A 46,486-nucleotide genomic window follows, 5' to 3' on the forward strand; every position below is an offset into this window, starting at 1 on the left:
AAACCCCCTCCCCCTATCCCCCTCCCGCAAGGGGAGGGGGGACAAGAAAGGAAAGCGGCTTCGCTCCTTGCCGATTGCTCCGCTTTTCCCGACCGGTCCCCGCCCATGATCGCCGAGCCGCGGCTGATCCGCCTCCTGATGCATCTCCGCCGGTCGGGGATCACCGATCATCGCGTCCTCGGCGCGATCGAGCGGGTGCCGCGCGAGGCCTTCGTGCCCGACGCCTTCCTCGACCAGGCCTATGAGGACATCGCGCTGCCGATCGGCCATGGCCAGACCATCAGCCAGCCCATGGTGGTCGGGCTGATGACCCAGGCGCTGGAGGTCGGCGACCGCCACAAGGTGCTGGAGATCGGCACCGGCTCCGGCTACCAGGCGGCGGTGCTGGCGAAGATCTGCCGCCGGCTCTACACGGTCGAGCGGCACAAGCCGCTGCTCGACCTGGCGCTGGAGCGGATCGCGGGCTTGCGCATCAGCAACATCACCGCGCGCTGGGGCGACGGCATGAAGGGCTGGCCGGAGCAGGCGCCGTTCGAGCGCATCATCGTCACCGCCGCCCATCGCGGCGACCTGCCGCCCCTCGCGCTGACGGACCAGCTCGCGATCGGTGGTATAATCGTGATTCCCATGGGGGACGAGAAGCGGAACCAGCGTGTGGTCCGCTTCACGCGCACCGAGACCGGATTGGAGCGGGAGGATCTGTGGCCAGTTCGCTTCGTGCCGTTGCTGCCGGATCTTCCCGACGGGGAGGATGGCGGCTCCGGCCCTTCCTACTGACGACCCTCGCCGCCGCGGGCCTCGCGGCCTGCAACGTCCCGCCGGGGGCCGACGAGATGGCGCAGCGGCCGGCGACCGTCCAGGTCCAGCCGGGCGACGACGTGCTCGCCGTCGTCCGCCGCTACGACGTGTCGATGCCGGCGCTGATCGCGCTGAACGGGCTGCAGCCGCCCTATGCGCTGCAGCCCGGCCAGACCCTGCGCCTGCCGGGCGCGCCGGGGTCGGGGCCGGGACCGGCGCCGACCATCACGCTGCCGGGGGCCGTGGCGACGGCGCCGGGCGCGACGGTCCCGGGCGCGGCCGTGCCGATGGGCGGCACGCCGCTCAACACCGTGCCGACGACCGGCAACGGCCTCTCGGTCCAGCGCCTGCCTCCGCCCGGTGGCGCCGCCGCGCCCGTGGCGCCCGGCACCATGCCCCCGGCCGTGCCGGGCACGGTCCCGCCCGCGGGCGCCGTGACCGGCCCGGTGTCGCCGACGACCGGCGCCCCGACCTCGATCGTGCCGAAGCCTGCGGCTCCGGCCGCCACGGTGCCGCCGGTCGCCAGCGCCACGGTGCCGCCGCCCGCCGCGGCGCCCCAGGCCGCGGCCCGCGGCTCCGGCCGCTTCGCCTGGCCGGTGACCGGCTCGGTGATCGCCGGCTTCAACGCGCCGCTCGCCGGCAAGCCGAACCAGGGCATCAACATCTCCGCCCCGGCCGGCACGCCGATCAAGGCGGCCGGCCCCGGCACCGTCGCCTATGCCGGCAACGAGCTGCGCGGCTACGGCAACCTGGTGCTGATCCAGCACGGCGACGGGTTGGTCACCGCCTATGCCCATGCCGCGTCGCTGTCGGTGAAGAAGGGCGACCAGGTCACCGCCGGCCAGACCATCGGCACGGTCGGCCAGACCGGTGCCGTCGACGCGCCGCAGCTGCATTTCGAGGTGCGCAAGAACAGCGCGCCGGTGGATCCGAAGCAGTATCTGCAGTGAGCTAAGGCCGCTCCACCGGCGCCAGCTCGGCCAGCAGCGCGTCGCGGAAGGCCCGCACCGCGGCCGGCAGGGTGCGGCCGGCCATGGTCAGGATGTGCAGCGTGCTGTCGGTCATGCTCTCGTCGGCGACCGGCACGGCGACGAACTCGCCCAGCTCCACCCGTCCGGGATCTCGGATGGCGCTGGTGAAGTGGATGCAGCCCTCGATGTCGCTGAAGCGGCGCAGCGCGGCCATCGAGTTGGTCGACAGCACCGGCTCCAGCGCCAGCCCCTGCAGGTTGCAGCAGGCGTCGATCAGCTGCCGCTGGGTCCGGTCCGGGTCCGGCAGGGCGACCGGATGGGGCAGGGTCTCGGCCATGGCGATGCTCTCCCGCCCGGCCAGCTTGTGGCGGCGCGGCATCAGCGCGTGCATCGGCCGGCGGATCATCCGCTCCACCGCCACGCCGCGCGGCGGCGCCAGGTTGAAGCTGATGCCGATATCGGTCTTGCCGTCCTGCACCCGGCGGGCGATCTCGATGGAGGTGCCGACCCAGAGGTGGAAGGTCACGCCCGGATGGTCGCGGCGGAAGGCGGCCACGGCCTCGGGCAGGACGTCGAGCCCGAAGCCCTCGAAGCTGGCCAGCCGGACATGGCCGCGATGCGGACCCTGCAGCTCGCGGATCTCCGCGGCTGCGCGTTCGCCGTCCAGCATCGACCGGCGGGCATGGGCGGCCAGGATCTCGCCGGCGGCGCTCGGCACCATGCCGCGCGGCCGGCGCTCGAACAGTTCCGCCCCCAGCTCGCGCTCCAGCTTGGCGATCTGCCGGCTGATGGCGGAGGCGGCGACGTTCAGCCGCTTCGACGCATCCGCGATCGAACCGGACCGGGCGACTTCCAGGAAGTAGCGAAGCGCGGTGCTCTGCATGAAGGGTCTCTCGTCCGTTGCCGCATCGGCAACGCGTCGTGCGAATTATAGCGCTTGTGGCATGCGGGGCGCCTTCCTACCAGGGGCGACGAACGAAACCTGGACAGGGATGGCAGTGGACAGCTTCTCGCCCGAGGCGATCGCGGAGGCCGTGGAGACCCGCCGGCATCTGCACGCGAACCCCGAGCTGAAATACGAGGAGAGCGGCACCGCCGACCTGGTGGCGTCGCGGCTGCGCGGCCTCGGCTATGCGGTCGAGACCGGGCTGGCCGAGACCGGCGTGGTCGGGCTGCTCGACACCGGCCGGCCCGGGCCGACCATCGCCTTCCGCGCCGACATGGACGCGCTGCCGATCCTCGAGGATACGGGCTTGCCCTATGCCTCGAAGATCCCGGGCAAGATGCACGCCTGCGGCCATGACGGGCACACCGCCTCGCTGCTGCTGGCCGCAAGCGGCCTCGCCGGCATGGCCGACCGCCTGTCCGGCCGGATCAAGCTCCTGTTCCAGCCGGCGGAGGAGGGCGGGCTCGGCGCCGCCCGGATGATCGAAGCCGGGGCGCTGGACGGCGTCGCCGCGGTCTATGGCTACCACAACCGCCCGGCCTATCCGCTCGGCCGCGTCTTCGCCAAGGCCGGCCCGACCATGGGCGGCAGCTCGCTCTACGAGGTCACCATCTCCGGCAAGGGCGGCCACGCCTCGCGGCCGGACCTGGCGGTCGACCCGATCTTCGTCGGCACCGCCGTGGTGCAGGGGCTGCAGAGCGTGGTGTCGCGCCGCCTGTCGCCGCTGGAATCCGGCGTCGTCACGGTCACCCAGTTCCACGGCGGCAACAGCCACAACATCATCCCGATGGCGGCGACGCTGTCGATCAACACCCGCGACGGGTCGCCGGCCGCCTATGAGCGGATCGACCAGGAGCTGCGCTGGGTGATCGCCCAGATCTGCGAGGCGCACGGCGCCACCGCGGCGATCGAGCAGACCATGCGCATCCCCTCGGTGGTGAACGACGCCGCCGAGACCGACTTCGTGCTGGCGACCGCGCTCGACACGGTCGGCCCCGATCGCTCCGGCCGGATGGATTCGCTGCCGACCATGGGGGCCGAGGACTTCGCCTTCTACCTGGAGCAGGTGCCGGGCTGCTTCTTCTTCGTCGGCAACGGCGAGGACAGCGCCTATCTGCACCATCCCCGCTACGACTATCGCGACGAGATCCTGCCGGTCGCCGCCGGGATGTTCCTCGCCATCGCCGAACGTCGCCTGGGGGTGGGCTGACCATGACCGCCTCGACCGCCGAAGGCCGCTCCTGGATGCAGCGCTTCCTGGCCCTGATCGAGCGGGCCGGCAACCGCCTGCCGCACCCGTTCCTGCTGTTCCTCATCCTCTGCGGCGTCGTCGCGGTGCTGTCCTGGCTGATGGCGATGGGCGGCGCCTCCGGCATCAACCCGAAGACCGGCAAGGAGATCGCGGTCCAGAGCCTGATTTCCGGCGACGGCCTGGTCTTCGCCCTGACCTCGATCGCCAAGAACTACGTCAACTTCCCGCCGCTCGGCGTCATCCTGGTGATCATGCTGGCGATCGGCGTGGCCGATAAGGTCGGGATGATCGCCAGCCTGATGCAGGTCAGCGTGATCAAGGCGCCGCGGCACCTGACCACCTTCGTCATCTTCCTGGTCGGGATGTGCAGCCACCTGGCCTCCGACGCCGCCTACATCGTGCTGATCCCGCTCTCGGCCATGATCTTCCAGGCGGTCGGGCGCAACCCGCTGGTCGGCGCCGTCACCGGCTACGTCGCGGTCGGCGCCGGCTACGACGCCAGCCTGTTCATCACCCCGGTCGACATCATCCTGTCCGGCATCACCACCGGCGCGGCGCATGCGATCGACCCGAACGCCTATGTCTCGCCGCTCGACAACTACTACTTCATCGCCTGCTCGGCGGTGCTGCTGTCGCTGGTCGGCACGCTGGTGATCGAACGGATCGTCGAGCCGCTGGCCGGCACCTACACCGGCGACGTGGTGCTGACGCTGGAGCCGATCGGCGATGTCGAGGGCCGGGCGCTGAAGCGCGTCGGCTGGGTGGCGCTGGCCTTCCTCGCGGTGGTCCTGGCCGCGGTGCTGCCGGCCGGGTCGCCGCTGCGCAACGAGCAGGGCGGGCTGGTGCCGTCGCCCTTCCTCGAAGGCATCGTCGCCATCCTGGCGGTGTTCTTCCTGCTGCTCGGCTGGGTCTACGGCGCCGCGGTCGGCAAGGTGAAGAGCGCCCGCGACGTCGCCGGCTTCATGGCCGAGGCGGTGAAGGAGCTGGCGCCGACCCTGGTGCTGTTCTTCGCCATCTCGCAGTTCCTGGCCTGGTTCCGCTGGACCAATCTCGGCGAATGGATCGCGATCCACGGCTCGCATCTGCTCGACACCGGCGGGCTGGGCGGCACGCCGCTGGTGCTGGCCTTCATCCTGCTGGCCATGGTGATGAGCGTCTTCATCACCTCCGGCTCGGCGCAATGGTCGCTGATGGCGCCGGTCTTCGTGCCGATGATGATGCTGGTGGGGCTGGAGCCGGCGCTGGTCCAGGCCGCCTTCCGCATCTCGGACTCGGTCACCAACGTGATCTCGCCGATGAGCCCGTATTTCGCGGTCTGCCTCGCCTTCCTGCAGCGCTACCAGAAGGATGCCGGCATCGGCACGCTGGCGGCGATGACGCTGCCGATCTCGATCGGCTTCCTGGTCGCCTGGACCGCCTTCCTGGTGCTGTGGATCGAGATCGGCCTGCCGCTGGCCCCCGGCGTCGGGCTGTTCCTGAACTGACGGGGAGGGGCGGCGCAGGCCGCCCCTCTACTTCGCCGCCTCCAGCCGTTTGCCCAGGCGGCCGGCCAGGTCCTGGATGTACTGCCAGGCGACGCGGCCGGAGCGCGAGCCGCGGGTGATGGTCCATTCCAGCGCCTCGGCGCGCAGCGTTGCGGGATCGATCTCCAGGCCGAAGGCCTTGGCGTAGCCCTCCACCATCTCCAGATAGGTGTCCTGGTTGCAGCCGTGGAAGCCGAGCCACAGGCCGAAGCGGTCGGACAGCGACACCTTCTCCTCCACCGCCTCGCCGGCGATGATCGCGGTCGACCGCTCGTTCTCGATCATCTCGCGCGCCAGGATGTGGCGGCGGTTCGAGGTGGCGTAGAACACGACATTCTCCGGCCGGCCCTCGATGCCGCCCTCCAGGATCGCCTTCAGCGACTTGTAGCTGGCGTCCTGGCCGTCGAAGGACAGGTCGTCGCAGAACAGGATGAAGCGGCGCGGCGAGGCGCGCAGCAGGTGCAGCAGCCGGGGCAGGGAGGAGATGTCCTCGCGATGGATCTCGACCAGCGCCAGGATGCCGCCGGCCTCGCCGTTCACCGCCGCATGCACCGACTTGACCAGCGAGCTCTTGCCCATGCCGCGGGATCCCCACAGCAGCGCGTTGTTGGCCGGCAACCCTCTGGCGAAGCGGCGGGTGTTCTCCAGCAGCAGGTCGCGCTGCAGCTCGATGCCCTGCAGCAGGGCCAGATCGACCTTGCTGACCGCCGGGACCGGCAGCAGCCGCCCGTGCTCGGCGTCCCAGGTGAAGGCGTCGGCGCTGGCCAGGTCGGTCGGCGCCGGCGGCGGGGGGGCCAGCCGCTCCAGCGCATCGGCGATGCGGGTCAGCAGTTGCAATCGTGTCGGGTCCAGGTCGGCCACCGGACAGTCTCCTTCGCTTTCGGGCCCGCCGACGCTAATGATCGTGCCGCGGGCCTGTCGAGATCAACCGCCGCAGGGCTCCTCTGCCGCGGCCGCAGGCAGACCGGATTCCATTGCAACCGCAGCGCTGGCCGCTATAGTCGCGCGCGACTGCAAAGGTGGAGCGAAAGATGCTGATTTCCGAGGCTTATGCCCAGACGGCCGATGCCGGCGCGGCCGGCGGTGCCGGCATGCTGATGCAGTTCGCGCCGCTGATCCTGATCTTCGTGGTGTTCTACTTCCTGCTCATCCGGCCGCAGCAGAAGCGGGCGAAGGAGCATCGCGACATGCTGGGCGCGCTGCGCCGCGGCGACCGCGTCGTCACCGGCGGCGGCATCGTCGGCACCGTGCAGAAGGTGGCCGATGACGAGCTGACGATCGAGATCGCCGAGAATGTCCGGGTCAAGGTGATCCGCAGCACCGTGACCACCGTCCTGGCGCGCACCGAGCCGGCCAAGGGTGGCGGATCGGGCAACGGCGACAAGGACGAGGACGCCGTGCCGCCGGCCGCGGCCAACGCGCCGGCCGAGGCGGAGAAGCCGAAGGGGCTGGGCCGCTTCCTGTCGCGGAAGTGAGCTGAGCGGGGCGGCAGCGGTCATGGAGATCTCCTCCGTCATCCCGCCCGGGCGGCGGATGATCGACGGCTATCCGCCGGGCGGCTTCCGTGTCGCCGGCACGCTGTACCAGGGGCCGATGCTGATCTGGCCGGAGGGCGAGGCGCCCTGGTCGCTGGATCGGATCGAGGACCTCGACGTGGCCGCTCTCGACCCGGTGCGGCGGATCGATCCGCCGGTCGAGGTGCTGCTGATCGGCTGCGGCCCGCGCATGACGCTGCTGCCCTCCGTGCTGCGGCGGCAGATCCGCGAGGCCGGCATCGGCATGGACGCGATGGACACCGGCGCCGCCTGCCGCACCTACAACGTGCTGATCTCGGAAGGCCGGCGCGCCGCCGCGGCGCTGATCCCGGTCTGATATCGCTTTAACCCGGTCGCTTGTCTAAACTTGAAGCGAGCAGCAGGGGAGGCGCGATATGAAGCCGATGACGGCGGGCATCACCGGGGCCGCGGAGGGGATCGACAACATCACCTGGTCGATCCTGGGCCAGACCTATGTGCCGAAGCAGATCTCGGCGGACAGCTTCGCCTGGCATGCCACCTTCGGCATCGGCACCTTCGTGCCGCCGCACATCCACCCGCTGCAGGACGAGTTCCTCTACATCCTCGAGGGCAAGCTCGACTTCGTGCTGGACGGCAAGAACGCGTCGGCCACGGTCGGCGACCTGGTGCGCCTGCCCAAGGGCATCCCGCACGGCATCTTCAACAACAGCGGCGCGATCGCGAAGTCGCTGTTCTGGGTGGCACCGACCGGCCGGCTGGTCGAGCTGTTCCAGGCCATCCACGACCTGCCGCAGCAGACGCCGGAGGCGGTGGTGGCGCTGGCGGCGAAGCACGACGTCGAATTCCTGCCACCGCCCGCTTAGCGGCGCAGCTGGGCGGGCGTGAAGCCGGCCACCGTCGCATAGCCGCGGACGATCGCCTGCCTTTCCGCATGCGGCAGGACGGCCTCGATGTCCTCGAAGCCGTCCGGCGCCAGCTGCTCGATCACGTCGATCACGCCCTCCGGACCGCCGCTGCGGTTCAGCCGGACGATCTCCGCCGTCTTCGGCCGCCGGTCGGCCTCGTAGCGCTCCAGCGCGGCCACGGCATCCGGAGCGTCCGCCAGGGCGTCGGCCAGGGACCGGGCGTCGAGGATCGCCTGCGACGCGCCGTTCGACCCGACCGGGTACATCGGATGTGCCGCGTCGCCCAGCAGCGTCACCCGGCCATGGCGCCAGCGCGGCAGCGGGTCGCGGTCGCACATCGGGTACTCCCAGAACTCCGGCGTCGCCTGGACGATCTCGCCGATGTCGGCCTCCGGCAGCGCGAAGCGGCGGGCATGCGGCAGCACCTCGTCCCGCCGGCCGGGCCGCGACCAGTCCTCGCGCCGGGGCGGGGGCGTGCTGCCGTCGCCGATCCGGGCGCAGACCGCCCAGTTGGTCAGCCGCCGGTCCGGCGCGGTGCCGGGCGCGATCGGGTACAGCACCACCTTCGCCTGCATGCCGCCGGCGACGATCATCGTCCGGCCGTCCATGTATGCCGGCCAGTCGATCGCGCCGCGCCAGATCATGACGCCGTTCCAGGACGGCGGCCCCTGGTTCGGATGCAGCGTGTCCCGCACGATCGAATGGATGCCGTCGGCCGCGACAAGAACGTCGCCGCGCGCGGTGCCGGCCGGCGCGCCGTGGCGGTCGACGAAATGCGCGATCACCTCGGTTCCGCTCTGCTCGAAGCCGGCCAGGCGGCGGCCGTGGTGGATCTCGCCGCCCAGCCGCTCCCTTGCCGCCTTGTGCAGCACGCCATGCAGCCGGCCGCGGTGGATCGAGAACTGCGGCACCGGGAAGCCGGCATCCAAGCCGCGCGGCTCGCGCCACACGACCTGGCCGAAGCGGTTGGTGTACAGCAGCTCGCGGGTGCGGATGGCGACGGCGTCGAGCCGGTCGAGCAGGCCGAGCCCGGCCAGCTCCTGGATCGCATGCGGCAGGGTGTTGATGCCGACGCCGACCTCCCGCGGCTCGGTCGCCTGCTCGAACACGGCGCAGCCGATCCCGCGCGCCTGCAGCATCAGCGCCGCAGTCAGCCCGCCGATGCCGCCACCGACGATGATCGCCTTCATCGGTCGCCTCCCCTGATGTTTTCGAGCCCAAGTCTTCAGCCTGAAGCCGGCGCTGGCAAGCTCCGGTGGCGATCGGTGCCGCGAGCGGGCATATAGGGGCCGCCATGTCGACCACCGATCCCCTGGGCCAGAACGGCGAGCAGGTTCGCCGCCTCGACCACGACCGTTACCTGACCTGCCTGTTCGCCCCGCCGCCGCGCCGGCCGGCGCTGTTCGCGGTCTACGCCTTCAATGTCGAGGTGGCGAAGACGCGCGAGGTGGTCAGCCAGCCGCTGCTCGGCCAGATCCGGCTGCAATGGTGGCGCGACGCCGTCGGCGAGATCTATGACGGCCGGCCGCGGCGGCACGAGGTGCTGGACGCGCTGGCCCCGGCGGTCTGGGCCCATGACCTCAGCCGGACTCATTTCGACACCGTCATCGATGCGCGTGAGCGCGACCTGGAGGACGAGCCGCCGGCGACCCTCGCCGATCTGGAGCGCTACGCCGCCGACACCGCCGGACCGCTGCTGCGCCTGCATCTCGAGGTGCTGGGCGTGCGCGAGGATGCGGCGCATCGGGCGGCGACGGCGGTCGGCACCGCCTGGGCCCTGGTCGGGCTGATGCGCGCCGTGCCGTTCCACGCCCGGCAGAAGCGCCTGTACCTGCCGCAGGAGATCGTCTCCGCCGAGGGCGTCGACCGAGGCCTGCTGTTCGAGATGAAGCCGCATGACGGGCTGCGCCGGGCGGTGGCGCGCGTGGCCGAGGCGGCCGGGAGCCATCTGGCCGAAGCGCGGGCTTTGCGCCGCGAGGTGTCGCGGACGGCGGTATCGGCGCTGCTGTCTGCTCGCCTGGCCGACGGCTATCTGCGCCGGCTGAGCCGGGCGGGGCATGACGTCTTCTCTGCCCTGGTCCAGGAGCCGCCACCGCTGCGTCAGGCGGACCTGGTGCTCGGGGCCATGCTGGGGCGGTTCTGATCGGCCGTAGCGGCATCGGAGCCTGATGGTCCGGCGGTGAACACGATGTTCATTGCGGTCCCTCCTGATTTTGTTCATCATATGTTCTGGCTGAGAGCCATGCTTCGCGCCAGAATGATCTGCCGAGAAAACATGCTTCTGGAGATCTCGCCCCGCAGGGCACGGTATTCACACATCGATCGTCGACACCGACGGTAGGCGTGCGAACAGGTTGCCTCTCCCGCAAGCGGGAGAGGCAACCAACAGGGCCCAATGCGTGTGCGGACGAGATGTGTGAATCCGATAGCCCGGCAGGGCGAGGGTTGCCGAGCTCTTGCGGCTGTTGCTAGAGTTGCAATAGTTAGAAATCAAGTTCCATAAAATGGAACTCTGGATGGCTTCATGACTACGCTCGAAAGCGCCGCCGCTGTCCTGCGCTGCTTCTCCACCAGCCGCACCGAGCTCACGGTGACCGAGGCGTCGGCGCTGCTGTCGCTGCCGAAGAGCAACATCTCCCGCCTGCTGCGGGCGATGCGCGACGCCGGGCTGCTGGAGACGATCGGCGACACCAAGCGCTATCGGCCCGGCGCGCTGATCCTCGGCGTCGCGCATCTGTTCAGCACCACCTCGTCGCTGGTCGGCCGGGCGGATGCGGTGGTGGCCCGGATCGTCGCCGCGGTCGGCCACACCGGCTATGTCTCGATCCGCGACGGCGGCGAGGTGACCGGCCTGACCTATCATCCGGGCACCAACGTGCTGCGCGTCGCCACGCCTGTCGGCCGGCCGCTGGCGGCCCATTCCAGCGCCACCGGCCGGTCGCTGCTGGCGCGGTTGCCGGACGACCAGGTGCGGGCGCTGTTCCGGGAGCCCTGGCCGCCGGTCTCGCCAACCGCGCCGCAGAATCTCGCGGAGCTGCTGCAGCGACTGGACAAGGTCCGCCGCCTGGGCTTCGCGGAATCCCATGACGAGGCCAATCGCGGCGTCGGCGCCCTGGCCGCCGCGGTCGGATCGCCCGAAACCGGCGAGGCGGTCAGCCTCTGCATCGCCTATCCGCTCTCCACCGTCACGGCGGAGGAGCGGGAGGACATCATCGCCCGGCTGCTGGCCGGGGCACGGGAGGTCGCGGCCCTGGCCGGCGACCCGAACTGGCAGGCCGGGATCTCGGCCTCCGCAGCGTAACCAAGGAACGGATCGATCATGCGCTGGCGCATCGGCTTCGACATCGGCGGCACCTTCACCGACTTCATCCTCTATGACGGCGAGGGGCGCACGGTGAAGCTGCACAAGCGGCTGACCACGCCGCACGACCCGTCCGAGGCGGCGCTGATCGGCATCGAGGAGCTGGTGGCGATGGCCGGCATCCGGCTGGCGGATGTCGGCGAGATGGTGCACGGCACCACCCTGGTCACCAACGCGGTGATCGAGCGCAAGGGCGCCAGGCTGGGGCTGATCACCACCCGCGGCTTCCGCGACGTGCTGGAGATGGGTACCGAGCAGCGCTACGACATCTACGACCTGTTCCTGCAGTTCCCGGAGCCGCTGGTGGCCCGCCGGCTGCGTCTGGAGGTGCCGGAGCGGATGGACCGCGACGGCACGGTGGTCGAGACGCTGGACCGCGAGGCCGTCCGCGCCGCCCTGCGGCGGCTGGCGGCGGACGGCGTCGAGGCCGTCGCCGTCTGCTTCCTGCACGCCTATCGCAACCCGGAGCATGAGCGGATCGTCGGCGAGATCGCCCGCGCCGAGTTCCCGCAGCTGGCCGTGTCGCTGTCTTCCGAGGTCGTGGCCGAGCTGTGGGAGTACCAGCGCTGCGTCACCACCTGCGCCAACGCCTATGTCCAGCCGCTGATGGACCGGTACCTGCAGCGGCTTGAGCGGGAGCTGGCGGCGCGCGGCTTCACCGGCACGCTGCGGCTGATGCATTCGGCCGGCGGGCTGGTGGCGCCGGAGACGGCGCGCGCCTTCCCGATCCGGCTGCTCGAATCCGGCCCGGCCGGCGGCGGCCTGGCGACGGCGCTGTTCGGCGCCCTGGCCGGCAAGGCCGACGTCATCTCCTTCGACATGGGCGGCACCACCGCCAAGGCCTGCCTGATCGAGGACGGCCGTGCCGAGATCGCGCCGATGATGGAGGCGGGGCGGGTGCATCGCTTCAAGAAGGGCTCGGGCCTGCCGGTCAAGGCGCCGGTGATCGACATGATCGAGATCGGCGCCGGCGGCGGGTCGATCGCCTCGATCGACGAGGTCGGCCTGCTGCGCGTCGGGCCGCATTCCGCCGGGTCCGACCCCGGCCCGGCCTGCTACGGCAAGGGCGGCGTCGAGCCGACGGTGACCGACGCCAACCTGGTGCTGGGCTATTACGACCCCGGCTTCTTCCTGGGCGGCCGCATGGCGCTGGACAAGGCCGCGGCCGAGGCCGCAGTCGCGCGTGTCGCGGAGCCGCTCAGCCTGTCGGTCGAGGAGGCGGCCTGGGGCATCCACAAGGTGGTGACGGAAAGCATGGCCGCCGCCGCCCGGGTACACCTGGTGGAGAAGGGCAAGGACCCGCGCCGCTACGCCATGGTCGGCTTCGGCGGCGCCGGCCCGGCCCATGCCGCCGGCGTGGCGCGCGTGCTGGGCGTGGCCGAGGTGATCATCCCGCCGGCCTCCGGCGCGGCCTCGGCGCTGGGCTTCCTGGCGGCGCCGCTGTCCTTCGAGCTGGTGCGGTCGCACCCGGTGCGCTTCTCCGGCGAATTCGACGCCGATGCCGTCAACGGCGTGCTGGCGGAGCTGGAGGCGGAGGGCCGGCGGCGGCTGGCAGAGGCGGGTGTCGACGCGGCGGCCGTCACGGTCGAGCGCAGCGCGGACATGCGGCTGACCGGCCAGATGCACGAGATCGCCGTGCCGCTGCCGTCCGGCCCGATCGACGCCGGCAGCCTGGGGGCGATCCGCACTGCCTTCGCCGAGGTCTACACCGCCCGCTACACCTCGCTGTATGGCGGGGCCGAGATCGAGGCGATCAACTTCCGCGTCCGCTGCCTGGGTCCGACGCCGACGCTGTCGCTGACCGGCGCGGCCGGGGGTGGCGACGCCGCGGCGAAGCGCAAGGGCACGCGGCAGGCCCGCTTCGCCGACGGCACGGTCGAGGCCGTCGTCTACGACCGCTACGCCCTGGTGCCGGGCGACCGGATCGAGGGACCGGCGATCATCGAGGAGCGGGAATCCACCACCATCGTGCCGCCGGGCGATGTCGTGCGGGTGGACGAGAGCCTGAACCTGCGCGTCGCCATCGGCGTCGCCGCGCCGGTCCAGGCGCTGGTCACGGCCGAGATGCCGCTGCCCGAGGCGATGGCGCGGATCGAGGCCGACCCGATCGCGCTGGAGATCATGTGGAGCCGCCTCGTCACCGTGGTCGAGGAGATGTGGCTGACGGTCTGCCGCACCGCCTTCTCGCTGGTGATCTCCGAGGCCCAGGACTTCGCCTGCGAACTCCTGGACCCCGAGGGCGAGACGCTGGCCCATTCGCCGCGGGCGATGCCGGTGTTCAACCTGACCCTGCCGCGGGCGGTGAAGGCGCTCCTGGCCGAGTATCCGGCGGAGACGCTGCGGCCCGGCGACGTGCTGGTCACCAACGACCCCTGGCTCTGCGCCGGGCACCTGTTCGACATCGCCGTGGTCACGCCGGTGTTCCATGACGGCCGGCTGGTCGGGCTGATGGGCACGGTCGGCCACGTCTCCGACATCGGCGGCACCAAGGACAGCCTGCGCGCCCGCGAGATCTACGAGGAGGGGTTCCAGATCCCGCCGATGAAGCTGGTGGAGGAGGGGCGGCCGAATGCGACGCTGTTCCGCCTGCTGGCCGAGAATGTCCGCAACCCGGGCCAGGTGACGGGCGACATCCACTCCTTCGTCGCCGCCAACGCGATCGGCGCCGACCGCCTCGTCGCCTTCATGCGCGAATACGGCATGCAGGACCTGCGGGCCCTGGCCGCGGTGGTGCAGGGCCGGTCCGAGAAGGCGATGCGCGAGGCGATCGCGGCGCTGCCGGACGGCGTCTACCGGTCGGAGATCGAGAACAACCCGCTGGGCGAACGGCTGCGCTATCCGCTGGCGCTGACCATCGACGGCGACCGCATCACCCTCGATTTCGCGGGCGCGCCGGCGCAGCTGCCGCAGGGCGGGCTGAACTGCACCATGAACTACACCGCGGCGCATGCGACCTATCCGCTGAAATGCATGCTGACGCCGAATGTGCGTGGCAATGCCGGCTGCTACCGGCCGTTCGAGGTGAAGGCCCCGGAAGGGTCGATCCTGAACGCCACCAGGCCGATGGCGGTGAACCTGCGCACCCGCACCGGCTGGTACATCGCGCCGAACATCTTCCGCGCCCTGGCCGAGGCGGCGCCGGACAAGGTGCAGGCCTTCACCGGCCTGCCGGTGGCCGCCACCATCTACGGCCGCGACGGGGCGGGGGCGACCTATTCCGACATGCTGTTCATGGGCGGCGGGCAGGGCGCCTCGTCGCATGGCGACGGCAAGTCCGGCCTGCTGTGGCCGACCTCGGCCGCCAACACCTCGGTCGAGCTGTTCGAGACCCGCGTCCCGGTGCTGGTGCTGGAGAAGACCTATGTCCAGGACTCCGGCGGGCCGGGGCGCCATCGCGGCGGGCTGGGCCAGCGCGTCTCGCTGCGCAAGCTGGCCGATGACGGGCTGGCCACCTTCGTCGCCGTCTATCCGGAGGGGGTGAAGTCGAGCAACCCAGGCCTGTTCGGCGGCGCGCCGGGCGGTGCCGCGCGCGGTGTGGTCCGTGATGCGCAAGGCCAGGTCCTGCGCGACTGCGGCACCGGCGAACTGGTCCAGCTGAGCAAGCCGGGCGAGATCGTCGAGATCGTCCTGGCCGGCGGCGCCGGCTACGGCGACCCGGCGGAACGGCCGCGCGCGGTGCTGGACCGCGATGTCGGCGATGGCCGGGTCTCGGCACCGGCCGACGCTGACGCCAAGGCCGCATGAGCTTCTGGGCCGCGCATCTCAAGGTGCGCGGCCCTTCTCGAACAGGGTACGCCCAAGAGCCCGCATCGCGAGATCAAGGCCGCAGCCAAGCGGTCCCACCAGGAGGTTTCATGCAGCACGACCTGACCGCGGACCCCACCGCGGCACCCCCGGCCGGTGACGCCACCGGCCGCCGGCACCCCAGCGTGTTCGAGCCGGCGACGCTGGCCCTGATCATCCTGCTCTGCGTCTTCGGCGCCATCATCGGCATGCAGATCCTGGTCAGCCTCGGCGTCTCGGCGAACACCTCGCTGATCGGCGCCCTCGCCGCCATGGTGCTGGCGCGCATCCCGCTGGGCCTGTTCGCCCGCTACCGCTCGATCCATGTCCAGAACCTGGCGCAGAGCGCCATCTCCGGCGCCACCTTCGGCGCCGCCAACAGCCTGCTGCTGCCGATCGGCATCCCCTATGCGCTGGGCCGGCCGGACCTGGTGCTGCCGATGTTCGCCGGCGTCGCCCTGGCGATGCTGCTCGATGCCTATCTGCTGTACCGGATGTTCGACACCAAGGTGTTCCCGGCGACCGGCGCCTGGCCGCCCGGCGTGGCGGCGGCGGAGGCGATCAAGGCCGGCGACGAGGGCGGCCGCAAGGCGGTGCTGCTGGGCGTCGGCGTGGCCATCGGCGCCGTCGGTTCCTTCTTCAGGATCCCGATGTCGGCCTTCGGCATCGCCTTCATCGGCAACATCTGGGCGCTGGCCATGTTCGGCGTCGGCCTGCTGCTGCGCGGCTATTCCCCGCAGCTGTTCGGCGGCGACGCGTTCGCCGGCATCATCCCGGGCGGTGACCTGGCCAAGGCCTATATCCCGCACGGTGTGATGATCGGCGCCGGCCTGGTGGCGCTGCTGCAGGTCGGCGCGACCATTCTGCGCCGCGACGCCGACGGCGGCACCCGCACCCAGTCGGATGCGGCGCTGCGGCGGGCACTCGGGCTCGGCACCGCCGGCTACATCGCGCTGGCCATGCTGATCGCCGCGGCCGGCGGGCTGTGGGCCGAGCTGTCCTGGGGCATGCTGGTCGCCTTCGTGGTCTACGCCGCCTTCGCCGCCTTCGTGCACGAGCTGATCGTCGGCCTGGCGGCGATGCACTCCGGCTGGTTCCCGGCCTTCGCCGTGGCGCTGATCACCCTGGTGATCGGCATGTTGATCGGCTTCCCGCCGACGGCGCTGGCGGCGCTGGTCGCCTTCTCCGCCGCCACCGGTCCCGCTTTTGCCGATATGGGTTATGACCTCAAGGCCGGGTACATCCTCCGCGGCCACGGTGCCGACCCGGAGTTCGAGCGCGACGGCCGCCGGCAGCAGCTGCTGGCCGCCATGGTCGCCTTCCTGGTGGCCATCGTCGTCGTCTTCCTGTCCTGGGAAGCCTATTTCGCGCAGGATCTGCTGCCGCCGGTCGACCGGGTCTACGCCGCCACGATCGGGGCTGGGGTGGCGCCGGATGTGGCGCGGTCGCTCGCCCTCTGGGCGGTGCCCGGGGCTCTGGTCCAATGGCTCGGCGGGTCGAAGCGGCAGATGGGCATCCTGTTCGCCACCGGCCTGCTGCTCAACGCCCCGCTGGCCGGCTGGGCGGTGCTGGCCGGCATCGTCATCCGCTTCCTGTGGGCCCGCTGGCGCGGCGAGGAGGGGCGGAGCGAGATGGAGGTGGTCGCGGCCGGGGTGATCGCCGGCGACGCCCTGTTCAGCTTCTTCGACTCCGTCGCCAAGCCGTTCACCGGCCGTCGTTAGACGCACCCTGCCGCCGCTGCACGAAATCGAGGAAGGCGCGCAGCGGCGGCGGCATCTGACGGCGGCTGGGATAGTAGAGGTAGAAGCCGGGGAAGGGCGGCGTCCAATCCGCCAGCATCCGAACCATCCGGCCGGCCTCGACCAGCGGCCGGATCTGCAGGTCGAACAGGTAGCCGATGCCGACGCCGTCCAGCACGGCCCGGATCGCGACCTCGGGCTCGGTGACGGTGAGCGGGCCTTCCACCGCCACCTCCAGCTTCTCCGGGCCGCGCTCGAACTCCCAGCGGTAGAGGCTGCCGTCGGTCGGCCAGCGGAAATTGATGCAATGGTGATGCCGCAGGTCGCGCGGCGTCTCGGGCGCGCCGAAGCGCTCGAGATAGGAGGGGGCGGCCACCACCATCAGCTCGAGCTCGCCGCCCAGCTTCACGGCGACCATGTCGCGCTCGACCATCTCGCCGAGCCGCAGGCCGGCGTCGAAGCGGCCGGCGACGATGTCGACCAGCCGGTCCTCGACCACGATGTCGAGGGCGATGTCCGGATAGGCCTCGCGGAAGGGACCGATCAGCGGCGCCAGGCGATGGATGGCGGCGATGCGCGAGGCGTTGAGCCGCAGCACACCTGCGGGCGTGTCGCGCAGGGCCTGGACCTGGGCGACCGCGGCATCGAGATCAGCCAGGGCCGGCAGCAGGCCGGCCAGCAGCCGCGCCCCGGCCTCGCTCGGCGCCACGCTGCGGGTGGTGCGGTTCAGCAGCCGCAGGCCCAGCCGTTCCTCCAGCCCGCGGATGGTCTGGCTCAGCGCCGAGCGCGACAGGCCCAGCTGCGCCGCGGCGCGGGCGAAGCTGCCATGCTCGGCGATCGCGGCGAAGGCCCGCAGCTCGGCGTAGTCGCTGCCGCGCATTGTGCATCATTCCATTAACGGCCCATGCGGATAATGCCGCCTTCATGGACGAATGTCAGCGCGCCATCTTCCGGCCAGCACTGCAGGAGACGACCATGAGCGACACGCTGTACCATTATCGGCTGCTCGGCCGGTCCGGCCTCAGGGTCTCGCCGCTGGCGCTCGGCGCCATGACCTTCGGCACCGACTGGGGCTGGGGCGCCGACGAGCCGGAGGCGCGCCGGATCTTCGACACCTATGTCGACCGCGGCGGCAACTTCATCGACACCGCCAACCAGTACACCGACGGCAGCTCCGAGCGCCTGGTGGGCCGGTTCGCGGCTGATCGCCGCGACCGGCTGGTGATCGCCACCAAATACACGCTGCCGCTGCGGGCCGGCGATCCGAACTCCGGCGGCAACCACCGCAAGAGCCTGGTCCGGTCGGTCGAGAGCAGCCTGCAGCGGATGCAGACCGACTATATCGACCTGCTCTACCTCCACGCCTGGGACTTCACGACTCCGGTCGAGGAGATCCTGCGCGCCATGGACGACGTCGTCCGGGCCGGCAAGGTGCTGTATGTCGCGATCTCCGACGCCCCGGCCTGGCAGGTGGCGCGGATGCAGACCATCGCCGATCTGCGCGGCTGGTCGCCGCTGATCGCGCTGCAGATCGAGTACAGCCTGATCGAGCGGACGGTGGAGCGTGACCTGATCCCGATGGCGCGCGAGCTCGGCCTCGGTGTCATCCCCTGGTCGCCGCTGGCCAGCGGCGTGCTGACCGGCAAGTACGGCCGGGCCGATCTCGATATCGGCGGCGGCACGGCGGAGGCCGCGGGCACACGCAAGAACGTCGCCGCCGGCAACGGCGCCCTGAGCGAGCGGGGCCTCGCCATCGCCGAGGAGGTCAAGGCGGTGGCGGCCGAGATCGGCCGGACCCCGGCGCAGGTCGCCCTGGCCTGGACCCTGCTGAACCCGGCCGTGACCGCGCCGATCATCGGCGCGCGGACGGCGGCGCAGCTCGAGGACAATCTCGGCGCGCTCGACGTCGTGCTTTCGGACGACCAGCGGGCACGGCTGGACGCGGCGAGCGCCGTCGACCTCGGCTTCCCGCACGAGTTCCTGGCCCGGCCGATGACCCGCAACGTCATGTTCGGCGATGTCAGGATCGCGCCGCGGCGCTAGGCCGGAGCTTGCGTCATGGCGTCTTGTCCTCGGTCACGGAAGCCGCGAGCCGCAATGGCGGCTCGCGGTGCGGCGGGATCGGCCGCGCCGCGTCCCGGGCGGCGCGGCACAGGGCCCAGAGATACGGTGCGGCGCAGAGCAGGATGCCGCCGAGCCAGAGCATGGCAAGGATCATGATCTGGTCCTCCAGGGCTTCGATCAGGCCGAGCACGAACACGATCGCCGCCGCGGCCGGCCTCAGAACCGATACCCGATGGCCAAGCCGACCGAGGGTTGCACCTGGCTTTCGGTGATCGGGCTGTCCGCCGCGTCACCGAGGAGGACGCCCACGCCGGCATTCGCCATGGCGAACCAGTTCTCGGAGAACGCCCATCTCAGCCCGATCTGGAAGTCGACGCTCTTGAACCCGGACCCGGCGTCGAAGCGCTCCAGCCCGGATTTCCGCGACTGGGCCGGCGAGACGCCGAAGAAGGTCTGCATGGTGTCGTCGTCAGCCCAGGTGGCGGAGATGCCGGACGTCAGGGTCCAGCTTTCGGACAGCGGCACCTTCACCGACACGTCGGGCCGGACCTGCAGGCCTTCGCTGCCGCCGAAATCCTTGGCGATGTCGAGGCCGATCTGCACCATGCCGAAGGAATAGGATCCGAAGATATGGCCGCGCGCGGCGGCGTCGATGTCGCCCAAACCCCTCAGATGGTCCTCGTCATCCTCGTCGCGCCCCGGTGCGAAGCCCACCGACACGCCCAGCCTCAGTGCCTCGGTGCGCACGACGTTCACCCCGACCCCGCGTTCCATGTCGAGGAAGATCCGATCCCGCCAGTTGATCGAGACGAAGGGCCCCGGCGACACCGAGAACTTGTCCGATCCCTCGTAGCTCGGAGCGACCAGGGCGCCGGCGCCGAGCACGAAAGTCCAGTCGTCGGAACCGGCGGCCTCCGGAGCGGGAGCGTCCTCCGGCGGGACGATGATCGCGTCCTGGGCCTCCGCACGCATGCTCGCCCCCGGAAGGACCAGGCACGTGCCCGCGATGGCCAGGGGTGCATAAGTCCTGATTCGGAAGATATTTCGTCGCAACGAAGAGACGGCAGTCGATAACGACGCTGGCATGCGATTCATCCTGTGACTCGATTGAGCCAGGAGAATAAAAGCCGGCCGAACTGCCAGGTTTTAAGTTATATTAAGAGATATTTCCGAAGTGTCCGGCTATGGCGGGGTCCCGGGGTAGCGACATCCGGACGAGGAGGCCGCGCGGCGCGTGGTCGAGCAGATCGATGCTGCCGCCATGGCCACGGACGACATCGCGGGCGATTGAAAGGCCCAGCCCGAAGCCCCTGCCCGAAGCCACGGAGCGCGTGTCGTCGCCCTTGAAGAACGGATCGAAGACCTTCTCGCGCAGCGGCGCGGGAATGCCCGGCCCGTCATCCGTCACGTCGATCTCCGCCATACCGCCCTCGCCGAGCCGCAGGCCGACTCGCACCGCCGACCCATGCTGAACGGCGTTGTTCACGACGTTGCTGACGGCACGGGTCAGCGCGTTGGGCCGGCAGATCCAGGCCAGGCGCGGCGGCCCGGCATAGGCGACGCCGTGGCCGACATCGCCGAATTCGGTGCAGACGGTCTGCAGCAGGCTCGACAGGTCGACCCGAGACATGCGCTCTTCGCGGATGCCGGGCCGCAGATACTCCAGCGTCTCGTCGAGCATATCGCTGATCCGCACGACCTCGTGCAGGATACCCTCCCGCAGCTCCGGGTCGCCGATCCGTTCGGCGCGCAGCCGCAGGCGGGTCAGCGGCGTGCGCAGGTCGTGGCTGATGGCGGCCAGCATGCGGGTGCGGTCGTCGATCAGGGCGCGGATGCGGGTGCGCATGTCGTTCAGGGCACCGGCGACCTGGCCGATCTCGCGCGGCCCGCGGCGGTGGACCAGGCGGTCGTCGTCGGGCGAGCGCCCGAAGGATTCGGCGGCCGCGCCCAGCGCCGACAGCGGCGCGATGATCCAGCGCACCGCATAGATCGACAGGAACAGCACGAACACGATCATGGTGACGATGATCAGGACCGTGGGCTTGAGGATGAACGGCCACAGGCCGGCCCAGTTCGGCGTCGGAAAGAGCAGGATGGTGTGATCGTCGACCCGCACGACGAGGCCGTCGCCGGCATCGGACGGAAGGATGGCGGCGCGGGCGTCGATGCCCCAGAGGGTCTTCAACTGATAGGCGATCAGGCCGGACAGAATCGACGTCGGCTCGCCGTCGGGCTGGACCGCGAACCCTGCCGGCGCTCGAATGACACCGGCGCCGGCACGCCGGGCAATGTCGAGGATCCTGTCGCCCTCCTCCGGGGTGCCGGCACTCTGGAAGATCTGGGTGATCTTGGCGATTCCAGCCGCCGAAAGGACGACCCCATCCCGCGCGTCGGGTTCCCTGAAGAACAGGAACAGGACGGAGCCGATCAACCCGATGCCGAGCAGCATCGAGACGGCGACGATCCCGGTGATCTGGCTGACGATGCTGCGCGGGATCAGGCGAGAGAGGAAGCGCATCAGGCCGGCTCGACCCGTTCGGTGAACATGTAGCCGCCGAGACGCACCGTCTTGATGAAGCGCGGGTTGTCTGGATCCGGCTCGATCTTCTGGCGGATGCGGCTGACATGGACGTCGATGCTGCGCTGGACCGGGCTGGCCAGGCCGCTGTGCGTCAGCTCGATCAGCTGGTCGCGCGACAACACCTGGCCGGGATGCCGGCACAGCGCCGCCAGCAGGTCGAACTCGACGCTGGTCATGGCGACCTTGACCCCCTCGGGGTCGTGCAGTTGCCGCGACGCCGGGTCGATCCGCCAGCCGGCGAAGCGCAGCGGGCGCATGCGGCCGCCGTTCCCGCCCTGGGCGCGCCGCAGCAGCGCCCGGATGCGCGCCACCAGCTCGCGGGAATCGAACGGCTTGGGCAGGTAGTCGTCGGCCCCGATCTCCAGCCCGACGATCCGGTCGACCGCGTCGCCTCGGGCCGTCACCATGATGATCGGGATCGCCGACACGGCCCGCAGCCGGCGGCAGATGCTGAGCCCGTCCTCGCCCGGCAGCATGATGTCGAGCACCACGAGGTCGATCCCGGTCTGGCCCAGCGCCAGGTCCATCTCGGCCGCGGCGGTGGCGGTGGAGACGGCAAAGCCGCTGTCCGAGAGAACGCCCTGCAGCATCCGGGAGATATCGAGATCGTCCTCGACGAGCAGCACATGCGGCTGTGCCTCCGGACGTGCCGCTGCGGAGGTCGACATGGTCTTTCTGGATCCTGCCATGGCCCCATTGTCTCAGCGGGCCGTCGAGCGATCATCCGTCCAAATGTTATTTTTTGTAAACGCCGGCCGTTCGTCGCCTGCGGCCCGACCGGGTCGGCGCTTCGCAAATCGATCACCGTCCGGCTTCTGCGCCGGGCCATTTCGCCTCCGGGCTGGTCAATTTGCCCCACAAATTGTATATCTGAGAGTGAAAATATTACCGGCGCCAGGACTGGGCAGCCGGAAACATAATAGGGGAGGAGTATAACGATGCGGACGCTTCTGGCGGGCGTGAGCATGCTCGCGCTGTTCGGTGCCTTCGGCGGGACTGCGGCGGCCCAGACCGGCATGCTGGACAAGGCGGTCGGCGGCTACACCTTCGACCAGGCGGCGAAGGAGAGCCCGGACACCAAGAACTTCAACAACAAGGATGGCAAGCTGACCTTTGCCATCGTCACCCACACCGCCGGCAACGGCTTCTTCGACCCGACCTATGTCGGCGCCAAGGTCGCGGCCGACATGATCGGGGCCAACCTGCTGATGCTCGGCTCCGAGGCGCCGGTCGACGACATCCCGCGCGAGCTCGAGATCCTCAACCAGATCGTGCAGGACCCGACCATCGACGGCGTCATCATGACGACGCCGCAGGCCGGCGCCTATGACGACCTGGTGAAGAGGCTCGAATCCAAGGGCATCCCGGTCGCCACCACCAACAGCTTCGACGCCACGATCTACAACCGCAGCTCGATCAGCCACACCGGCCAGGCTTCGTCGGCGGCCGGCATCGGTGGCGAGGCGATGGCGAAATGCGTCCTCGACTCCGGCGCCAAGAGCGGCAGCATCCTGTTCCCGAGCACGACCACGCTCGGCAATGTCGAGGTCAACAACCGCGTCACCGCCGCCTTCGAGGCGACGGTGAAGACGCTGGAGGCCGCCGGGCGCCTGAAGGACTTCCAGGTCGATGCCGGCCCGACCAACATCGGCATCGACGTCGACCAGAACAACGCCACCGGTTCGGTGGTCAGCCTGATCGAAAGCCGCGGCGACGTCGTCGGCATCATGGGCAACAACGCCTTCGTCACCCCGGCGATCGGCGACGCCGTGGCCCAGCTCAAGATCGGCGACAAGATCTGCAGCTACGGCTTCGACCTGGGGCCGAAGCAGCTGGAGCAGATCAAGAACGGCAATCTCGACGGCGCGCTCGGCCAGCAGCCTTTCCTCCAGGGCTTCTGGCCGGTGATGCAGCTGTATCTCCAGATCGACCGGGGCGTCTCCGCCGCCGATCTCGACACCAAGGCGCAGCTGGTGACCAGCGGCAACGTCGACAAGGTCGGCAAGCGCTTCGAGAACTGAGGCCCGATCGGTCGCACGGCCCTCGCCTCGGCGGTGGAGGCGAGGGCCGCCCCCGGACAGCAGCCGACGAGGGATCATGGCAACCACGACCGCGCCCGAGCCGGCACGGCCGACACGCTTCGGTGGCTTTGCCTATGGCTGGGAGGTCGGGCTGCTCCTGGTCATGGCGGCGCTCTATTTCGCCGGCACCCAGGTCAATCCGCGCTTCTTCGGCGACCTGACGGCGCTGCACAGCGTGCTCCGCGACGCCTCCCGCTTCGGCGTGATGGCGGTCGGCATGACCTTCGTCATCGTCAACAAGGACCTCGATCTCTCCGTCGGCTCGACCACGGCGATCGTCGCCGTGCTGTTCTCGATCCTGTTCGCGCCGACCCATTACGATCTCGGCATCGGAATCGCCATCGCCGCCAGCGCCGCCCTCGGGCTGCTGATCGGGCTCCTGAACGGCGCCCTGGTCACGGTGCTCCGGGTGCCCGCCTTCATCGCCACGCTGACCATGCTGTTCATCGGCCGCGGCTTCGTGCTCGGGCTGACCGGCGGTAAGAACATCGCCTATGAGGTGAAGTCGCGCGATTTCGGGATCTTCTCCCTGGGCGAGACCAACGCATTCGGCTTCAACAACCAGATCCTGATCTTCCTGGTCGTGGCCGTGCTCGGCGGCGCCCTGCTGGCCTTCACCCGCTGGGGCTACGAGACCTATGCCGTCGGCGGCAACGCGATGGCCGCCGACTATGCCGGCATCAGCAGCCGGCGGGTTCGGATCCGCGGCTTCGTGCTGTCCAGCCTGTGCGCGACGCTGGCCGGGCTGATGACCGTGTTCCAGGACAAGGGCGTCAACAGCGGCTACGGCGTCGGTCACGAGCTGATCGTGATCTCGGCCGTGGTCGTCGGCGGCGCCAGCATCATCGGCGGCCGCGGCCGGATCCTCGGCTCCTGCATGGGCGCGCTGCTGATCGTGCTGATCGACAAGGTGCTGCGCGAGGGCATTCCGATCGAGCGCGTGGTCAAGGTCGGCAAGAGCGAGATGGTGGTCCAGGCCATGGCCGCGCTGCCGCCGGGAGCGGTGCCGGTCTTCCTCGGCCTGATCCTCCTCGCCGCCGTGCTGATCGAGCCGTGGATCTTCCGCCGCAAGGTGATTCCGCGGCTGTGGGCGCGGCTGCGTCGGCGGCCCCTGCCGGTGCCGGAGGTGGAGACGGTCGCGATCGAGACCGTGCAGACGCATGGCTCGGCCATGGCGGCGCAGGAGATCCACGCCCGCGGGCTGATGTGGTTCCTGACCCAGCGCGAGGCGGCGGCGGTGATCTTCATGGTCCTGCTCTGGGCGCTCGGCATGTATCTGCGGCCGGACTTCTGGGGCAGCCTCGACAACAGCTTCAACCTGCTGCTGGCTTTCACCGAGATCGGGATCATGGCGGTCGGCATGACCTATGTCATCGCCAATGGCGACATCGACCTGTCGGTCGGCGCGGTGTTGGCGCTGTCGGGTGCGACCGCGGCCTTCCTGATGAAGTTCCTGGGGGTGGACCCGGCGCTGGCGGCCCTGACCGCCTTCTGCGCCGGGACCCTCGCCGGCGTGATCAACGGCCTCTTGACCACCAAGGCGCGGCTGCCGGCCTTCGTCGCCACGCTCGGCATGTTCTACATCGCCCGCGGCCTGGCCGCCTGGTTCGTCGCCGGCCGCCAGCTCAGCCAGTTCCCGGAGAGCTACAACCTGATCGGCCGCAAGCTGATCGAGGTGCTGCGCTATTTCGGCCTCGAGCCGGCGCCGGGCACTCTCTGGTCGGCCGTGGCCAGCGCCGTCAGCACCCAGTCGATCGTCCTGATCATCCTCGCCATCATCGCCGGCATCGTGCTGTCGAAGACCGTGATCGGCTACAAGGTGCTGGCCACCGGCGGCAACCGCCGCGCCGCCGACTATGCCGGCATCGACACCGACCGGGTGCGCTTCGGCAGCCTGGTGTTCAGCGCCATGTGCGCGTCGCTGGCCGGCATCGTCTACATCGCCTATTACCGCAGCTTCAACCCGTCGGCCGGGCAGCTGCGCGAGCTCGACGTCATCGCCGCCGTGATCATCGGCGGCGGCAGCATCTTCGGCGGCTTCGGCACCATCCTGGGCGCGCTGGCGGGGGCCGCCGTCATCACTCTGATCCGGGCGCTCCTGTCCCTGCAGATCTTCCTGCCCGGCGGAGAGTCGATGGTGATGCCGCAGCACTGGATCAACGTCTTCATCGGGCTGATCCTGATCGTGGCCGTGCTCGGCGACATCTGGCTGCGCCAGGAAGGCCTGGTGCAGCGATTGTTCAGGCGGCTGCGTCCGCAAAGGGAGCGAAGCGCATGACCGAGCCAGGCACCCCGATCGTCGAGATGATGCGGATCGGCAAGAGCTTCGGCGCCATCCGCGCGCTGACGGATGTCCGTCTGCGTCTGATGCCCGGGGAGATCCTGGGCCTGGTCGGCGACAACTCGGCCGGCAAGTCGACGCTGATGAAGATCCTCACCGGCGCCTATCAGCGCGATTCCGGCGACATCCTGGTCGCCGGCGAGGAGGTGCATTTCCGCAGCCCGCACGACTCGCGCGACCGCGGCATTGAGATGATCTACCAGGACTTCGCGCTGTGCGGGAACATGGACGTCGCCGCCAACGTCTTCCTCGGCCGCTGGCCGACCAAGGGCTGGTTCGTCGACCGCCGGCGGATGGAGGCCGAGGCCGACGACGTGATGCGCCGCCTGAAGGTCGACATCAACCATGTCCGCCAGCGGGTCGAGAGCCTGTCCGGCGGCCGCCAGCAATCGGTCGCGATCGCCCGCGCGATCAGCTTCGATCCGAAGGTGCTGATCCTCGACGAGCCGACCGCGAACCTCTCGGTTCCCGCCACCGAGCGCCTGCTCGAGACCATGGACGAGCTGCGGCGGCACGGCGTCGCGCAGATCATCATCAGCCATCGCCTGACCGACATCTTCGAGATCGGCGACCGGATCATGGTGCTGAAGCGCGGCCGCAACGTCGGCGAGCGGCTGATCCGGTCGACCAGCGAGAAGGAGGTGCTGGAGCTGATCGTCCAGGGCGAGCCGGAGACAATCCAAACCTGAGGGTGACTCAGGCGGCCGCGCGACGGCCGAGCCAGAGGTCGAGATCGGCCAGGGCCCGCTCGCTGTACAAGCTCTTGCGGTCGCGACCCTTGACCTTCTTCTGGCCGGGCTGCCGCTCAGGGATCTCCGGCGGCGGGAACAGGCCGAAATTGACGTTCATCGGCTGGAAGGTCTCGGCCTCGCCGCCGCCGGTGATGTGGCTCAGCAGCGCGCCCAGCGCCGTGGTCACGGGCGGGGCCACGATGGCACGGCCCAGCCGCTCCGCGGCCGCCATCCGGCCAGCGAGCAGGCCGATCGCCGCGCTCTCGACATAGCCCTCGACGCCGGTGACCTGGCCGGCGAAGCGCAGCCGCGGCATCGCCTTCAGCCGCAGCACCGGATCCAGCACCCGCGGGCTGTTGATGAAGGTGTTGCGGTGCAGCCCACCCAGCCGCGCGAACTCGGCGTCCTGCAGACCGGGGATCATACGGAACACCCGCACCTGCTCGGCATATTTCATCTTGGTCTGGAAGCCGACCATGTTGAACAGCGTGCCCAGCGCGTTGTCCTGGCGCAGCTGGACCACGGCCCAGGGCCGGCGGTCGCTGTGCGGGTTGGTCAGGCCGACCGGCTTCATCGGGCCCCAGCGCAGCGTGTCCGGGCCGCGCTCGGCCATCACCTCGATCGGCAGGCAGCCGTCGAAATAGGGCGTGTCCTTCTCCCAGTCCTTGAACTCGGTCTTCGGCGCGGCCAGCAGCTCGCGGATGAAGGCCTCGTACTCCTCCTTCGACATCGGGCAGTTGATGTAGTCCTTGCCGGTGCCGCCCGGGCCGGGCTTGTCGTAGCGCGACTGGAACCAGGCGGTGCCGAAGTCGATGCTGTCGCGGTGGACGATCGGCGCGATGGCGTCGAAGAAGGCCAGCTCGGCCTCGCCGGTCAGGCCGCGCACGGCCTCGGCCAGGGCCGGGGAGGTGAGGGGGCCGGTGGCGACGATCACGCTGTCCCAGGCCTCGGGTGGCAGGCCGGCGACCTCGCCGCGCTCCACCGTCACCAGCGAGTGGTTCGCGAGCTCGGCGGTGACGCCGGCGGAGAAGCCGTCGCGGTCGACCGCCAGCGCGCCGCCGGCCGGCACCTTGTGGGCGTCGGCGTGGCGCAGGATCAGCGACCCGCAGCGCCGCATCTCCTCATGCAGCAGGCCGACGGCGTTGTGCATGGCGTCGTCGGAGCGGAAGGAGTTGGAGCAGACCAGCTCGGCGAAGCCGTCGGTGTGGTGCGCCTCGGTGCCGCGCACCGGCCGCATCTCATGCAGCACCACCGGCACCCCGGCCGAGACCAACTGCCAGGCCGCTTCGCTGCCGGCGAGGCCGGCGCCGATGACGTGGACGGGTGTGCTCATCGAACCAATCTCCTGCGAAGGGCGTGACTGATACGCCGATCGTTCCGTCCAGGCAACGGGGCAGGCCCGGGTGCCTTTGTCATGCCATGCTCCTGCATGTATCTAGAAGCCGTGCGCATGGGCGGGGAGGGGACATCGCATGGCGTCGAGATGGGCCTGGGTGCTGGCGGCAACGGCGCTGGCGTTTCCGTTCCCGGCTGCGGCGCAGGACGCGCCCGCGGGCGGCACCAACAATTCCTGCATCTTCGCCCATGACGGCGAATGCGACGAGGCCAACGGCACCTGTGCCGCCGGCACCGACAGCGCCGACTGCCGGCCGGGCGCCGCGGCCGACCCTGCGAATTCCTGCCGCTTTGCCTTCGACCGGCGCTGCGACGAGCCCGGCAAGGGCACCGGCCTCTGCGCCGCCGGCAGCGACACGGCCGATTGCGCCGCGGTGGCGCCGCCGCAATCCCCGGGCGTGCCGGCCCAGTCCGTGCCGCCGCAGGGCCCCGGCGACGACAGCTGCCCCTTCGCGCGGGACAATGAATGCGACGAGCCGGGGATCGGCTCGGGCGCCTGTGCCATCGGCACCGACACCAGCGACTGCAAGGCCAGGGGCGGCGGCTCGTCGGCCCCGGCTGCGCCTGTGACACCCGCGGCGCCGACCGGGCCGGACAGCTGCCCCTTCGCCCGCGACGGCGAATGCGACGAGCCGGGCGTCGGCTCCGGTGCCTGCGCCGCCGGGACGGACACCACTGACTGCAAGGCCGGGCAGGGCGCCGTCCCCGCGGCACCGGCCGCGCCGCCGTCCGGGGGCGACGACAGCTGCCAGTTCGCCAAGGACGGCGAATGCGACGATCCGGGCCGGGGCACCGGCCTCTGCACCGTCGGAACCGACGTCACCGACTGCTCGGCCGCGGGCGAAGGCTCCCCCAGCACCGCAGCCCCGGCGGCCTGCCCCTTCACCGGGGACGGCGAGTGCGACGAGCCGGACAACGGCTCCGGCCTATGTGCTGCCGGCACCGATGCGGAGGATTGCCGGAGGAAATGACCGGTCCGGCTAGACCGGCTTCCAGTCGATCTTGAGCTCCTCGCGGAAGGCGAAGCGGACGAGGTGCGAGGCGATGACGCCCTCCAGCCGGGTCAGCCCCGCGGCGTCCGGCGCCTCGTTGCGCAGCACCAGCAGGCCCGGCTCGGCCGTCAGGGCGGTGGCGCCCATCTCGAAGATCAGATGGCCTTTCGCGGCATCGAAGGTCGCCGGGATCTTGTGGCCGAAATGCTTGCACAGCTGCTGCAGGTACTTGCTGGCGTGCTCGGTGGGAACACGGGCTTCGGAGCTCGGCATGATGTCCTCTCGGATCGGGTGATCCTCACATAGGCTCGTTGCGAGCGGTTCGCAATGGCGGCTGGATCGCCGTCGCGGCACAGTGCCGGCGCCAACCCTGGCCCCGAAACGAGACGCATTCATGCCCAAGCTCATCGACATCTCGATCCCGCTCGAGAACGACGTTCCGGCCGACCCGCCGTTCCAGAAGGTCTCGATCAGCTACCGTGCCCATGAGGAGACGGCGCGCGAGCTCGCCTTCGTGTTCCCTGGCCTCAAGCCGGAGCAACTGCCCGACAGCATGGGCTGGGCGGTCGAGACGGTGGCCATCTCCACCCACAACGGCACCCATCTCGACGCGCCCTGGCACTACCACCCGACGATGGATGGCGGGAAGCGCGCCATCACCATCGACGAGGTGCCGCTGGAATGGTGCTTCCAGCCGGGGGTGAAGCTGGACTTCCGGCACCTGGCCGACGGCCACATCGTCACCCCGGCCGAGATCGATGCGGAGCTGGAGCGGATCGGTCACAGGCTGAAGCCGCTGGAGATCGTGCTGGTCAACACCAGCGCCGGCGCCCGCTACGGCCAGGCCGACTATGTCGACAGCGGCTGCGGCATGGGCCGCGACGCGACGCTGCACCTGCTGCGGCAGGGCGTGCGCGTGACCGGCACCGACGGCTGGAGCTGGGACGCACCGTTCAGCCACACGGCGCGGCGCTTCAAGGAGACCGGCGACGCCTCGCTGATCTGGGAGGGCCACAAGGCCGGCCGCGACATCGGCTACTGCCATCTGGAAAAGCTGCACAACCTGGAGGCGCTACCCGCCACCGGCTTCACCGTCAGCTGCTTCCCGGTGAAGATCCGCGCCGCCTCCGCCGGCTGGACCCGGGCGGTGGCGATCCTGCCGGACTGAGTCAGCCCGCCAGCAGGCTGCGCATCGCCGCGGCGGTCGCGATCGCCGCGGCGACGTCCTCGTCGTCGTCCTCGTCCTCGACATGCCAGAGGGCGGAGAGGACGGCCTGGGCGAAAGCCCAGCGCAGGATGCGCTCTTCGGACAGGTCCAAGCCTTCGGCGAAGAGCCGCACACGGTGCGCGATGTGCCGAGGGTCTCGATAGAGATGCTCGGCGCCACCCGGGTTCCGCAGGCTGGCGCCGGTCTCGTAGGCCAGCTCGCCGATGACGCCCTTGGGGTCGATCACCAGCCAGCCGCGATCGCCGCCGTCCAGCACGTTTTCGTGGTGCAGGTCGCCATGCAGCAGGAAGCGCCGGCCCTGGGTGGAGCAGAGCTCCATGTACTCGGCCTCGGAGCGGTCGAGCAACGCAGGCGGGATCTCGGCATGCGGCGTGCCGGCGCGGTAGCGGGCGAAAGCGCGGCCCCAATCCTCGACCGTCGGCCAGGGGCCGGGCGGTGGATCGTCCTGGTGCAGATCCGCCATCACACCGCACAGGATGCGGACGGCCTCGTCGTCCCGGCCGGCCAGCACGGCCTCGGTCAGCTCCGTTCCCGGCAGCGCCCGTTCCAGCAGCACAGCGTTCTGCTCGTGCCCCAGCACCCGCACGGCGCTGCGGCCGCGGTAATGCGCCAGCATGGCGGGACCCAGCATCTCGTCGCTGTTCGGCTTCAGCACCTTCAGCACGGCGCGCCGGTCGCCGCGACGGACGAAGGCGATATGGGCGCCGTTGCGCTCGATCGCCTCGCCGTCGGGTTCCAGCTCCCAGCGTTCAAGCCACAGCTCGATCGGCGACAGGGCGCTGATCACGGCGTCCAGGCCAGCATCGATTCCAGCACCCGGCGCAGCACCGCCTTCAGCGGCGGGGCCACGTCCGGCCGGTAGGCGAAGGGCGGGTCCTCGTCCATGTAGTGGCGCTGCGCCAGCTCCATCTGCAGTGCGTGCACGTTCCGCTCCGGCCGGCCGTAATGGCGGGTGATATAGCCGCCCCTGAACCGGCCGTCGACGACGTGGGTGAAGCCCTCCGCCGTGCGGCAGATCTCCGCGATCCGGTCCTTCAGCGCCGGCGCCGCCGAGGCGCCGCCGTTGCTGCCGAGGTTGAGGTCGGGCAAGACACCGTCGAACAGCCGCGGCACGACCGAGCGGATCGAATGCGCATCGTAGAGCAGGGCATAGCCGTGCCGGGCCTCGATCCGTTCCAGCTCCGCCGCCAGGGCGGCGTGGTACGGCTTCCACACCGTCTCCACCCGCTCGGCGATATCGGCGGCGTCCGGCTCGGCGCCGGGCCAGTACAGCTTCACGCCGTCGAAGCGGATGGTCGGGCACAGGCCGGTGGTGGCCTGGCCGGGATACAGGCTCTCGTCGTCCGGCGGCCGGTTCAGGTCGATGACATAGCGCGACTGCACCGCCTGGAGGACGCTGACGCCCAGTTCCTCGGCGAAGTCGTAGAGCTGGTCGAGATGCCAGTCGGTGTCGGGCAGGGGCCGGGCCTCCGGCACCAGGCGCTGGCGGATCGGCTCCGGCACCGCGGTGCCGACATGCGGGATGCTCAGCAGCAGGGGGGCGGTGCCCCTATGCAGGCGGAAGGCGTCCATCACGCGGCCTCCGGAACCGTGCTCGGCAGCAGGCCGGGCACATGGGGCAGGAAGGTGCCTGCCCGGACCAGGGCCTTGGCGGCCTCGATGTCGGGGGCGAAGAACCGGTCGACGTCCCAGGCTTTCACCCGGGCGCGGATCGTGGCCATCGCCGCCTCGATCGGCCCGGCGCTGCGCAGCGGGCGGTGGAAATCGATGCCCTGCGCCGCGGCCAGCAGTTCGACGCCGACGATCACGGCGGTGTTCTCGGCCATGTCGCCCAGACGCCGGGCGGCATGGGTTGCCATCGACACATGGTCCTCCTGGTTGGCCGAGGTCGGCAGGCTGTCGACCGAGCTCGGATGCGCCAGGCTCTTGTTCTCGCTGGCCAAAGCGGCCGCGGTGACATGGGCGATCATGAAGCCGGAATTCACCCCCGGATCGGACACCAGGAAGGGCGGCAGGCCGGACAGGTTGCTGTCGGTCAGCAGGGCGATGCGCCGCTCCGACATCGCGCCGATCTCGGCGATCGCCAGGGCCAGGTTGTCGGCGGCGAAAGCCACCGGCTCGGCGTGGAAGTTGCCGCCGGAGATGACGTCGCCGGTCTCCGGGAACACCAGCGGATTGTCGGAGACGGCATTGGCCTCGATCTCGAGAACCCGTGCCGCGTGCCGGATCTGGTCCAGGCAGGCGCCCATCACCTGCGGCTGGCAGCGCAGGGAGTAGGGGTCCTGCACCCGGTCGTCATTCTCGACATGCGAGGCGCGGATGGCGCTGTGCTCCAGCAGGCCGCGCAGCACCGTCGCCACTTCGATCTGGCCGGGCTGGCCGCGCCATTCGTGGATGCGGGCGTCGAAGGGCGCGTCGGAGGCTCGGGCGGCGTCGACCGACATGGCGCCGGCGACCAGGCCGGCGGCGAACACCTCCTCGGCCGCGAACAGGCCGAACAGGGCCAGGGCGGTCGAGACCTGGGTGCCGTTCAGAAGGGCCAGGCCTTCCTTCGGCGCCAGGGTCAGCGGAGACAGGCCGATCTGGCGCAGCGCGTCGGCGGCCGGCCAGCGCTTGCCCTTGAGCCGGATCTCGCCTTCGCCCAGCAGCGCCGCCGAGAGATGGGCGAGGGGGGCGAGGTCGCCCGACGCGCCGACCGAGCCCTTGGCCGGGATACAGGGAGTGGCGCGGGCGTCGAGCAGCGCCTGCAGCGCCTCGATCACCACCCAGCGCACGCCGGACCGGCCGCGGGCCAGGCCGTTGAGCTTGAGCGCCAGGATCAGCCGGACCACGGCATCATCGAGCAGCGGGCCGGTGCCCGTGGCGTGCGACAGCACCAGGTTGGTCTGCAGCTGCTGCAGCCGGTCGGTCGGGATCCGGGTCTGGGCCAGCTTGCCGAAGCCGGTGTTGATGCCGTAGGCGGTGCGGTTCTCGTCGACGATCGCGGCGACGGTGGCGGCCCCGGCCTCGATCTCCGGCCGGCAGGTGGGGTCGAGCCGCACGGCGGCGTCGGTGCGGGCGATGGCGCGGAGCTGCGGCAGCGTCAGGCGGCCGGCGGTGAAGGTGATGTCGGCCATGTCAGTACAGGCGGTTGCGATAGGAGTCTTCGAGGCGGGCATCGGCCTCGGCGGTGTCGATGCCCTTGATCTGATCGGACAGGATCTTGCCCAGGGTCGGGAAGCTGCCGCGTTCGATCTGCACCGCCGGGTCCCACAGCCGGGACCGGATCAGCGCCTTGCCGCAGTGGAAGTACAGCTGGTCGACCGTGACCCACAGGGCCGAGGTTGGGACCTTGCCGTCGACCGCCATCGACTGCAGCACCGCCGGATCGGTGATGATCGCGGCGCCGCCATTGACCCGCAGCGTCTCGTTCACGCCGGGGACGAAGAACACCAACCCGACCTTCGGGTTCTCGATCACGTTCGACAGGCTGTCGCACAGGTTGTTGCCGCGCCGGTCGGGGATCAGCAGCGTGGTCTCGTCGGCCACGGTGACGAAGCCGGGCGCGTCGCCGCGGGGCGAGGCGTCGGCGCTGCCGTCCGCCCCCGCCGTGGCGATCACCAGGAAGGGCGACAGGCCGATGAAGGCGCGGGCATGCCGGTCGATCCGGTTGAGGATCTTGTTCTGCACCAGCCCGCTCGGCTCCGGATAGCGGCTGCGCAGATCGGCCTGGTCCTGGACGATCCCCTCGGCGCGAAGGCTCCCGTCATCCATGCGTGTCCTCCAGCATCGGCAGCTTCAGGCCCTGTTCGCGGGCACAGTCGCGGGCGATGTCGTAGCCCGCATCGGCATGGCGCATGACGCCGGTTCCGGGGTCGTTGGTCAACACCCGTTCCAGCCGCCGTGCCGCCTCCGGCGTGCCGTCGGCGACGATCACCATGCCGGCGTGCTGGCTGTAGCCCATGCCGACGCCGCCGCCATGGTGCAGGCTGACCCAGGTGGCGCCCGAAGCCGTGTTCAGCAGGGCGTTCAGCAGCGGCCAGTCGGAGACGGCGTCCGACCCGTCCTGCATCGCCTCGGTCTCGCGGTTCGGGCTGGCGACCGAGCCGGAGTCGAGGTGGTCGCGGCCGATCACGATCGGGGCCTTGAGCTCGCCCCTGGCCACCATCTCATTGAAGGCAAGGCCCAGGCGGTGGCGCTGGCCGAGGCCGACCCAGCAGATCCGCGCCGGCAGGCCCTGGAAGGCGATGCGCTCGCGCGCCATGTCCAGCCAGTTGTGCAGGTGCGGGTCGTCCGGGATCAGCTCCTTCACCCGCTGGTCGGTCCTGTAGATGTCCTCCGGATCGCCGGACAGGGCGGCCCAGCGGAACGGGCCGATGCCGCGGCAGAACAGGGGGCGGATATAGGCCGGCACGAAACCGGGGAAGTCGAAGGCGTTGTCGACGCCGACATCCTGCGCCATCTGGCGGATGTTGTTGCCGTAGTCCAGCGTCGGGACGGCCATGGCGTGGAAGTCCAGCATCGCCCGGACATGCGTCGCCATGCTCTCCTTCGCCGCGCGCACCACGCCCTCGGGGTCGGTCAGGCGGCGAGACTCGGCCTCGGCCCAGCTCCAGCCCGCCGGCAGGTAGCCGTTCAGCGGGTCATGCGCCGAGGTCTGGTCGGTCACGGCGTCCGGGCGCCAGGCCGGGTCGTTCTTCGCCCGGCGCACGATCTCCGGGAAGATCTCGGCGGCATTGCCGAGCAGGCCGACCGAGACGGCGTGCCCTCGCGCCTTCGCCTCGTTCACGATCGCCATCGCCTCGTCCAGCGTGTCGGCCTTGCGGTCGACATAGCGGGTGGCCAGGCGGCGCTCGATCCGGCTGGCCTGGCATTCCACCGCGATCATCGAGGCGCCGGCCATGGTCGCGGCCAGCGGCTGCGCCCCGCCCATGCCGCCCAGGCCGCCGGTCAGGACCCAGCGCCCCTTCAGGTCGCCGCCATAGTGCTGGCGGCCGACCTCGGCGAAGGTCTCGTAGGTGCCCTGCACAATGCCCTGGCTGCCGATATAGATCCAGGAGCCGGCGGTCATCTGGCCGTACATCATCAGGCCCTTGGCCTCGAGCTCGCGGAAATGCTCCCAGGTGGCCCAGTGCGGCACCAGGTTGGAGTTGGCGATCAGCACCCGCGGCGCGTCGGTGTGGGTGCGGAACACGCCGACCGGCTTGCCGGACTGGACCAGCAGGGTCTCGTCCGGGGCCAGATCCTTCAGGCTGCGGACGATGGTGTCGAAGGACTGCCAGTCGCGGGCCGCCTTGCCGATGCCGCCATAGACCACCAGCTCGTCCGGGTTCTCGGCCACGTCGGGGTCGAGATTGTTCATCAGCATCCGCATGGCGGCTTCGGTCTGCCAGGTCCGGCAGCTCAGCTCCGGCCCGTGCGGCGCCCGGATGACGCGGCGGTTGGTGGCGGTCGTCACGGCAAGGCCTCCTCGCATAATTTGGTCTTGGGCTGAATTGGTATAGGGTTGTATATACAAGCTGTGACAGGCCGACAAGGGCCGGAGAGGACGCCGTGAAACCGTGATGGATCCCCAGCCACTGACACTGACGCTCGGCGAACCGCAGCCGCTGTACCGCCGCGTGAAGGCGATGATCCTGCGCTCGATCGAGAGCGGGGAGTGGCCGGAGAACGGGCGGGTGCCGTCGGAGAACGAGCTGGTGAAATCGCTCGGCATCAGCCGGATGACGATCCACCGGGCGCTGCGCGAGCTGACCGAAGCCGGGGTGCTGGTGCGGGTGCAGGGCGTCGGCACCTTCGTCGCCGGGGCCAAGCCCGAGGCGCCGCTGATGGAGATCCGCAGCATCGCCGACGACGTCCGGGCCCGCGGCCATGCCCACAGCGCCACCGTGGTCCTGCTGCGGCTGGAGACAGCGACGGCGGAGACGGCGGCGCGGCTGGAGGTCCCGGAAGGAGCCGCCATCGCCCATTCGGTGCTGATCCACCACGAGGACGGCATGCCGATCCTGCTGGAGGACCGGCTGGTGCGGCTCGACGCGGCGCCGCACTACCTGGCGCAGGACTTCACCCGGATCACGCCGCACGACTACCTGATGCAGGCGGCGCCGATGCCGGACGGCGAGCATGTGGTCGAGGCGGTGCTGGCCGAGCCTTGGGAGCGCGAGTCTCTCCGCATCGGCCGGCATGAGCCCTGCCTGCTGGTGCATCGCCGCACCTGGGCGGCGGGCCGGCTGGTCAGCGTCGCCCGCCTGCTGTTCCCCGGCTCGCGCTACCGCATCGGCGGACGGTTCACGAGCAGGCCCTCGGCCGCCTGACGCCGCTCGATCTCACGGTCGAGCCGGGCGGCGAGGGCGTCGCTGATCCCAGTCATCGGCAGGCGCAGCTCCGGGCTGTCGATCAGGCCGGTGCGCCACAGCCAATGCTTGATCGGCGCCGGGCTCGGCTCGGCGAACAAGAGGCGCGGCAGCTCGGACAGGTCCCGCCAGGCGGCGAGGGCGCCGGGCTGGTCGCCGGCCAGGAGGCGGTCGCGGATCGCGGCGAAGGAAGCGGTCTCGACATGGGCCGAGGCCAGGATGTCGCCGTCGGCGCCCTGGGTCAGGGCGGTGTAGAACAGCGCGTCCTCGCCGGTCAGCACCGAGAACCCGGCCGGCCGGTCGCGCAGCAGCTCGAAGGACTGCCGGGCGTCGGCGCAGCAATCCTTGACCCCGACGATGTTGGGCCGCTCGGCCAGGCGCAGCATGGCCTCGTTGCCCAGGTTGACGCCGGTCCGGTAGGGGATGTTGTAGATCAGGATCGGCCGGTCGGTCGCGTCGGCCAGGGCGGAGAAGTGGCGGACCAGCCCCTCCTGCGACGGGCGGACATAATAGGGGCAGGCGATCAGGTATCCCACGACCGGCCAGGCGGCGGTACGGGTGAGCTCCTTCACCAGCTTGCGCGTGTCGCTGCCGGACAGGCCGAGAGTGAGCGGCAGGGAGCATGCCTCCGCCGCGATCGCGACCACGCGTTCGGTCTCCTCGGCGTCCAGCGTCATGCCCTCGCCGGTGGTGGCGGCGAGGATCAGGCCATCGACCGGCGTGGCGCTGTAGTGCCGGACCAGCCGGCGCAGCGAGGCCTCGTCGAGGGAGCCGTCGCGGAACGGGGTGATCAGCGGCAGCCAGAGGCCGGTCGGGGCGGGAAGGGGCATGGTTCGTCTCCTGGTGAGGCCGGAGACGGGGAGGGCGCAGAGACGACAAGACCCCGTCCGAACCGGCGGGGTCTGGTTGATCCTGATGCGCGCGGCGGCTTACCGCGGGCAGCGATCTCCGGTCCCCGCGAGCGGGGCTTTTTTGGCTTTCGCGAGGAGGGCGCGGCCGGAAATCATGCAGGGACACTCGCCTGCCGCCGGCGCGGCTGTCAAGCCGGCATCTCCCAGGTCCTGAGCCAAGCTTCGATCGGGCCGAGATCGAAGGGCGCCTCGCCCTCGCGGCCGATCGGCAGCAGCGGGCGGATCGTGCGCCAGGGATCGCGCAGGCCCCGGCCCAGCCCGTCGGCCGGCAGCCCGCGGCGGTCGATCGCCCAGGCGGCGACCGCGGCCTCCACCGCCGCCGCGGTCCAGGCGGCGTCGAGCTGGCGCTCGGTCTCCTCGACCGCGAAGGGCGCCATGCCGCCGACATCCTCGACCCCGTCGCAGACCTGGCCGCGATACTGCAGCGCCATCGGCTGGGCGGCGATGCGGGCGGCGGCGACCTTGGCGGCGGCGATGTGGCCGAGATTGAGGAACTGCACCCCGCCGGCCGCCCCGGCCTCGGCCGCCAGCCCGGCGGGCAGGCCGCTGAAGGACGGCCATTGCAGCTTGTGCACCCGCTCGCCCGAAGCCTCGACCGCCTTGCCGACGGCGAGGCGCAGCGCGTCGAGCGCGACGGCCAGCAGCGTCGTCTCCATGCTGCCGTGGGAGACCGCGGCGCCGGTGGCGCGGTCGACCAGCGGGTTGTCGGCGACGGCGTTCAGGGCGCCCTCCCACGCCTCCCAGGCCCAGGCGAGGGCGGTGCGGGCGGCGCCGTGGATCTGCGGCACGCAGCGCAGGCTGAGCGGGTCCTGCAGCAGGCGCGGGGCGCCGGGCTGCCACAGCGCGCTGTCCTGCAGCAGCCGGCGCAGGGCCTGGCCGGAGGCGGCGTGCCCGGCCTGGGGATGGGCGCGCTCCACCGTCTCCGACCAGGCGCCGGGATTGCCGCGAAAGCCCTCCAGCGCCAGCGCCGCGGCGAGGTCGAGCGCGTCGAGCAGCCGCCTGACCTCGGCCAGGGCCAAAGCGCCGGCGGCGAGGGTGAGGGCGTTGCTGTTGAGCAGCGACATCGCCTCCTTCGCCGCCAGCCCGTCGAGCGGCGGCACGGCGGAGGCCATCCCGTCCGGGGCCGGCCCGTCCGAAGCGCGGCCGACCAGCGGCAGGGCAAGCTGCGACATCGCCACGATATCGGAGGCGCCGACCGAGCTGCCATAGCGCACCTCGGGCGCCACGCCGGCATTAGCGCGGGCCAGCTGTGCCGCGCACAGCGCCGGGCGCACGCCGGACCAGCCGCGGGCCCAGCCGTTCAGCTGCACCGCCAGCGCCGCGCGGATCACGGTGGCGGGCGCGCGGCGGCCCGGGGCGCGGGTGGCGTGGCCGGTCAGCACCGCGAGGTTGAAGGCGGCGTCGCGGCGCGGGTCGACGGCGAAGTCCTTCTGCGAGCCGAACCCGGTGGTGATGCCATAGGCCGGCACGCCGGCCTCGACGATGCGGTCGACCGCGGCACGGGCTTCGGCAATGCGGTCCCAGGCGGCGTCGGACAGGGCGAGACGGGTGGCGCCGACGGCGAAGCGGGCCAGGGCGGCGATGCCGAGGCTGTCGCCGTCGAGGGTCAGGACGGCCGTGTCGGCCGCGGGCATGTGGCTCATGATTCGGGGGCTCGCTTCGTCTCGCCCGATGGGTAGGGCAGGGCGGCCCGCCGCGCCGCCAGCCGAACGCCGCCCGCTGCTCCGCCAGCGACAGCGCTAGATCCACATGTCGTTGGCCGCCGTCCGCTCGCCGCCCTCGTGGCCGGTGTTGAGGATGCCGCGGGGTTCGATCAGCATCAGCTTCACCTCGCCTTCCGCGAAGGGCTTGTGCTCGACGCCCTTCGGCACGACGAACATCTCACCCGGGCCGAGCGTCACGGCGCCGTCGCGGAAGTCGATGCGCAGGAGTCCCTCCAGCACCAAAAAGGCCTCGTCCGTTTCCGGATGGTGGTGCCACAGGAAGTCGCCCTGGAGGCGGACGATCTTGAACTGCAGCTCGTTCATCTCGGCGACCACGCGCGGCTGCCACTGGTCGATGAACAGGGCGAACTTTTGCGCCAGGTTGATCGGGGCATAGGACATAGGGGAACTCCTCTCGGTGGGGGCTGCTGCAGATGTGGCCCGGCCGGCGCCGCGGATCTTGTACCGGCGTGCGCGGCGGGATCGGAGACAGCCCGGCCCTGCGCAACAAGCGCTTGGCGGCGCGGCGCCGCATGGCGAGGATGCCGGCCATGGATGCACCGACCCTGACCTATCCCCATCCCACGGCGCCCGAGCCCGGCGTGCCGGTGGAGGTGGCACCCGGCCTGCTGTGGCTGCGCTTCCCGCTGCCGATGGCGCTGAACCACGTCAACCTGTGGCTGCTGGAGGACGATGACGGCGGCTGGACTCTGGTCGACACCGGCATCGGCAACGCCGCCTCGCGCGAGATCTGGGAGGGCCTTCTGGCCGGGCCGCTGAAGGACAGGCCGGTCCGCCGGGTGCTGGTGACCCATATGCATCCCGACCATATCGGCCTGGCCGGCTGGCTGTGCGAGCGCTTCCGGGCGCCGCTGACCATGACGCTGTCGGAATACGCCACGGCCCGCGCCACCTGGTCGGACGACCGGCCGGAGGTGGCGGCCGCGCATGCCGCCTTCTACCGCGCCTCCGGCCTGCCGGCCGAGGCGGCGGAGATGGTGGAGGCGCGCGGCAACGTCTATCGCCGCGGCGTCTCGCCGATCCCGGTGGCCGCCCGCCGTATCCGCGACGGCGACACGCTCGCGGTCGGCGGCCGGACCTGGCGGGTGATCGTGGGTGAGGGCCATTCCAGCGAGATGGCCTGCCTGTACGATGCCGAACGCGGGATCCTGATCTCGGCCGACCAGGTGCTGCCGAAGATCAGCCCGAACGTCTCGGTCTGGCCGTTGGAGCCCGAGGCGGACCCGCTGGCGGATTTCCTGCGCAGCCTGGCCGTGCTGCGGCAATTGCCGGCGGAGACGCTGGTGCTGCCTTCGCACGGGCTGCCGTTCTTCGGCCTGGTCGAGCGGATCGACTGGCTCAAGGCGCATCACGAGGAGCGGCTGGCCCTGGTCCGCGAGGTCTGCCGCAATCCGGTAACGGTGGCCGAGGTGATGGCGGCGATGTTCCGCCGCGCGCTGGACCGGCAGCAGATGATGTTCGCGGTGGGCGAGGCGACGGCGCATCTGAACCGCCTGGTCGCCGCCGGCGAGCTGGTGCGCGACACCGGCGGCGACGGGATCTGGCGTTATTCGCGGCGCTGACCGTTTCGCCTCGCCAGGCGGCTACAGCACGAAATCAGCCGCTGTCAGAGCGTGGTCGGAATAGACGGTGATGATCGCGTCCTCCACCCTGTTGCCGGTGGTCTCGAGATAGACGCCGTAGCGGTTGTCGGCGAAGGCCAGCACCCGGATCTGCCCGATGCCGGTGAAGACGGCGCCGGTGCCGAAGGTGAAGGCGGTGTCGCCGTTGGCCGCGTTGCCGTCGGCGTCGATCGCCGACAGGTCGATCCTGTCGCCGGTGGTGAAGTCGGTGATCGCATCCTTGCCGGCGGCGGCGACGGTGCTGTCGGTGACGGCGGCATAGACGAAGCGGTCGTTGCCGGCGCCACCCCTCAGCACGTCGGCTCCGCCGCCGCCCGCGAGCACATCGTCGCCGGCCATGCCCCACAGGGTGTTGGCGCTGGCATCGCCGGTCAGCGTGTCGGTGAAGGCCGTCCCCAGAACCTGCTCGATGCCGCTCAGCGTATCGCCCTGGGCGTCGCCGCCCGAGGTGGCGCCGGTCGCCAGGTTGACCGTCACCCCGGCGGCCGAGCCGGCATAGCTCGCCGTGTCGATGCCGGCGCCGCCGGCCAGCGTGTCGGCTCCGCCATCCCCGTCCAGCGTGTCGTTGCCGTCGCCGCCGTCGATCCGGTCGTCGCCGGTGCCGCCGTAGATGTTGTCGTTGCCGGCCTCGCCGAAGACTTGGTCATTCTCGCTGCCGGCGTCGACCGAGTCGTTGCCGATGCCGCCATGGATGATGTCGACGCCGGCGCCACCGACGAGGCGGTCATTGCCGTCGCCGCCGTCGAGGGTGTCGTCGCCGGCCTCGCCAGAGAGCGAGTCGTCGCCGCCGTTGCCGGCAAGCGTGTCGTCGCCGAGCTCGCCGCCGATGATGTTGCGGGCGTCGTTGCCGGTCAGCTGGTCGGCGTTGCTCGACCCGTACAGGTTCTCGATGCCGGTCAGCGTGTCGCCCTGGGCGTCGCCGCCCGACATCGCGCCGGTCAGCAGATTGACCGACACCGCCGCCGTCGAGCCCTGGTAGTTGGCGAAGTCCGAGCCGGCGCCGCCGTCGAGGACATCGGCCCCGGCCCCGCCGCGGAGCTGGTCGTCGCCGCCACCACCGCTCAGCGCATTGGCCACGGCGGAGCCGTACAGCCGGTCGGAGAGCGACGAGCCGACGAGGTTCTCGATGCCGGTCAGCGTGTCGCCCTGCGCGTCGCCGCCCGTGCCGGTGCCGGCCGCCAAGCTGACCTGCACCCCGACGGTCGAGTTGTTGTACCACGCCGTGTCGATGCCGGCGCCGCCGATCAGGGTGTCCGCACCGGCTTCTCCAGACATCGCATCGTTGCCGGCGCCGCCGTCGATCCGGTTGGCGCCGCCATTGCCGATCAGGTTGTCGGCGAGGCCGGAGCCCACGACGTTCTCGATCCCGCTCAGCGTGTCGCCCTGGGCGTCGCCGCCCGCGCCGGTGCCGTTTCGCAGGTCGATCGACACGGCGGCGGTCGAGTTGTTGTACCAGGCCGTATCGACGCCATCGCCGCCGATCAGGGCGTCCGCGCCGGCTTCTCCGGACATCGCATCGTCGCCGGCGCCGCCGTCGATCCGGTTGGCGCCGGCATTGCCGATCAGGTTGTCGGCGAGGTCGGAGCCGATGACGCTCTCGATGCCGGTCAGCGTGTCGCCCTGGGCGTCGCCGCCCGAGGCGCCGCCGTTGCGCAGGTCGATCGAGACGGCGGCGGCGGACCCGGTGTAGCTGGCCGTGTCGCTGCCAGCGCCGCCGTTGAGGGCGTCGGTCCCGGCGCCGCCGCGGAGTGTGTCGTCGCCACCGCCGCCGGCAAGCGAATTGGCACCACCGTCGCCCGTCAGGCTGTCGTTAAAGGCCGAGCCGATCAGGTTCTCGATGCCCGACAGCGTGTCGCCCTGGGCATCGCCGCCCGTGCCGGCGCCGGTGGCCAGGTTGACCATCACCCCGATGGTCGAGGCGTCGTAGTAGACCGTGTCGATGCCCGCGCCGCCGTTGATCGCGTCGGCGCCGGCATAGGCGTTGATCTGGTCGTTGCCGTTGCCGCCGCTGACGACATCGTCCCCCGCGCCGGAGCGGATCGTGTCGTCGCCGTCGCCGCCGGTGAGCACATTGGCGCCGCCGTTGCCGGTCAGGGTGTCGGCGAAGGCCGAGCCGACGACGTTCTCGACATTCTGGTACGTGTCGCCCTGGGCGTCGCCGCCGAAGCCCTGGCCGGTGTCCAGGTTCACGGTCACCGCCGCGCCGTCGTAATAGATCGTATCGATGCCGGTGCCGCCATTGATGGCATCCGCCCCGCCATAGCTGGCGATCTGGTCGTTGCCGCCGCCGCCGTCGATGGCGTTGGCCCCGGCATCGCCGCGCAGGGTGTCGTCGAAGACCGAGCCGACCAGGTTCTCGATGCCCAGCAGCACGTCGCCCTGGGCATAGCCGCCCGAATTCCCGCCGAAGGTGAGGTCGGCGACGACCCCGGCGTTGGACTGGGCATAGCTCGCCGTGTCGGTGCCGGCGCCGCCCTGCAGCGTGTCGGCCCCGGCGCCGCCGTCGAGCACGTCGTTGCCGTTGCCGCCGTCGAGCACGTTGACCGCCCCGTTGCCGAACAGGATGTCGTCGAGGCCCGAGCCGGTGACGTTCTCGATGTTGGTCAGCGTGTCGCCCTGGGCGATGTTGCCCAAGCCGCTGCCGAGGACCAGATTGACGGCGACCCCGCCGGTCGCCTGGGCATAGGTCACCCGGTCGATGCCGTTGCCGCCGTCCAGCGTGTCGGCCCCGGCACCGCCGTCGAGCAGGTCGTCGCCGTCATAGCCGAAGAGGATGTTGGCCACGGCGCTGCCGGTCAGCGCGTCGGCCAGGGTGGAGCCGTTGACGTTCTCGATCTCGATCAGCGTGTCGCCCTGGGCCTCGCCGCCGGATGCGGCCCCGGTGGCCAGGTTGATATTCACCGCGGCGCCGGAGCCGTAGTAATTGATGCTGTCGACCCCGGCGCCGCCGTTCAGCACGTCGCCGAACTGGCCGCCTTCGAGAACGTCGCTGCCGGCCCCGCCGTTCAGCGTGTCGGCGCCGCCGGTGACGACGGTGCCGGCGAAGTTGTCGCCGTACAGGGCGTCATCGCCGTTGGCGCCGTTGAGCGTGTCGGCGCCGTCGAACCCGGCCAGGCCGGTACTGATATTCAGGTTGGCGGTCTGGATGTCGTTGAAGCCCGAGCCCAGGACCAGCTCGAAGCCGGAGAAGGTGCAGCCCGCGGTCCCGCCCTGCCCGATCCCTGTGCTCAGGTTGACGTCGATGCCCGCACCGTAGACACGGCCGTCGAGGATGTCGTAGCCGTCGCCGCCGATCATCGTGTCGGCGCCGCCGCTGAGCTGGATGTAGTCGTTGCCGCCGGCGGTGTCGATCACGTTGGCCCCGCCGTCGCCGGCGATCTGGTCGCCGAAGGCGGTGCCGATCACATTCTCGAAGCCGGTCATGCTGTCGCCGACCGCCTCGCCCGCGGCGCCGAAGGCGTTCAGAGCAAGCCCGACGCCCGCGGTGGCATTGGCATAGCTGAGCGTGTCGACGCCAGCGCCTCCATCCATGACGTCGGCGCCCAGGCCGCCCTGGATGGTGTCGTTGCCGGCCAGGCCGAGCAGTGTGTCGTTGCCGTCACCGCCATTGATGAAGTCGATGCCGTCGGGGTTGCCCGGATTGCCCGGATCGGTGCCGGTGAGGCTGTCGTTGCCCGGGGTGCCGTTGAGGGTCTGAGTCACGGAACGTCCTCCACTGTCGGGGCCGGCCGCCCTTCTTGCGGGAGCGGCCGCGCTTCGAAATGCGCCCGGCTGGGCCGGGTTGGCTCGCAATGGACAGGATTTAGCAGGTGTCCCGCATATCCGATTAGGTCCAGATCGGGTGAACCCGTGGTGCCAGATGCGGCTTTCGTGGGTCCAGATCGACCCGATCGATGGGTCCAGATCGGGCGTGGAGCAGCAACTGGCCGGTCGCTGCCCCGGGGACGGTGCGTGATGAGTCCAGATCGCCCCCGGTGATGGGTCCAGATTGCGCACAAAGTCGAAATACGATCTTATTCAGACCGATGGGCGGGGGGAGAGGCGCGTGGCGGCCGACGACATCCTGTGGCGGCAACTGCTGACGCTGTCGCGCCGGCCCGACCTGACGCTGCAGGCCCAGCTGCGCGGCGCCGTCGCCCAGGCGGTGCTGGACCGGCGGCTGCCGCCGGGAACCGAGCTGCCCTCGTCGCGCCGGCTGGCCGAGATCCTGGGCATCAGCCGCAACACCGTGATCCTGGCCTATGACCAGCTGACCCAGGAGGGCTTCGTCGCGGCGCGCAGCCGGTCGCGCCATATGGTCGACCCGGCGGCGCTGGAGAATGCGGCGCGGGCGGCCGGGGTGCGGCCCGACGCGCCGGCGCGGCGGCCGGACTGGACCGCGCGGCTGACCGGCCGGCCGTCCCGCACCCGGTACGTGACCAAGCCGGTCGACTGGTACAATTACCGCTTCCCCTTCGTCTACGGCCAGCCGGACCCGACCCTGTTCCCGATCACCGAGTGGCGCGAGGTGGTGCAGCTGTCGCTGCGCTCGGTCGCCATCCGCGACTGGGCCGGCGACCATGTCGACGCCGACGACCCGCTGCTGATCGAGCAGCTGCAGAAGCGGGTGCTGCCGCGCCGCGGCATCTGGGTGTCGCCGGAGCAGATCCTGGTCACGCTGGGGGCGCAGCAGGCGCTGTACCTGGCCGCGTCCCTGCTGCTGGGGCCGGAGAAGACGGCCGCGATCGAGCAGCCCGGCTATCCCGACATCCGCAACCTGTGCCGGCAGTTCGGCGCGCGCGTCCAGCACCTGCCGATGGACCGTCACGGGCTGCGGCCGGGCGCCGGCCTGGCCGGCTGCGACCTGCTGTTCGTGCAGCCGAGCCATCAGAACCCGACCACCGTGACCATGCCTCTGGCGCGTCGGCAGGAGCTGCTGGAGGCGGCGTCGGCGCATGACGTGATCGTCGTCGAGGACGATTACGACAGCGAGCTGACCTTCGTCGGCGAGGCCACCCCGGCGCTCAAGGCGCTCGACCGCGACGACCGGGTGATCTATGTCGGCAGTGTCTCGAAGACCCTGGCCCCGGGCCTGAGGCTGGGCTTCGTGGTGGCGGCGCCGGAGTTCATCGCCGAGGCCCGGGCGATGCGGCGGCTGACGGCGCGGCACCCGCCGGCGAACAACCAGCGCGCGGTGGCGCTGTTCCTGCAGCTCGGCCATCACGACGCCGCGATCAAGCGGCTGATCGCGGCCTATCGCGAGCGCGCCGCGGCGATCGGCGAGGGGCTGCGCACCTATCTGCCCGAATTCGACTTCCGGCTGCCGGCCGGCGGCTCGGCGCTGTGGGCCGAGGGACCGGCCGACGTGTCGATGAACGCGGTCGCCGCCGCGGCCGCGCCGCAGGGCCTGCTGTTCGACCCCGGCGCGGTGTTCTTCGACCGCCCGGTGCCGCCGGAGAACGTCGTGCGGCTGGGCTATTCTGCCATCCCGCTCGATCGCATCGAGCCCGGCATCCAGCTGATGGCCCGGCTGGTCCGCGCCGCCCGCCACGGCACCCGTCAGGCCGGGGTGGGGTGAGGGGGGCACCGCGGCGGGCGGAGGGGTTCTCGCAGTCCGAGCCGGCAGATCCTGTTACCCAACGGGCATCCGCGCGCGGACGCGCGCAGACCCCTCCCCCTTGCCCCCTCCCGCAAGGGGGAGGGGGAGTGA

At 70.7% G+C, this 46,486-nt stretch carries 39 protein-coding genes; 20 read left to right on the forward strand and 19 right to left on the reverse strand.

Translation table 11 applies throughout. The annotated features are described in order from the left end of the window. Positions 1 to 105: 105 nt before the first annotated feature. Both ACFW16_RS29145 and ACFW16_RS29150 read left to right on the forward strand, forming a co-directional pair. Complete coding sequence (locus ACFW16_RS29145; RefSeq protein ID WP_380311760.1) at positions 106 to 777, forward strand: protein-L-isoaspartate(D-aspartate) O-methyltransferase; 672 nt, start codon at positions 106 to 108, stop codon at positions 775 to 777. Between the two features lie 56 nt (positions 778 to 833). Then, positions 834 to 1,748, forward strand: a complete 915-nt coding sequence (locus tag ACFW16_RS29150; RefSeq protein WP_380311762.1) for a peptidoglycan DD-metalloendopeptidase family protein — start codon at positions 834 to 836, stop codon at positions 1,746 to 1,748. 1 nt (position 1,749) lies between these two features. On the opposite strand, the gene ACFW16_RS29155 is transcribed toward ACFW16_RS29150, so the two are convergent. After that, positions 1,750 to 2,652, reverse strand: coding sequence for a LysR family transcriptional regulator (locus tag ACFW16_RS29155; protein ID WP_380311764.1), 903 nt, complete (start codon positions 2,650 to 2,652; stop codon positions 1,750 to 1,752). A gap of 109 nt (positions 2,653 to 2,761) precedes the next feature. On the opposite strand from ACFW16_RS29155, the gene ACFW16_RS29160 reads away from it, so the two are divergent. Further along, on the forward strand, positions 2,762 to 3,925 hold the full coding sequence (locus ACFW16_RS29160; protein WP_380311766.1) for a M20 family metallopeptidase: 1,164 nt from the start codon (positions 2,762 to 2,764) through the stop codon (positions 3,923 to 3,925). Between the two features lie 2 nt (positions 3,926 to 3,927). Next, complete coding sequence (locus ACFW16_RS29165) at positions 3,928 to 5,451, forward strand: AbgT family transporter (protein WP_380311769.1); 1,524 nt, start codon at positions 3,928 to 3,930, stop codon at positions 5,449 to 5,451. Between the two features lie 27 nt (positions 5,452 to 5,478). On the opposite strand, the gene ACFW16_RS29170 is transcribed toward ACFW16_RS29165, so the two are convergent. Beyond that, positions 5,479 to 6,342: an ATP-binding protein gene (locus ACFW16_RS29170; RefSeq protein ID WP_380311857.1), complete on the reverse strand. Its 864-nt coding sequence runs from the start codon at positions 6,340 to 6,342 to the stop codon at positions 5,479 to 5,481. 179 nt (positions 6,343 to 6,521) lie between these two features. Here ACFW16_RS29170 and yajC point away from each other — a divergent pair, with 179 nt between their 5' ends. From yajC to ACFW16_RS29185, 3 genes are read left to right on the forward strand one after another with little or no spacing between them, the layout of a single operon-like run. Then, entirely contained in the window at positions 6,522 to 6,965 is a 444-nt protein-coding gene (gene yajC, locus ACFW16_RS29175) for a preprotein translocase subunit YajC (protein ID WP_380311770.1), read from the forward strand. A 22-nt stretch (positions 6,966 to 6,987) separates the two neighbouring features. After that, positions 6,988 to 7,362, forward strand: coding sequence for an Mth938-like domain-containing protein (locus ACFW16_RS29180; protein WP_380311772.1), 375 nt, complete (start codon positions 6,988 to 6,990; stop codon positions 7,360 to 7,362). Positions 7,363 to 7,420: 58 nt separating this feature from the next. After that, entirely contained in the window at positions 7,421 to 7,870 is a 450-nt protein-coding gene (locus ACFW16_RS29185; RefSeq protein ID WP_380311774.1) for a cupin domain-containing protein, read from the forward strand. On the opposite strand, the gene ACFW16_RS29190 is transcribed toward ACFW16_RS29185, so the two are convergent. After that, entirely contained in the window at positions 7,867 to 9,102 is a 1,236-nt protein-coding gene (locus tag ACFW16_RS29190; RefSeq protein ID WP_380311776.1) for a flavin-dependent oxidoreductase, read from the reverse strand. The two genes, ACFW16_RS29185 and ACFW16_RS29190, sit on opposite strands and share 4 nt — an antisense overlap. 104 nt (positions 9,103 to 9,206) lie before the next feature. Between ACFW16_RS29190 and ACFW16_RS29195 the strand changes: the two genes are divergently transcribed. The 4 genes from ACFW16_RS29195 to ACFW16_RS29210 all read left to right on the forward strand — a co-directional run bounded on the left by ACFW16_RS29195 (position 9,207) and on the right by ACFW16_RS29210 (position 16,777). Further along, complete coding sequence (locus ACFW16_RS29195) at positions 9,207 to 10,055, forward strand: phytoene/squalene synthase family protein (protein WP_380311777.1); 849 nt, start codon at positions 9,207 to 9,209, stop codon at positions 10,053 to 10,055. A 381-nt stretch (positions 10,056 to 10,436) separates the two neighbouring features. Continuing rightward, positions 10,437 to 11,213, forward strand: a complete 777-nt coding sequence (locus ACFW16_RS29200) for an IclR family transcriptional regulator (RefSeq protein WP_380311779.1) — start codon at positions 10,437 to 10,439, stop codon at positions 11,211 to 11,213. Positions 11,214 to 11,231: 18 nt separating this feature from the next. Then, on the forward strand, positions 11,232 to 15,017 hold the full coding sequence (locus tag ACFW16_RS29205) for a hydantoinase B/oxoprolinase family protein (protein ID WP_380311781.1): 3,786 nt from the start codon (positions 11,232 to 11,234) through the stop codon (positions 15,015 to 15,017). Between the two features lie 110 nt (positions 15,018 to 15,127). Next, positions 15,128 to 16,777, forward strand: a complete 1,650-nt coding sequence (locus ACFW16_RS29210; RefSeq protein ID WP_380311784.1) for an OPT/YSL family transporter — start codon at positions 15,128 to 15,130, stop codon at positions 16,775 to 16,777. Here ACFW16_RS29210 and ACFW16_RS29215 read toward each other — a convergent pair. Further along, a complete protein-coding gene (locus tag ACFW16_RS29215) occupies positions 16,761 to 17,675 on the reverse strand; it encodes a LysR family transcriptional regulator (protein WP_380311786.1) in 915 nt (304 codons plus the stop codon). The genes ACFW16_RS29210 and ACFW16_RS29215 overlap by 17 nt on opposite strands. Before the next feature lie 95 nt (positions 17,676 to 17,770). Here ACFW16_RS29215 and ACFW16_RS29220 point away from each other — a divergent pair, with 95 nt between their 5' ends. Next, entirely contained in the window at positions 17,771 to 18,838 is a 1,068-nt protein-coding gene (locus ACFW16_RS29220) for an aldo/keto reductase (RefSeq protein WP_380311788.1), read from the forward strand. A gap of 13 nt (positions 18,839 to 18,851) precedes the next feature. Here ACFW16_RS29220 and ACFW16_RS29225 read toward each other — a convergent pair whose 3' ends face one another. The 4 genes from ACFW16_RS29225 to ACFW16_RS29240 all read right to left on the reverse strand — a co-directional run bounded on the left by ACFW16_RS29225 (position 18,852) and on the right by ACFW16_RS29240 (position 22,108). Beyond that, positions 18,852 to 19,055 (reverse strand): hypothetical protein, encoded by a 204-nt coding sequence (locus ACFW16_RS29225; protein WP_380311790.1) that lies wholly within the window; start codon positions 19,053 to 19,055, stop codon positions 18,852 to 18,854. A 20-nt stretch (positions 19,056 to 19,075) separates the two neighbouring features. Continuing rightward, complete coding sequence (locus ACFW16_RS29230) at positions 19,076 to 19,831, reverse strand: MipA/OmpV family protein (RefSeq protein ID WP_380311793.1); 756 nt, start codon at positions 19,829 to 19,831, stop codon at positions 19,076 to 19,078. Between the two features lie 184 nt (positions 19,832 to 20,015). Further along, positions 20,016 to 21,308, reverse strand: coding sequence for an ATP-binding protein (locus ACFW16_RS29235; protein ID WP_380311795.1), 1,293 nt, complete (start codon positions 21,306 to 21,308; stop codon positions 20,016 to 20,018). 68 nt (positions 21,309 to 21,376) lie between these two features. Continuing rightward, complete coding sequence (locus tag ACFW16_RS29240; RefSeq protein WP_380311798.1) at positions 21,377 to 22,108, reverse strand: response regulator; 732 nt, start codon at positions 22,106 to 22,108, stop codon at positions 21,377 to 21,379. Between the two features lie 270 nt (positions 22,109 to 22,378). On the opposite strand from ACFW16_RS29240, the gene ACFW16_RS29245 reads away from it, so the two are divergent. The 3 genes from ACFW16_RS29245 to ACFW16_RS29255 all read left to right on the forward strand — a co-directional run bounded on the left by ACFW16_RS29245 (position 22,379) and on the right by ACFW16_RS29255 (position 26,551). Then, positions 22,379 to 23,461, forward strand: coding sequence for a substrate-binding domain-containing protein (locus ACFW16_RS29245; RefSeq protein ID WP_380311801.1), 1,083 nt, complete (start codon positions 22,379 to 22,381; stop codon positions 23,459 to 23,461). Between the two features lie 76 nt (positions 23,462 to 23,537). Then, entirely contained in the window at positions 23,538 to 25,799 is a 2,262-nt protein-coding gene (locus ACFW16_RS29250) for an ABC transporter permease (RefSeq protein WP_380311804.1), read from the forward strand. Continuing rightward, the gene (locus tag ACFW16_RS29255) at positions 25,796 to 26,551 is read left to right on the forward strand and encodes an ATP-binding cassette domain-containing protein (protein WP_380311807.1); all 756 of its coding nucleotides are present in this window, start codon (positions 25,796 to 25,798) and stop codon (positions 26,549 to 26,551) included. The genes ACFW16_RS29250 and ACFW16_RS29255 overlap by 4 nt, the downstream gene beginning before the upstream one ends. A 7-nt stretch (positions 26,552 to 26,558) precedes the next feature. Here ACFW16_RS29255 and trmFO read toward each other — a convergent pair whose 3' ends face one another. After that, complete coding sequence (gene trmFO, locus ACFW16_RS29260; protein WP_380311810.1) at positions 26,559 to 27,926, reverse strand: methylenetetrahydrofolate--tRNA-(uracil(54)-C(5))-methyltransferase (FADH(2)-oxidizing) TrmFO; 1,368 nt, start codon at positions 27,924 to 27,926, stop codon at positions 26,559 to 26,561. Positions 27,927 to 28,065: 139 nt separating this feature from the next. Here trmFO and ACFW16_RS29265 point away from each other — a divergent pair, with 139 nt between their 5' ends. Next, complete coding sequence (locus tag ACFW16_RS29265; protein ID WP_380311813.1) at positions 28,066 to 28,959, forward strand: hypothetical protein; 894 nt, start codon at positions 28,066 to 28,068, stop codon at positions 28,957 to 28,959. Between the two features lie 9 nt (positions 28,960 to 28,968). On the opposite strand, the gene ACFW16_RS29270 is transcribed toward ACFW16_RS29265, so the two are convergent. After that, positions 28,969 to 29,253 (reverse strand): DUF2218 domain-containing protein, encoded by a 285-nt coding sequence (locus ACFW16_RS29270; protein WP_380311816.1) that lies wholly within the window; start codon positions 29,251 to 29,253, stop codon positions 28,969 to 28,971. Between the two features lie 121 nt (positions 29,254 to 29,374). On the opposite strand from ACFW16_RS29270, the gene ACFW16_RS29275 reads away from it, so the two are divergent. After that, the gene (locus tag ACFW16_RS29275) at positions 29,375 to 30,148 is read left to right on the forward strand and encodes a cyclase family protein (protein ID WP_380311818.1); all 774 of its coding nucleotides are present in this window, start codon (positions 29,375 to 29,377) and stop codon (positions 30,146 to 30,148) included. Position 30,149: 1 nt separating this feature from the next. On the opposite strand, the gene ACFW16_RS29280 is transcribed toward ACFW16_RS29275, so the two are convergent. From ACFW16_RS29280 to hutU, 5 genes are read right to left on the reverse strand one after another with little or no spacing between them, the layout of a single operon-like run. Next, the gene (locus ACFW16_RS29280) at positions 30,150 to 30,995 is read right to left on the reverse strand and encodes an aminoglycoside phosphotransferase family protein (protein WP_380311821.1); all 846 of its coding nucleotides are present in this window, start codon (positions 30,993 to 30,995) and stop codon (positions 30,150 to 30,152) included. Next, complete coding sequence (gene hutG, locus ACFW16_RS29285; RefSeq protein ID WP_380311824.1) at positions 30,992 to 31,780, reverse strand: N-formylglutamate deformylase; 789 nt, start codon at positions 31,778 to 31,780, stop codon at positions 30,992 to 30,994. Before hutG ends, ACFW16_RS29280 begins: the two co-directional genes overlap by 4 nt. Then, positions 31,780 to 33,324, reverse strand: coding sequence for a histidine ammonia-lyase (hutH, locus tag ACFW16_RS29290; protein WP_380311827.1), 1,545 nt, complete (start codon positions 33,322 to 33,324; stop codon positions 31,780 to 31,782). Before hutH ends, hutG begins: the two co-directional genes overlap by 1 nt. 1 nt (position 33,325) lies before the next feature. Further along, entirely contained in the window at positions 33,326 to 33,961 is a 636-nt protein-coding gene (locus ACFW16_RS29295) for a pyridoxamine 5'-phosphate oxidase family protein (protein WP_380311830.1), read from the reverse strand. Continuing rightward, the gene (gene hutU, locus ACFW16_RS29300; protein ID WP_380311833.1) at positions 33,954 to 35,663 is read right to left on the reverse strand and encodes a urocanate hydratase; all 1,710 of its coding nucleotides are present in this window, start codon (positions 35,661 to 35,663) and stop codon (positions 33,954 to 33,956) included. The genes ACFW16_RS29295 and hutU overlap by 8 nt, the downstream gene beginning before the upstream one ends. 88 nt (positions 35,664 to 35,751) lie before the next feature. On the opposite strand from hutU, the gene hutC reads away from it, so the two are divergent. Further along, a complete protein-coding gene (hutC, locus tag ACFW16_RS29305; RefSeq protein ID WP_380311836.1) occupies positions 35,752 to 36,501 on the forward strand; it encodes a histidine utilization repressor in 750 nt (249 codons plus the stop codon). Here the strand turns inward: hutC and dapA are convergent. From dapA to ACFW16_RS29320, 3 genes are all read right to left on the reverse strand, one after another. Next, positions 36,456 to 37,370 (reverse strand): 4-hydroxy-tetrahydrodipicolinate synthase, encoded by a 915-nt coding sequence (gene dapA / locus ACFW16_RS29310; protein ID WP_380311839.1) that lies wholly within the window; start codon positions 37,368 to 37,370, stop codon positions 36,456 to 36,458. The two genes, hutC and dapA, sit on opposite strands and share 46 nt — an antisense overlap. Positions 37,371 to 37,579: 209 nt before the next feature. Further along, positions 37,580 to 39,094 (reverse strand): aromatic amino acid lyase, encoded by a 1,515-nt coding sequence (locus ACFW16_RS29315; RefSeq protein ID WP_380311842.1) that lies wholly within the window; start codon positions 39,092 to 39,094, stop codon positions 37,580 to 37,582. Between the two features lie 96 nt (positions 39,095 to 39,190). Next, positions 39,191 to 39,556: a cupin domain-containing protein gene (locus ACFW16_RS29320; RefSeq protein WP_380311845.1), complete on the reverse strand. Its 366-nt coding sequence runs from the start codon at positions 39,554 to 39,556 to the stop codon at positions 39,191 to 39,193. A 149-nt stretch (positions 39,557 to 39,705) separates the two neighbouring features. Here ACFW16_RS29320 and ACFW16_RS29325 point away from each other — a divergent pair, with 149 nt between their 5' ends. Continuing rightward, positions 39,706 to 40,737 (forward strand): MBL fold metallo-hydrolase, encoded by a 1,032-nt coding sequence (locus ACFW16_RS29325; RefSeq protein WP_380311848.1) that lies wholly within the window; start codon positions 39,706 to 39,708, stop codon positions 40,735 to 40,737. 21 nt (positions 40,738 to 40,758) lie between these two features. Here the strand turns inward: ACFW16_RS29325 and ACFW16_RS29330 are convergent, their stop codons facing one another. Further along, positions 40,759 to 44,499: a beta strand repeat-containing protein gene (locus tag ACFW16_RS29330; protein WP_380311851.1), complete on the reverse strand. Its 3,741-nt coding sequence runs from the start codon at positions 44,497 to 44,499 to the stop codon at positions 40,759 to 40,761. 343 nt (positions 44,500 to 44,842) lie between these two features. Between ACFW16_RS29330 and ACFW16_RS29335 the strand changes: the two genes are divergently transcribed. Then, the gene (locus ACFW16_RS29335; protein WP_380311854.1) at positions 44,843 to 46,354 is read left to right on the forward strand and encodes a PLP-dependent aminotransferase family protein; all 1,512 of its coding nucleotides are present in this window, start codon (positions 44,843 to 44,845) and stop codon (positions 46,352 to 46,354) included. The last annotated feature ends 132 nt before the right edge of the window (positions 46,355 to 46,486 follow it).

This window comes from Inquilinus sp. NPDC058860 (assembly GCF_042743185.1).
Lineage (GTDB): Bacteria > Pseudomonadota > Alphaproteobacteria > DSM-16000 > Inquilinaceae > Inquilinus.

Coding starts and splice junctions, on each gene's coding strand:
- ACFW16_RS29215 (WP_380311786.1), bottom strand. CDS start 17,675: ATGCGCGGCAGCGACTACGCCGAGCTGCGGGCCTTCGCCGCGATCGCC.
- ACFW16_RS29240 (WP_380311798.1), bottom strand. CDS start 22,108: ATGTCGACCTCCGCAGCGGCACGTCCGGAGGCACAGCCGCATGTGCTG.
- ACFW16_RS29245 (WP_380311801.1), top strand. CDS start 22,379: ATGCGGACGCTTCTGGCGGGCGTGAGCATGCTCGCGCTGTTCGGTGCC.
- yajC (WP_380311770.1), top strand. CDS start 6,522: ATGCTGATTTCCGAGGCTTATGCCCAGACGGCCGATGCCGGCGCGGCC.
- ACFW16_RS29180 (WP_380311772.1), top strand. CDS start 6,988: ATGGAGATCTCCTCCGTCATCCCGCCCGGGCGGCGGATGATCGACGGC.
- ACFW16_RS29155 (WP_380311764.1), bottom strand. CDS start 2,652: ATGCAGAGCACCGCGCTTCGCTACTTCCTGGAAGTCGCCCGGTCCGGT.
- hutH (WP_380311827.1), bottom strand. CDS start 33,324: ATGGCCGACATCACCTTCACCGCCGGCCGCCTGACGCTGCCGCAGCTC.
- trmFO (WP_380311810.1), bottom strand. CDS start 27,926: ATGAGCACACCCGTCCACGTCATCGGCGCCGGCCTCGCCGGCAGCGAA.
- ACFW16_RS29195 (WP_380311777.1), top strand. CDS start 9,207: ATGTCGACCACCGATCCCCTGGGCCAGAACGGCGAGCAGGTTCGCCGC.
- ACFW16_RS29230 (WP_380311793.1), bottom strand. CDS start 19,831: ATGCGTGCGGAGGCCCAGGACGCGATCATCGTCCCGCCGGAGGACGCT.
- ACFW16_RS29250 (WP_380311804.1), top strand. CDS start 23,538: ATGGCAACCACGACCGCGCCCGAGCCGGCACGGCCGACACGCTTCGGT.
- hutU (WP_380311833.1), bottom strand. CDS start 35,663: ATGCGAGGAGGCCTTGCCGTGACGACCGCCACCAACCGCCGCGTCATC.
- ACFW16_RS29160 (WP_380311766.1), top strand. CDS start 2,762: ATGGCAGTGGACAGCTTCTCGCCCGAGGCGATCGCGGAGGCCGTGGAG.
- ACFW16_RS29210 (WP_380311784.1), top strand. CDS start 15,128: ATGCAGCACGACCTGACCGCGGACCCCACCGCGGCACCCCCGGCCGGT.
- hutG (WP_380311824.1), bottom strand. CDS start 31,780: ATGGACGCCTTCCGCCTGCATAGGGGCACCGCCCCCCTGCTGCTGAGC.
- ACFW16_RS29275 (WP_380311818.1), top strand. CDS start 29,375: ATGCCCAAGCTCATCGACATCTCGATCCCGCTCGAGAACGACGTTCCG.
- hutC (WP_380311836.1), top strand. CDS start 35,752: ATGGATCCCCAGCCACTGACACTGACGCTCGGCGAACCGCAGCCGCTG.
- ACFW16_RS29200 (WP_380311779.1), top strand. CDS start 10,437: ATGACTACGCTCGAAAGCGCCGCCGCTGTCCTGCGCTGCTTCTCCACC.
- ACFW16_RS29270 (WP_380311816.1), bottom strand. CDS start 29,253: ATGCCGAGCTCCGAAGCCCGTGTTCCCACCGAGCACGCCAGCAAGTAC.
- ACFW16_RS29165 (WP_380311769.1), top strand. CDS start 3,928: ATGACCGCCTCGACCGCCGAAGGCCGCTCCTGGATGCAGCGCTTCCTG.
- ACFW16_RS29150 (WP_380311762.1), top strand. CDS start 834: ATGGCGCAGCGGCCGGCGACCGTCCAGGTCCAGCCGGGCGACGACGTG.
- ACFW16_RS29235 (WP_380311795.1), bottom strand. CDS start 21,308: ATGCTGCTCGGCATCGGGTTGATCGGCTCCGTCCTGTTCCTGTTCTTC.
- ACFW16_RS29220 (WP_380311788.1), top strand. CDS start 17,771: ATGAGCGACACGCTGTACCATTATCGGCTGCTCGGCCGGTCCGGCCTC.
- ACFW16_RS29320 (WP_380311845.1), bottom strand. CDS start 39,556: ATGTCCTATGCCCCGATCAACCTGGCGCAAAAGTTCGCCCTGTTCATC.
- dapA (WP_380311839.1), bottom strand. CDS start 37,370: ATGCCCCTTCCCGCCCCGACCGGCCTCTGGCTGCCGCTGATCACCCCG.
- ACFW16_RS29315 (WP_380311842.1), bottom strand. CDS start 39,094: ATGAGCCACATGCCCGCGGCCGACACGGCCGTCCTGACCCTCGACGGC.
- ACFW16_RS29205 (WP_380311781.1), top strand. CDS start 11,232: ATGCGCTGGCGCATCGGCTTCGACATCGGCGGCACCTTCACCGACTTC.
- ACFW16_RS29145 (WP_380311760.1), top strand. CDS start 106: ATGATCGCCGAGCCGCGGCTGATCCGCCTCCTGATGCATCTCCGCCGG.
- ACFW16_RS29190 (WP_380311776.1), bottom strand. CDS start 9,102: ATGAAGGCGATCATCGTCGGTGGCGGCATCGGCGGGCTGACTGCGGCG.
- ACFW16_RS29185 (WP_380311774.1), top strand. CDS start 7,421: ATGAAGCCGATGACGGCGGGCATCACCGGGGCCGCGGAGGGGATCGAC.
- ACFW16_RS29295 (WP_380311830.1), bottom strand. CDS start 33,961: ATGGATGACGGGAGCCTTCGCGCCGAGGGGATCGTCCAGGACCAGGCC.
- ACFW16_RS29265 (WP_380311813.1), top strand. CDS start 28,066: ATGGCGTCGAGATGGGCCTGGGTGCTGGCGGCAACGGCGCTGGCGTTT.
- ACFW16_RS29255 (WP_380311807.1), top strand. CDS start 25,796: ATGACCGAGCCAGGCACCCCGATCGTCGAGATGATGCGGATCGGCAAG.
- ACFW16_RS29325 (WP_380311848.1), top strand. CDS start 39,706: ATGGATGCACCGACCCTGACCTATCCCCATCCCACGGCGCCCGAGCCC.